We start from the raw sequence: 56,642 nt of genomic DNA, 5'->3' as shown, positions 1-56,642 counted from the left end.
CTACGGAGGCCCGCGGCCCCCGCGCAACCGATTAACCCGGTGCGGATCACGTGCCGATCCCGTGACAGCTCCGTCGCGGTCCGGTCCGGTTGCGAGGACGCCTTCGTCGGCATGGCAGACTCCTCACCTGCCATGCCTGCGGCTCGGGCGGCATGGCGTGCATCCACAGGGGGAATTGAACTCATGTCACCGATATCCCGGACGACGCGTGCTGCGCTGGGCGCCTCCGTCGTCGCACTGACGATGGTGGTCGCGACCGCGTGCGGTCCGGACAACAGCGACACCACCGGGGCCCAGACCGCGGCTCCGACCACCGCCGCGACCACCGGCGCCACCGGTACGCCGGGCGCGGCTCCGATCAAGCTGCCCAGCCTCGACGAACTGAAGAAGTGGAAGTACGAGGACTGGGAGACGTTCGCCCAGCAGAACGTGATCACTCCGGCGGTGAAGGGCTACTGGGACCTCCAGAAGATCCTGAAGGCCAAGCCGTCCAAGCCCGGCCAGCCGACCACGCAGCCGAGCGCCCCGCCGACCGGCACGGCGCCGGGCCAGCCGACCTCCCAGCCGCCGGCGGACGGCGGTAACGACCCGCTGCCGAAGATGGTCGAGGAGAAGCCCGTCCCGCACCCGTTCGCCAAGAACTTCCACGTGAACGGCAAGCTGTTCTTCCAGGACGGCAAGCAGGAGTACGTCTGCTCCGGCACCGTCGTCTCCGACCCGGCCAACCCCGGCAAGAGCAACCTGGTCTGGACCGCCAGCCACTGCCTGCACGCCGGCAAGGGCGGCAAGTCGCACACCAACATCACCTTCGCCCCGGCGTTCAACAGCACCGGCGTGCTGAGCGGCGGCAAGCAGGCCGCGCTGGCGCAGGCCGAGCCGTACGGCGAGTGGGGCGCGGTGGCCGGCATCGTCTCCCCGACCTGGGCGAACGAGGCCGACCCGGAGTACGGCGGCGCCTGGAGCCAGTACGACTTCGGCATCATCAAGGTGGCCAACCCGGACGGCAGCAACAAGTCGCTGGAGGAGGTCGTCGGCGGTTCGGTGCCGGTCTGGTTCAACGCCCCGCGCGACCAGATCACCGCGGTCAGCAGCTACGGCTACCCGGCCGGCAAGCCCTTCGACGGCATGGAGCTGGAGCACTGCGACAGCGGCAAGCCGGTCCGCCACACCATCGACCCGAGCCGCCCGGCGATGCTGACCATCGGCTGCAACGGCACCGGCGGTGACAGCGGCGGCGGCTGGTTCGCGACCAAGGACGGCAAGCAGGTCCTGGTGTCGGACACCTCCATCGGCGGCAACGACAACACCTGGGAGGCCGGCCCGTACCTGGACGACGTCGCCCAGCACGCGCTGGAGTACATCTCCAAGAAGAAGTGACCTCGGACACGTCCCGAGCGATCCACCGGCCGACCGGACCGTGTGCTCCCTGAGCCGCACACCGCTCGACCCCCGTCCGAACCCCCGGGGTCCGCGGCCTTCCCGCCGCGGGCCCCGGCGCGCTCCCCCGCTCTCCTAGAATCGGAGGCATCATGAGCGCCACACTCGTAGTCAAGGACCTCGTCGCCGGCCACGGCGACCGCACCCTCTTCTCCGGCCTGGACCTGGTCGTCGCCCCCGGCGACGTGATCGGGCTGGTCGGCGTGAACGGCGCCGGCAAGTCGACGCTGCTCCGGCTGCTGGCCGGGCTGGACACCCCCGAGGGCGGCTCGCTGCGGCTCAGCCCGGCCAGCGCCAGCATCGGCCACCTGCCGCAGGAGCCGGAGCGGCGCGAGGGCGAGTCGGTCCGGGACTTCCTGGCCCGCCGCACCGGCGTGACCGCCGCGCAGGCGGCGCTGGACGAGGCCACCGAGGGCCTGGTCGAGGGCCGCGCCGGCGCCGACGACGCCTACGCGGTGAGTCTGGACCGCTGGCTGGACCTCGGCGGCGCCGATCTGGAGGAGCGGGCCGAGGAAGTCGCCGACTCGCTCGGGCTGAAGGTCTCGCTGGACCTGCCGATGACCGCGCTCTCCGGCGGCCAGGCCGCCCGGGCCGGCCTCGCCTCGCTGCTGCTCTCCCGCTACGACGTCTTCCTGCTCGACGAGCCCACCAACGACCTCGACCTGGACGGCCTGGAGCGCCTGGAGTCCTTCGTCAAGGGCCTGCGCGCGGGCACCGTGCTGATCAGCCACGACCGCGAGTTCCTGGCCCGGACGGTGACCCGGGTGGTGGAGCTGGACCTCGCCCAGCAGCAGGTCAACCTGTACGGCGGCGGCTACGAGTCGTACCTGGAGGAGCGCGCCACGGCCCGCCGGCACGCCCGCGAGGACTACGAGGAGTACGCCGACACCAAGGCGGGCCTGGAGGCCCGGGCGCGGATGCAGCGCGGCTGGATGGAGCACGGGGTGCGCAACGCGCGCCGGAAGTCCTCCGACAACGACAAGATCGGCCGCGCGATGCGGACGGAGTCCACCGAGAAGCAGGCCTCCAAGGCCCGGCAGACCCAGCGGATGATCGAGCGGCTGGACGTCGTCGACGAGCCGCGCAAGGAGTGGGAGCTGCGGATGGAGATCGCCACCGCGCCGCGCTCCGGCTCCGTGGTCGCCACCCTGCGGGCCGCCACCGTCCGTCGCGGCGACTTCGCCTTCGGCCCGGTGGACCTGCAGATCGACTGGGCCGACCGGGTCGCGATCACGGGCGCCAACGGGGCGGGCAAGTCCACGCTGCTGGCCGCGCTGCTCGGCCGGCTCGAACTCGACGGCGGCAACGCCGCGCTGGGCTCGGGCGTGGTGGTCGGCGAGGTGGACCAGGCCCGCGGGCACATCTTCAAGAGCGAGCACGGCCTGGGCGGGGAGCCGCTGTCGGACGCGTTCGCGGCCGCCGTACCGGAGTTGACCTCGGAGGAGGTGCGCACCCTGCTGGCCAAGTTCGGGCTGAAGGCGGCGCACGTGCGGCGGCCGGCCGACACCCTCTCCCCCGGTGAGCGGACCCGGGCGGCGCTGGCGCTGCTCCAGGCCCGCGGGGTCAACCTGCTGGTGCTGGACGAGCCCACCAACCACCTGGACCTGCCCGCCATCGAGCAGTTGGAGTCCGCGCTGGCCTCGTACACCGGCACGCTGCTGCTGGTCACGCACGACCGGCGGATGCTGGACACGGTGTCGGTGAACCGGCGGATCGAGGTCCGCGACGGGCGCGTCCACGAGAGCTGAGTGGTCTGGTCCATTCGAGCAGTCGGGCGGTCCGGACCCTTCCCGGACCGCCCGTCATGTGCTGTGCTGTCGGCCATGGTTGACAGCGCAGTGGCGGGAACGCCGTACCCGAGCGTCCCGCTGACCCCGATGACGGTGCCCGCCCACGAAGCCGAGGCACGCAGCAGGTCCTTCCACGACGTGATGGCGCAGCGCCGGACCGTCCGCGACTACGCGACCCGCCCGATCCCGGACGGTGTGGTCGAGTGGGCGGTCCGCACCGCGAACACCGCGCCCAGCGGCGCGCACGTCCAGCCGTGGCGGTTCGTGGTGATCACCGATCCGGAGCGCAAGCGGCGGCTGCGCGAGGCCGCCGAGGCGGAGGAGCGCGAGTTCTACGCGCACCGGGCCTCCGAGGAGTGGCTGACCGCGCTGGCGCCGATCGGCACCGACTGGCAGAAGCCGTTCCTGGAGGACGCGCCCGCCGTGATCGTCGTCTTCGAGGTGCACAAGGGCCCGCGGTCGCCGCGCCCGTACTACACCAAGGAGTCCGTCGGGATCGCCGTCGGCCTGCTGCTCGCGACCCTGCACCAGGCGGGCCTGGCCACCCTCACCCACACCCCGAGCCCGATGAAGTTCCTCAACGAGGTGTGCGAACGGCCGGCCGAGGAGCGGGCCGCCTACGTCATCCCGGTGGGCTATCCGGCGGAGGGGGCGCGCGTCCCGGACCTGCGGCGCAAGGAGCTCGACGACGTCCTGGTGCGCCTCTGACGCGCCCCGGGGCGGCGCCGCCGGCCCGGCGGTTCGCCGGTGGTTCGGTGGTGGTCGACGCGCCGGAGCGCGCCCATAATCGCTGACATGACTCACGTCACGCCACCACCCTGCGAGGACGTACCCGGCCTCGGCCCCGCTCCCGGCCCCGCTCCCGGCGCAGCCGCCGGGCGGCGCCGTCCGGTGCCGGGCGAGATCTCCGCCGGCCGGCCGCCGGAACTGCTGCGACTGGCCGGCGGGATCTCACTGCACCGCCGCTCGGCCGCGTACGCGAGCGCGCTCAACGCCGCCGTCCGGAGCGATCTGGAGCACCTGCGGCCCTGGCTGGAGTGGGCGGCCCAGGCACCCACCCTGGCGCAGACCACCGAGCTGACGGCGGCCGGTGCGGCCGCCTGGGACGCCGGTACCGACTTCATCTACCTGGTCGGCCTGGACGCCGAACCCGGCAGCGTCATCGGCTCGTTCGGCCTGCACGGCCGGATCGGCCCGGGTGCGCTGGAGATCGGCTACTGGGTGGGCTCGAAGCACGGCGGCCGCGGCATCGCCACCACCGCCGCCGGGGCGCTGACCGGGGCCGCGCTCGCCCTCCCCGGGGTCGGCCGGGTGGAGATCCGCTGCGACCAGGCCAACGCCGCCAGCGCCGCCGTGCCGCGCAAGCTCGGCTTCCGGTTGGACCGGATCGCCGACGCGGTGGTCCGGGCGCCCGGCGAGACCGGCCGGCAGCTGGTCTGGGTCAAGGAGGGCTGAGCGCGGAGCCGGCCGGACCGCCGGCGCCCGCCGGTCGGCGCCGGCCCGGTCGGTAGTGCCCGTCCGGGCCGGACGGCCCCGGTCGGTGGCGCCCGCCGGTCAGTAGCGCCCACCGGTCGGCGTCGGCAGCGCGTCCAGCTCGGCGAGGTCGGCCGCCGAGAGCACCACGTCGGCCGCGGCCGCGTTGTCCACCAGGTAGCGCGGCGTCTTGGTGCCCGGGATCGGGAGGACGTAGCGGCCCTGCGCGAGCACCCACGCCAGCGCGACCTGCGCGGGCGTCGCGCCGACCCGCCCGGCGACCTCCTTCACCTTCTCCACCAGCGCCAGGTTGGCCGCCAGCGCTTCCTGCTGGAAGCGCGGCAGCGAGCGGCGGAAGTCGTCCGCCGCCAGTTCGTCCGCGGAGGAGATGCTGCCGGTCAGGAAGCCCCGCCCGAGCGGCGAGAACGGCAGGAAGGCGATGCCCTCGGCCTCGGTGTACGGCAGCACCTCGGCCAGCGCGTCCCGGGTCCACAGCGACAGCTCGGACTGCACGGACGCCACCGGGTGCACCGCCTGGGCCCGCTTGATCTGCTCGACGCTCACCTCGGAGAGCCCGATCCGCCGCGCCTTGCCGGCCGCGACGACCTCGGCGAGCGCGCCCCAGGTCTCCTCGATCGGCACCTGCGGGTCGACCCGGTGGAGCTGGTAGAGGTCGACGTGGTCGGTGCCGAGGCGGCGCAGGCTCTCGTCGATCGAGCGCCGGACGTGCTCCGGTCGCCCGTCGTTGCCCACCCGCTGGTCGCCGGTGCCCGCCACCAGGCCGACCTTGGTGGCCAGCACCGCGCGCTCCCGGTACGGACCGGCCAGGGCGGCGCCGACCACCTCCTCGTTGGTGTACGGGCCGTAGTAGTCGGCGGTGTCGATCAGGGTGACGCCGAGGTCCAGCGCCTCCCGGATCACCCGCACCGAGGTCTCGTCGTCGCGGTTGCCCAGGTCGTAGGCCCAGGTCATGCCCATGCAGCCGAGACCGACCACTCCGACCTCGGGACCCTGCTGACCAAGCGTGGCGGTACGCATCTTCCGGTGCTCCTTCGTGTCGTCGATCAACGGCATCAGCCTCTCCCTTGGAGTGCACTCAAGGTCAAGCCCGTTCGCCGCGCACCCACTCCCGCCAGCCGCCGGCCAGCACCAGACCGGCGAGGACGCGGTAACCGCCGGCGCCCGGGTGCGCACCGTCGCCGGCGCCCGCCTCGGCGGCCCAGACCCGGTCCGCGGCAACCGCGGCCGTCACGTCGACGAACGGCACACCGCGCCCGGCGCAGAGCGTCGCCAGCTGCCCGGCGAGGTCCAGCAGCCGCTCCAGGTGCTCCCGGCCCCAGCCGACCACCGGCGGTGGCCCCACCACCAGCACGCCCAGGCCCCGCTCCCGGGCGCCGTCCAGCAGCTCGGCCAGGTTCGCCAGGCAGCGGGCCGGCACCACCCGGGGCCCGCCGTCCTCCAGCGTGGCGTCGTTGCTGCCGACCGAGACCACCAGGCGGTTGTCCGCGCCCGGCCGGGTCCGCGCGTCGACCTCCGGCCAGATCCGGCGCAGCACGTCCGAGGAGGTGTCGCGCCTGACGCCCAGGTTGAAGCCGGTCAGCTCGGCGGGGTCCGCCCGGCCGGTCTCCTGGAGCACCCGGCCGACCCAGCCGCGGAACTCCGGGTCGCCGACGCCCTGGGTGAAGGAGTCCCCGATGAAGCAGATGCGCAGATCCTTGATCATCGGGTCACCGTAGGGCGCCGCCCGGCCGCGGCGCGGTGGTTTTCACCGGTTGGACACCCCGCCGTACCGGCGCGGACCGCACGCCGGACAGGGAGCGTACGAAGCGTGGCCGGGGCGTGCGGATGGGTCGTGTGCAACGGCGGCCCGACGAGGCCGGCCGCCCCCGACCGCGTCCGCACGCTGCCGCACGGCGGGCCGCCCGCCCGGGCCCGGGGTGAAGGCCCTGGCCACGAGCCTGCCGACGGACGGCCACCGGTCCGCGGTGGACCGTGGCCCGCCAAACCGGCGCACGAGAGCCCACGGACCTCGCCCCGCACCACGAGGCGCCGAAGCTCCGGCCTGGCCCCGTGCCGCCGGGGGCCCGGACGATGAGCGCTGTCGAGCCCGACCCGGGCTTCGTCACCGCTTCCACCTGGAGGTCCCCATGTCGGTCCCGCGCACCCGCACCGTCGCCGTCGCCCTGCTCGTCGGCGGCGTCGCGGCCTGGGCGGTCCCCGCCCAGGCCGCCGTCACCGCCGACCGCGCGGGGGCGCAGAGCCGGGCCCTCAGCCGCTTCGACGACGGCAGCTTCGAGACGCCGAAGCTGGCGGCGAACACCTTCACCGGTCTCACGGCCGGACAGTCCATCGGCCCGTGGCGCGTCACGACCGGCAGCGTGGACCTGATCGGCGCCGACTTCTGGCAGGCCGCCGAAGGCGACCAGTCCGTCGACCTGAACGGCTCCGGCCCGGGCACCGTCACCCAGACCTTCACCACGACCCCGGGCGCCACCTACACGGTGACGTACTCGCTCGCGGGCAACCCCGAGGGCGGGCCGGCCCTCAAGACCGGCCGCGCGCTCGTCGACGGCCAGGACTTCCAGGACTTCTCCTTCGACATCACCGGCAAGTCCCGGGCCGCCATGGGGTACGTGGGACGCCAGTTCACCTTCGTGGCCACCAACGCCTCCACCACGCTGGCCTTCGCCAGCACCACCGCCGCCGGCGCCTACGGCCCCGTGGTGGACAACGTCCAGGTCAAGGAGTGCAGGCCCTGCCCCACCTGCTGACCGGGCCACCCGCCCCGGGCGGGCCGACGGGTTCCCGACCGCCGGCCCGCCCGGGCGCTCCCGGGCCCGGTGCCTCGAACGGTTCCGTGGACGGTTCCGTGGACGGTGCGGGCCGAGCCGGCCGGCCAGGGGCGCGGGGCTTGAGCAGCATCCGATCGGCCAGGCAGCTTCTAGGATCTGTGGCATGGCGACAAGACTTGTGCAGATCAACATGAAGGCCCAGGACGACTCGGTGCTCGGCCGGTTCTGGGCGGAGGCGCTGGGCTGGGGTCTCGACAGCGAGGGACCCGGCGTGACCAACCTCGAACCCGTGGGCTTCGCCTACCCCGAGCCGGTGGCCGTCTGCATCGACATCATCTCCCGCCCGGAACCCAAAACGGTGAAGAACCGGGTGCACATCGATCTGGCCACCACCTCGACGGCCCATCAGGCGGACTTGGTCGCGCGCCTGAAGGATCTCGGCGCGACGCTCGCCGACGTGGGTCAGGGCGACGTCCCCTGGACGGTCATGGCCGACCCGGAGGGCAACGAGTTCTGCGTCCTGGAGCCCCGTCCGATCTACCGGGACACCGGACCGATCGCCGCGGTGGTGGTCGACTGCGCCGACCCACGAGGGATGGCCCGGTTCTGGGACGAGGCGATGGACTGGACGCTGCACGAGGTCGCCGACGACCACGCGACCATGCGTTCCGCCCAAGGCGTCGGCCCCTACCTGGAGTTCGTCCGCACCCCCGACACCAAGAGTGGGTGGAACCGCGTCCACCTCGACGTCTGCCCCTACCCCGCTGACGACCTGGCAGCAGAAGAAGCCCGACTGCGTGCCCTGGGCGCCACCGACCCCGGTATCGACCAGTCCGCGATCTCCTGGACGATTCTGGCCGACCCGGAGGGCAACGAGTTCTGCCTCCTGAGCCCTCGCTGACCCGTCGCCGACCTCCAGCACCCGCTCCGGCCGGTGTCGGGTCGGCGGCGCGGACCACGTGGCGCGGGTCACGAGGACAGACACTTGAACCGTTCCTAAAACCTTCCCAGCAAACGCCTCTGATGTGCCGAAGGTGCTTGACGTGCACAGCTGGTCTAGTCCAGTTTGAAGCTGCACCGCGCACCTCCCCGCACCGGACCACGCCCCCACCGCCCTCGCCGCCCGCCCCGCGCTCCCCCTCGCGTGGCGGGCGGCGGGGGCACCGTCCCGAGAGGCACCCCCATGCCACGCGCGCCCCACCACACCCCCGCGCCCGACGCCCCCGCCCGGCACCGCCGCCCCGCCGGCCAGGTCAAGCTGCTCGGCCTCGCCGCCGCCACCGTGCTGGCCGCCGGCGGGCTCACCACCCTCGCCGGGAACGCCGGCGCGGCCGACGGCAACCTGCTCGCCAACGCCGGCTTCGAGAGCGGCTCGGCGAGCCCCTGGAGCTGTTCCGCCACGACCGGCGGCATCGTCAACACCGGGGCGCACAGCGGCTCCTACGCGCTGAAGGGTGCCGCGAGCAGCAGCGACACCGCTCAGTGCGGGCAGAGCGTCGCCGTGCGGCCCGACACCACGTACACGCTGAGCGCCTGGGTCCAGGGCCGGTACGTCTACCTCGGCGCCACCGGCAGCGGGGTCACCGACCCGGCCGTCTGGACTCCCGGCGGCGCCGGCTGGCAGCAGCTCTCCACCACCTTCACCACGGGCGCGGCCACCACCAGCGTGACGGTCTACCTGCACGGCTGGTACGGGCAGGGCGCCTACCAGGTGGACGACGTGACGCTCACCGGCCCCGGCGGCAACCCGTCCACCCCGCCGCCGACTTCGGCCACGCCGACGCCGACGCCGACGCCCACCGGCACGGGGGCACCCACCACCACCCCGCCGAACGTCGCCGTCCCGGTGGCCCCGTACATCGACATGGGCGCCTGGCCGACCCCGTCGATGCCCGCGATGGCCCGGGCCGGCGACCTGAAGTCCTTCACCATGGGCTTCGTCACCGGCGTCGGCTGCAAGGCCAGCTGGTTCAACGCCTACGACCCGCGCACCGGTTGGGCCAAGGACCAGGTGGACGCGCTGCGCGCGGCCGGCGGCGACGTCAAGGTCTCCTTCGGCGGCGCCAGCGGCACCGAACTCGCCGCCGCCTGCACCACGGTGGACTCGCTGTTCGCCGAGTACGACGCCGTGGTCAAGGCCTACCACCTGCGCCACGTCGACTTCGACATCGAGGGCGCCGCGATCGCCGACACCGCCGCCAACGACCGCCGCTCCGCCGCGCTCGCCAAGCTGCAGAAGGCCAACCCCGGCCTGAAGGTCTCGTTCACCCTGCCGGTGCTGCCCGAGGGGCTCACCGCCGAGGGCGTCGCCATCGTCCGCTCGGCCCGTGACGCGGGCGTGGCCGTCGACCTGGTGAACGCCATGGCGATGGACTACTACCGCAGCGGCGCCGACTACGGCGACGCGGCCGTACAGGCGGCGCAGGGCCTCCACGGCCAGCTCAAGGCGCTCTACCCGGCGAAGAGCGACGCCCAGCTCTGGGCCGCGGTCGGCATCACCCCGATGATCGGGGAGAACGACGACCACCAGATCTACGACCAGGCGGACGCCCGTCAGCTGGTCGCCTTCGCCCAGCAGCACCACCTCGGCGAGCTGGCCTTCTGGGACGCCACCCGGGACGCGAACGCCTGCACCGGCGCGCTGTTCAAGTGCACCAACATCGCCCAGCAGCCGTACGAGTTCGCGAAGATCTTCGCCCGGTACGGGGGCTGAGCAGGGGCGCGGCCGGTGGCGGCTCCCCGGATCCGGGGGCTCGGGGAGCTCGGGGCGCCGCCACCGCGGGCGAGCGGTCGGCCACCATCCGCACCGCGAAGGCCGCCAGCGCCGTGCCCATCAGGTACCGGTGGACCCGCTGCCAGAGCGGGCGGCGCGCGAAGAAGGCGGACGCCGAGCCCGCCATCAGCACGAAGACCGCGTTGCCGGCCACGCCGACCAGGATCTGCGTCAGGCCCAGCAGCAGGCTCTGCACGGCGACGTGGCCGCGATCCGGCTCGACGAACTGCGGCAGCAGCGAGACGTACAGGATCGCGATCTTCGGGTTCAGCAGGCAGGTCAGCAGGCCCATGCCGAACAACCGGCCCGGCCCGTCGGCCGGCATCTCCCTCGGCGCGAACGCCGAACTGCCGCCCGGCCGGACGGCCTTCCAGGCCAGCCAGAGCAGGTAGCCGGCGCCCGCCAGCTTGATCGCCAGATAGACCTCCGGCACCAGGGCGAACACCGCCGAGATCCCGGCGGTCGCCGCGAGCAGGTAGGCCAGGAATCCGACGAAGACGCCCGCCAGCGAGATCAGCCCGGCCCGGCGGCCCTGGGCGACGGAGCGGGAGACCAGGTAGATCATGTTCGGGCCCGGACTCAGGACCATCCCCGCTTCCAGCACCGCGATCGCGGCTATCGCGCTGAGGCTCACCATCGTGCTCTCCCCGTTCCCCGCCGTGGGCGCGGCCTGAACCGCCGCGACGTCGCAGCCCAGAGCGCCGCGATCAAGGCCCCATCCTACGAATAATGTGATCTCACTTGTCCGGCGCAGTCGGTACAGTCCCCAGGCATCGCAGCACAGCGCACGAGGGGGCGGCCATGACGGTCCGGGACGACGAGCACACGGCAGCCGACGAGGTCACCGCGGACGAACTCGCCGCCTTCAGCCGAACCCTCGGACGCCTGCGCGCCCTCCCCGCCGACAGCCTGACCCGCCTGCACGCCGAGCGGCAGCTGAAGTCCTTCGTCAGCGAGAGCCGCAAGCGCCGCCGCCAGAGCAGCAAGGACGAGGCCCGGCAGGCCGATGCCGACCTGCTCGCCGCCACCGCCACCGGTGCACGCGACCGCCGCGAGGACGCGCCGCTGGCCGGCGTCCCGGCCGCCCCGCTCGGCGAACTCCGGCTCGGCCGCCGCTGCTACGTCTGCAAACAGCGCTACCGCCAGGTGGGCACCTTCTACCACATGCTCTGCCCCGGCTGCGCCGCCGACAACACCGCCCGCCGCGCCCTGGCGACCGACCTGCGCGGGCGCCGCGCGCTGCTCACCGGCGGCCGGGTGAAGATCGGCTTCCAGCTCGCCTTGATGATGCTGCGCGACGGCGCCGAGCTGATCGTCACCAGCCGCTTCCCGCACGACACCGTCCGGCGCTTCCAGGCCGCCGCCGGCAGCGCCGAGTGGCGCGACCGCCTCACCGTGGTCGGCATCGACCTGCGCGACCCCCGCCAGGTGCTCGGCCTCGCCGAGCAGCTCCGCTCCGACGGGCGCCCGTTGGACATCCTGGTCAACAACGCCGCGCAGACCCTGCGCCGCCCGCCCGAGTCCTACGCCCTGCTGGCCGCCCGTGAGCGGACCGCGCTGCCCGCCGCCTCCACCACGGTCGTCCACGCCCCCGGGTTCCGCCCGATGCCCGCGCTCCGGCCCGCCTGGCCCGCCGCCGAACTCGCCACCACCGACGGCCCTCCGGCGCCCGCTCCGCTGCCCGAGCACGCGGACGAGGCGGGCCTGCTGCCCGACCTCGCACCGGTCAACTCCTGGTCGTCCCGGCTCGGTGCGCTGGACCCGGCCGAGGTTCTGGAGACCCAGCTGGTCAACGCGCTGGCGCCCGCGCTGCTCTGCGACCGCCTGCTCCCGTTGCTGCTGGCCTCACCGCACCCCCGCCGCTACATCGTCAACGTCACCGCGGTGGAGGGCCGGTTCGCCGTCCGCAACAAGACCGCCGGCCACCCGCACACCAACATGGCCAAGGCCGCCCTCAACATGCTCACCCGCACCAGCGCCGAGCAACTCGCCGCCCAGGGCGTCCACATGTGCGCGGTCGACACCGGCTGGATCACCGACGAGAACCCGGCCCCCAAGAAGATCAGGCTGGCCTCCGACGGGTTCCGCACCCCGCTCGACATCGTGGACGGCGCCGCCCGCGTCTACGACCCGATCGTCCGCGGCGAGGCCGGCGCCCCGGTGTCGGGCGTCTTCCTCAAGGACTACCGCGAGGCGGCCTGGTGAGGCCGGGCCGCCTCCCCGGCGCGGCCCGCCGGCGGCTGCGGCGGAGCGCCGCCGTCCAGGCGCGGACCAGCAGGACGAGGTAGCCGAGGACGAGGAGACCGGCGACGGCGGCCAGGACGAACATCATCACCGGGCGCTTCGCGTCGTGGTCGTCCGTCCGGCCGGTCTCCGGATCGACCCAGAGGGGGAGGCGGTCGCCGTCGCGGTGCGGCTCGATGGTCGTCCGGTCCTCCTGGTACTGCCGGCCGTTCAGGGTCCAGGTGTAGCGGCACCTGAAGGGGCTGGTGTCCGGCCCGTCGCCCCCGCTGATCGTGTCGCACTCGCTGAGAGTGGCGGTCACCGGCTCGGTGGTGCGGTCCTGGATCCCGCTCCGCCGCAGGCCCGCGTGGACCCCGCCCACGCAGAGCACGACGGCCAGCAACGCGAGGTAGGCCGTCCCGTAGAGCCAGCCGTCCCTGCTCCGCAGCCGCGGATGGCCGAGCGCGGAGACGGCGAAGCAGATCCCACAGAGGATCCAGCCGCCGCGCGGCAGCGGGCTCCGGCCGTCCGCGGTCGGCCAGACCCCGACGGCCAGGCAGACGCCCGTCACCACCAGGGCCACCGCCCCCACCGTGACCCGGACCCTGCCCAGGACGTTGCCCGCCAACGTGCCCCCCACCAGCCTGGTTTCGACCTTCTCGCCGAACAACCCACCTACCACTGACGGAGGTTGTCCGGCCATCGGTTCCACACCGGACCGCCGCGGGTCTGGGCAGGGCGGGCCGACCTCCTCACAATGAGCATGCCATCGTCCTCACCCGGCCCGCCACACCCGACGGGGGTACCCCACCGTGTCCTTGACCACGCACGCACCGACCACGCACGCGCCGACCGCACCGGCGCCGGCCACCCAGGCGCCGATCAGCCGGCGCGCCTTCACCCGGGCCACACTGCTGGGTGCCCTCACCGCCGCCGGCCTCGTGGCGGCCGCGCCCCGGGCCGCGGCGCTCGGCGGCCAGGCGCTCGGCGGCCCGGCACTCGCCGTCCCGGCCGGAGCGGACTGGCTGGGCGCCGTCGACGCCCAGGCCCCGCTCTCCCGGCTCACGCTGCCCGGCACCCACGACAGTTGCGCGCTGTACGGCGGCGCACTGACACAAACCCAGACCCTCGCCCTGCCGGACCAGTTCGCGGCCGGCGTGCGCTTCCTGGACATCCGCTGCCGCGCCGTCGACGGCGTGCTCGCAATCCACCACGGCCCGGTGTTCCAGCAGATCTTCTTCGGCGACGTCCTCAACCACTGCCTGGCCTTCCTCGCCGCGCACCCGGGCGAGACCTTGGTGATGCGGGTCAGGCAGGAGTACTCGACCGTCTCCGACGCCGAGTTCGGTGCACTCTTCGCCGGCTACCAGGCGCGCTGGCCGGGCCTGTTCTGGAGCGAGGACCGGATCCCCCGGCTGGGCGAGGTCCGCGGGCGGGTGGTGCTGCTGGCCGACAACTCCGGTCTGCCCGGCCTGCGCTGGGGCGGCCCCCGGACGGACATCGAGGACGACTACGACATCGGCACCGTCTTCGAGCTCAACTCCCGCAAGTGGCCCGAGGTATCCGCCCACCTGGACGCCGCCCGCGCCGCCGGCGACGCGCAGCGGCTGTTCCTCACCTTCACCTCCAGCTCCGGCTGGGGCCTGTGGCCGCGCCAGGCCGCCGACGCGATCACCCCGAAGCTGCGCTCCTACCTCGGCGCCCTCGACCGCCCCGCCCGCCCGGTCCTCGGCACCGTCCCGATGGACTTCGTCACCCCGGACCTCGCACGCTCGCTGTACGCGCTCAACTTCGGCGCCTGACCGCCTTCGCCGCACCGCCCGCACCGCGCAGCCCGCACCCCGCACCCCGGCGGCCGGTACCGGTACCGGCCGCCGGGCCATCTCGTCACCGGGTGGCCCGGAGGCCGGTCAGGCGCGCCCCGCCCGCAGGGAGCGGGCCCCGGCCCGGGCGAGCGGGCCCGCGAGCAGACCGGCCGCCGCACCGAGCGCGAGCCCGAGCAGGTCGTCCCAGACATCCTGCGCGTCGCACGCCCGGCCGATCGCCGGCACGGCGTACTGGGCGAGTTCCACCGCGAAGGGCAGTGCCGCCGCGCCCAGCAGGACGGCGGCCGCCCGGCGCCTGGTCCCCGCCAGCGCGGCGGCGAGGCCGACCGGGGCGAACAGCGCGACGTTCAGGTCCGCGTGCCGCGAGGTGAGCCACTCGCCCGGCGGGCGCAGCCCGGCGCCGCCGAGGGCGCAGTGCCGGACGGCATCCCGGGAGAGCTCCCGCAACGACCCCTGGGCGTCGGGCAGCAGGGTCAGCGTCACCACCCCGCCGAGGGCCAGCAGCAGCAGGAACGCGACCGCCCAGTGCGCGCGCAGCAGCCGCCCCACCGGCTGGTTCAGCAGTGCGGCCGGCACCAGCGAGCAGAGCAGCCCGGGCCAGAACATCGGCACGGAGCCGAGAACAGCTTTGATCACGCCTGAACGGACGCCTCGAACGTCCGCCCGGTTCTGCCCCGGTGGCACGGGCACCCGGGCCCGCCCCGCGCCTGCGGGCCCGCCCTCCCCCGCCACCGCTGGGCGGCGCCAACTTCCTTATATCGCACGACAATCATCTATCTCGCTCGATCGAGCGAACTATCCGCCTTATCCACATTTTCGCCTCCCGATGGGGGAACATCAGCACGTCTGCGCCCGAACGATCCCAGTCGGGCGCCACCAACTCCGGCCATTTGGACAAGCCCGTGACTACCTCCGCCCCCGTGTGGGACTGCCCCTTCAACCACACCGAAGGCCTGGAGTTCGACCCGCTCCTCAAGCAACTGCTCACCGAGGACCCGGTCGCCAGGATCCGGCTGCCACACGGCGAGGGCGAGGCCTGGCTGGCCACCCGCTACGAGGACGTCCGCGTCGTCACCACCGACCGCCGCTTCAGCCGCGCCGCCGGCATCGGCCGGGACCTCCCCCGCATGACGCCCGCCCCGATCGCCCAGGTCGAGTCGATCAACCTGATGGACCCGCCCGCCCACAACCGGCTGCGCCGCCTGGTCGCCAAGGGGTTCACCAACCGCCAGGTCGAGCAGCTGCGGCCGAAGACCCAGCGGACCGTCGACGCCTTCCTGGACGGGATGGAGGAGCACGGCTCCCCCGCCGACTTCGTCCACCACCTCGCGAGCCGGCTCCCGCTCGTCACCATCTGCGAGCTGCTCGACATCCCCGAGGAGGACCGCGCCGAGCTGCGCGGCCACGCCGTCGCGATGATGTCGATGGGCCCCGGCAGCGGCGACGGCCAGGTCCGCGCCAAGGCCGCGCTGCGCGCCTACTTCTCCGACCTGACCGCCGCCCGCCGCCGCTCCCCCGGCGAGGACTTGATCAGCGCCCTGGCCACCGCCCGGGACGAGGAGGAGCTGCTGGACGACCAGGAGCTCGCCGTGATGGCCATGGTCCTGCTGGTCACCGGCCACGACACCAGCACCTACCAGCTCAGCAACATCACCTACACCCTGCTCACCCACCCCGAGCAGCTCGCCAAGCTCCGCGCCCAGCCCGAGCTGCTGCCACGCGCCATCGAGGAACTGCTCCGCTTCATCCCGTTCCGCCAGGGCGTCGGCATCGCCCGGGTCGCCACGGAGGACGTCGAGCTCGGCGGGGTGCTGATCCGGGCCGGCGAGGCCGTCCACGTCTCCTACCTGGCCGCCAACCGCGATCCGGAGATGTTCGAGCGGCCCGACGAGCTGGACCTCGACCGCGGCTCGGCCAACCACATGGCCTTCGGCTACGGCACGCACCACTGCGCCGGTGCCCACCTGGCCCGGATGGAGCTCCAGGTGGCCATCGGCAGCCTGCTGCGCCGCTTCCCGGACCTGCGGCTCGCCGTGCCGGCCGCGGAGCTGGACTGGCGGACGGGGTCGATCTGGCGCTATCCGCAGACCCTGCCGGTCGCCTGGTGACCGCCTCCCCGCCGCGCCGGCCCGGCGCCCGTCCGACGCACCCGTAGGCCCTCCAGGGGAGACCCGAATCCATGGCAACACTCTGCCGACCCGCCGTCGCCGTCCCCGAACACGTCATCACCCTGGAGCAGACCCTCGACCTGGCCCGCAGCCTGCACGCCGACCACCCGCAACTCGGCCTGGCGCTGCGCCTGATCGAGAACACCGGGGTCAGGACCAGGCATCTGGTCCAGCCCATCGACGAGACCCTGCGCCACCCCGGCCTCACCATCCGCAACACGGTCTACGAGCGGGAGGCCAAGCGAAGGGTGCCCGAGGTGGTCGAACGCGCCCTCGGGTACGCCGAGTTGGCCGCCCGCGAGATCGACCTGATCATCTACGTGTCCTGCACGGGCTTCATGATGCCCTCACTGACCGCCTGGCTGATCAACAGCATGGGATTCCGCTCCGACACCCGCCAGGTGCCGATCGCCCAGCTCGGCTGCGCGGCCGGCGGGGCCGCCGTCAACCGGGCGCACGACTTCTGCCGCGCCTACCCCGGCGCCAACGTCCTCATCGTGGCCTGCGAGTTCTGCTCGCTCTGCTACCAGCCCACCGACCTCGGCGTCGGCTCGCTGCTCTCCAACGGGCTGTTCGGGGACGCCGTCGCCGCCGCCGTGGTGCGCGGGCGCGGCGGCACCGGCGTGCACATCGAGCGCAACGGCTCGCACCTCGTGCCGCACACCGAGGACTGGATCTCCTACGGCGTCAAGGACACCGGCTTCCACTTCCAGCTCGACAAGCGCGTCCCCGGCACCATGGAGATGCTCGCCCCCGCCCTGCGCACCCTGGCCACCGAACACAGCTGGGACATCTCGGGCCTGGGCTTCTACATCGTGCACGCCGGCGGGCCGCGGATCCTCGACGACCTCTGCCACTACCTCGACCTGGAGCCCGCCGCCTTCCGCTTCAGCCGCGCCACCCTCACCGAGCGCGGCAACATCGCCAGCGCGGTGGTCTTCGACGCCCTCGCCCGGCTCTTCGAGGAGGGCGGGGTCGCGGACGGCACCCACGGCCTGATCGCCGGCTTCGGACCCGGCATCACCGCCGAGATCTCCCTGGGCAGTTGGGCCGGTGTCCCGCTCGAAGCCACCATCCCCCGCCGCCCCCGGGCCATCGACGCCGCCGACCTCGCACTCGTCCCGGCGACGACACCCCTGCTGCGTCCGGCCGGGACTACGATCACCGAATGACCGATACCACGGACCGGCCGGACACCTCCGACAGAGCGGCCCGACTGGCCGCACGCTTCCCCGCGTTGCACGCACCGCAGTACTGGACCTGGGGCCGCTTCGACGCGCAGTTCTCCACCGCGATGCCGCCGGACGAGCTCATCACCAACATCCACCTGGTGGGCTTCTCCGGCGGGCTGGTGGTGCTCTGCCGGGACGACCGCGACCACTGGTTCCTGCCGGGCGGGACGCGGGAGAACGGCGAGTCGATCGAGTCCTGCCTGGTCCGTGAACTGCGCGAGGAGGCGGGCGCGCGCCTGCTCGGCGAGCCGGCCTGGCTGGGGGCCCACCGCTGCGTGACGGACAACCCGGAGCCGTACCGGCCGTGGCAGCCGCACCCCGAGAAGGCCTGGCTCTGGGGCTGGGCGGAGGTGGCGGTGGAGTCCGCCCCGACCAACCCGGACGACGGCGAGCAGGTGGTCGAGGTCCGTGCGGTGGAGCCGGCCGAGGCCCAGCGGCTGCTGGTCGACAGCCATGACACCTGGTGGGGCGAGCTGGTCGGGCTGGCCGTGGAGCTGCGCGGGCGGACGTCCGCCGGCTGACGGCGCACCCGGTCGCCTGCGCCGGTCCCGCACGTCTGTACCGCACGTCGGTGCCGTGCGCCAGCCCTGCGCGCCGGTGCCGCGTGCGGTCCGCGCCGAGGCGGAGCACCGACGGGCCGCGGAGGAGGTCCTCAGCCGGGGAACGACGGACGTACGGCGGGCCGGGGGACTCCGCGTCCACCGGCCCGCCGTACGTCCGTCACCGCCCTCGGCGGCCGGTTCCCGGGCTCAGCGGCGCCCGGAGCGGCGGCCGCCCTCGGAGCCGGACCCGCCGGTCAGGCCGGCCCGGCGCAGCGCGTCGGCCATCGCACCGTTGCCCAGCGGGGCCTGGCCGCCCGAACCGGAGCCGCCGACGGAGCCCGCGCCGGAGCCGCCGCCCGAGCCGCGCCGGTCCTGGCGCGGCGGGCGCGCCTGCCGTCCGCCCCGGTCGCCTGCGCGGTCGCCGCCCCGCTCGCCGCCCCGCTCGCCACCGCGACTGCCGCCCCGGTCGCCGCCGCGCTCCCGGCCGACCTCGTCGTCCAGCCGCAGCGTCAGCCCGATCCGCTTGCGCGGCACGTCCACGGTGGTCACCCGCACGGTGACGATGTCGCCCGGCTTGACCACCTCGCGCGGGTCCTTGACGAAGGTCTTCGACAGCGCCGAGACGTGCACCAGGCCGTCCTGGTGGACGCCCACGTCGACGAAGGCACCGAAGGCGGCGACGTTGGTGACCACGCCCTCCAGCAGCATGCCGACCTCCAGGTCGCCGATCTTGTCGACGCCCTCCTTGAAGGTGGCCGTGCGGAAGGCCGGACGCGGGTCGCGGCCCGGCTTGTCCAGCTCGCCGAGGATGTCGGTCACGGTCGGGATGCCGAAGGTGTCGTCGGCGAAGTCCGCCGGCCGCAGCGCCCGCAGCGCGGCGCTGTTGCCGATCAGCTCGCTCAGCCGGCCGCCGGTGCCGGCGAGGATCCGGCGCACCACGGGGTACGCCTCCGGGTGCACGCTGGAGGCGTCCAGCGGGTCGTCGCCGTCCGGGATCCGCAGGAAGCCCGCGCACTGCTCGAACGCCTTCGGGCCGAGCCGGGCGACGTCCTTGAGCGCCTTGCGGGTCCGGAACGGGCCGTTGGCGTCGCGGTGCGAGACGATGTTGTCCGCGAGCGTGCCGGTGATGCCGGAGACCCGGGTGAGCAGCGGCGCGGAGGCGGTGTTGACGTCCACGCCGACCGCGTTGACGCAGTCCTCGACCACCGCGTCCAGCGAGCGGGACAGCTTCACCTCGCTCAGGTCGTGCTGGTACTGGCCGACGCCGATCGACTTGGGGTCGATCTTGACCAGTTCGGCCAGCGGGTCCTGGAGCCGGCGGGCGATGGAGACCGCGCCGCGGATCGACACGTCCAGCTCGGGCAGCTCCTGCGAGGCGAACGCGGAGGCCGAGTAGACCGAGGCGCCGGCCTCGCTGACCATCGCCTTGGTGAGCTTCAGCTCCGGGTGGCGCTTGATGAGGTCCTCGGCGAGCTTGTCGGTCTCGCGGGACGCGGTGCCGTTGCCGATCGCCACCAGGTCGACGGCGTGCTTCTTCGCCAGCGCCGCCAGCGTGGCCAGCGCGGCGTCCCACTTGTTGGCGGGCTGGTGCGGGTAGATCGTGTCGTACGCGACGACCTTCCCGGTGGCGTCCACGACCGCGACCTTCACGCCCGTCCGGAAGCCCGGGTCCAGACCCATCGTGGCGCGGGTGCCCGCCGGGGCGGCGAGCAGCAGGTCGCGCAGGTTGGCGGCGAAGACGCGCACCGCCTCGTCCTCGGCCTCCTGGCGCAGCCGGCCGCGCAGGTCGATGCCCAGCCGCACCAGGATGCGGGTGCGCCAGGCCCAGCGGACGGTGTCGCCCAGCCACTTGTCGGCCGGGCGGCCGTGGTCGGCGATGCCGAAGCGGGCGGCGATCCGCTGCTCGTAGTCGCTCTCGCCGGGGAGGTCGCCGCCCTCCTGACCGTCGAACGGGGAGAGTTCGAGGTCCAGCACCTCCTCCTTCTCGCCGCGCAGCATCGCCAGGATGCGGTGCGAGGGGAGCTTGGTGTACGGCTCGGCGAAGTCGAAGTAGTCGGCGAACTTGGCGCCGTCCTGCTCCTTGCCGGCGCGAACGGTGGCGACCACCCGGCCGCGCGTCCACATCCGCTCGCGCAGCGAGCCCACCAGGTCGGCGTCCTCGCCGAACCGCTCGACCAGGATGGCGCGCGCGCCCTCCAGTGCGGCGGCCCGGTCGGCCACCGCGTCGTTCAGGTAGGCGTCCGCAACGGCCGCCGGGTCCTGCGTCGGGTCGGCGAGCAGGGTGTCGGCCAGCGGCTCCAGGCCGGCCTCGCGGGCGATCTGCGCCTTGGTGCGCCGCTTCGGCTTGTACGGGAGGTAGATGTCCTCCAGGCGGGCCTTGGAGTCGGCGGCGAGGATCTGCGCGCGCAGCGCGTCGTCCAGCCTGCCCTGCGCCTCGATCGACTCCAGGACGGCCGTGCGCCGCTCCTCCAGCTCCCGCAGGTAGCGCAGCCGCTCCTCCAGGGTGCGCAGCTGCGTGTCGTCGAGCGAGCCGGTGGCCTCCTTGCGGTAGCGGGCGACGAACGGCACGGTCGCGCCGCCGTCGAGCAGGTCGACGGCCGCCTTCACCTGGCCGCCGCGGACGCCCAGCTCCTCGGCGATCTTCCGCTCGATCGCCTGCTGGGCCTGCTGGGCCACCTGTTCGTCTGGCGTGCTCACGAAGCCGGTCACCTTCTCCAGAGTTGCTTTCCCCGTACCCCCGCATTCTGGCAGGTACCCCCGACGCCCCCGCCCGCCCCGTCGCGGCCGGGCGTGGCGCGGGCCCGCCTGGTGCGGAACCCCGTCAGGACCGGTCGCCGACGGTCGTCTCCGGTCGGCCGTCGGCGAGGATCGTGATCAGCCGGGTGCCACCCCGGCTCGTCGCCACGCGCAGCCGGTCCGGTCCGTCCCAGGCGGCCTCGTGGAGGTAGTCGTGGTCCTCGCCGACGTACGTGACCCTCCAGCGGCGGGTGGCGAGACCCGAACCCTCGTCGACGTAGACCAGGTAGAGCGGGTCGGGCCCGAACCCGACCTGGTCCTGCCGGACCACCAGGACGCGGTCCGGGCGCCCCGGCGCGGCCTCGGTGCGCGTGGTCCGGGGGCCGTCCGAGGAGAGGATCCAGAACGGCACGGTGCCCACGCCCAGCACGACCACGGCGCAGCCGAGCCCGCCGCGCACCCACGACGGCCACGGCGAGAACAGCAGCGCCACGATCAGCAGGGCCAGCGCCCACGTCCCGAACAGCAGCGGCTGGTCGAGCCACTCCCTCACCACCAGCAGTCCGCCCGAGCGCCGGTGGAACCGGCCCACCACGGCGGCGCCCACCAACGCGGTCGCGCCCCCGAACGCCCCCCACGCGACCCAACGTCCCCACCTGTTCGCCATCGCCCCACCCTAGTGTTCGAAATACCGCGAACGGCCGAGGAGCCCGGGAGTACAGTGCCGGGCATGTGCGCTGCAGCCCGGATGCATGACGACGAACCGGACATCGACACCGCCCTGGTACGGCGGTTGCTCGCCGCCCAGTTCCCGCACTGGGCCGGGCTGCGGATCGAGCGGGTCGCCTCCGCCGGGACGGACAACGCGATGTTCCGGCTCGGCCCCGAACTCGCCGTCCGGCTGCCCCGGGTGGGCTGGGCCGCCGACAGCGTGGGGCGCGAACAGCGCTGGTTGCCCCAGCTGGCCCCGCACCTGCCGCTCCCCATTCCCGCCCCGCTCGCGCTCGGCCGGCCGGCCGCCGGCTACCCGTGGGAGTGGTCGGTGCTGCGGTGGCTGGACGGCGCCAACCCGGTCGTCGGCGCGACCACCGCACCCGTCCAACTCGCCCAGGACCTCGCCGGGTTCGTCACCGCCCTGCGCGCGGTCGACCCCGCCGACGGCCCGCCGGCCTCCCGGGGCGTGCCGCTGGCCGCCCGCGACGCCTCCACCCGGGCGGCGATCGGCCGGCTGCGCGGGGCGATCGACACCCACGCGGCAACCACCGTGTGGGAGAAGGCCCTTCGGTTGCCGGAACACACCGGCAGACCGGCCTGGATGCACGGCGACCTCTCCCCCGGCAACGTCCTCCTGCGCCGTCAACACCTCAGCGCGGTGATCGACTTCGGGCTGATGGGTGTCGGCGACCCGACCGTCGACCTGATCGTCGCCTGGAACCTGCTCCCCGCCCCCGCCCGCCCGGTCTTCCGCGCCGCCCTGGCGGCCGACGACGCCGCCTGGGAGCGCGGCCGCGCCTGGGCGCTGTCCATCGCCCTGATCCAACTCCCCTACTACCGCACCACCAACCCGGCCCTGGCCGCCAACGCCCGCCATGTGATCCGGGAGGTCCTGGCCGACCGCAGCGTGTGACCGGCCGCGGCGGCCGTCAGCCGATCCCGGCGACCGTCGACGCCAGGGACAGGAGCAGTGCGCCGAGCGCACCGATGCCACCGAGGAGCCGCAATCCGCGCCGGTCGTCATGACGGCGGGCGTAGCGCGTGGTGGCGGCGGCGAAGAGCAGGCCGCCGACGATGAACCACGGCCCCCACAGGTAGAGGTACCAACGGGTCAGCCCGGCCAGATCGGGCTCGACCGCGATGGCCCCGGCCTCGACCAGCAGGCCGTGGAGGACGAAGAGGCCACCGTGCCAGACGAGCAGAACCGTCGCACCCCCACCGCAGAACACCAGGAAGCGGCTGATCCGCAGGCTCCGCCACCGGGTCAGGCCGACCCCGATCAGGGCGCCGAAGACCTTGAGGAGACCGGTCACCCACAGGACGGCAAGAAACCACGGGACGCGGTCGCGAGCGAGTTCCACCAGCGACGGCGCCACGGTCGACCGAGCACCGAAGGTGCCGCCCGTCGCCCAGACGAAGCTGGGCGCCGCGAACAGAAGCCCCCACGCCGCAACGGCGTGGCCCCACCACGGGCCCGGGTGGAGACCCCGTGGACCCCGTACCCGGTGCATGACCGGGCGCACCGTGTCACCCGAAGAACGCATGATCGACATGACTCCACCGTGGCAGCACGGTGACGGCGGCAGATCATCTGCGCGGAGGATCCCCCTCCCCCGTGGGAGCCACTTCCCGCCGCCCGCCCGGGACCGGCGACCCGCTCAGAGAGCGGTCTGGGCCAGGGTCACTTCATCGAGGATCCGAAGGAGGTCCAGCGAAGGCAGCGGGCCTATGATCGCCTCCAAGCGGATGCGCCGTCTCCCAGCGACAGCGCCTCTCTGATCCGCAGTGTGAGGGAAGGACTTCTCAACAGACCCCCGCCAAGCCCCACACGCCCGAGGCTTCGTGGCGAAAGTCCAGCTACAGCGACAACAACGGCGGCAACTGCGTCGAGGTGGCCGACGACCGCCGCGGCCGCCTCGTCCGCGATTCCAAGGACCCCGAGGGCCCCGTCCTCTCCTTCCCCTCCGCCGTCTGGCAAGCGTTCGTCGACGTCGTCCGCGCCGACGAGTTCCCTCCCCCGCAGGCCTCCTGACGTCTCGCAGCTCCAGCTCTCCGACGCCGGGCTCCCCTCGTCTACAGTGATCCGCCGGCCGGTCCGCGTGTGCCGAACGGCCGACCGGCATCACACTGACGAGCTGAGGAGTCCCATGCCATCGCCTCTGGTGTCCCGACGTCGACTGATGGTCGCCGGAGCGGGCGTCGCCGCAGCCGCGGCCGGATCCGTTGCTGTTCCCGGCGCCGCGCGGGCGGACGTCGTCACGAACCCGGCGAACATGCCGACCGGCGCACCGCTGATCGATGTGGCCAGCGGGTCGGCGTCGTGGCTCCCCGACGTCGTCAACCGGGACACCTCGACCACGCTGCAGGGCTTCGCGTTCGACTCGGTCAACGGCCACTTCTTCACGCTGCAGATAGCCGGGGCGAGCCAGGTCGCCTACCTGCGGTCGGGAGCCCAGGTCGCCGTCACGCCGTCCATCAGCGGCGACCAGCACGCCGACTCCGGCGATCTCTGCCTCACCAAGCACGACCTGGCCACCGGCGCCGTCCTGGGCCACATGTACCTGCTCGGCTTCGGGCACGGTGTGTCGCTCGGCATCGAGCCGGCGGTCGGAGGCGCACCGGCCTACGTGTGGACCGAGGCGAACGCGGCCCGGAACGGCTACGGCCAGGAGATCGTGCGGTTCCCGTTCGCGAACGAGACCGTCCTGTGGACCAGCCACCCGGTCGTCCAGCGGCTGGCGTCCCCGGATCCGGCGGCGACCTCGATGACCCCGTACGTCGACGCGACCTACGGGATCCTTCTCCTGCGCTACATGCTCGACGACGCGCACTGGTTCGCCGCCTACGACCTGGCGGCGGCCCGGACAGCCGCGATCAACGGCTCCGCGCTGCCCGGTCCGCTCGCCCGGATCCAGCAGCCGGACCTGTACAAGGCGGACGCCGGCGGTCAGCCGACCAGCGCTCCCGCGACGTTCCAGGGCTTCGCGTCGCACGGCCAGTACGTGTACATGCTGGACGGCGACCCGCGCACGAGTGGCCCGGCGCTCCCGCTCTCCGGCGTGGACAAGTGGTCCATCCACACCACGTCGATGGACCTCAACGGGACGCTCAACGCCCCGGACACCCACTACATCCGGCGCACCCACTCGGAGGCGGACGGGGCTGCCAACCCCCGCGAGCCGGAGGGCATGGCCGTCTACACCGGCCCCCTGGGGCTGCGCCTCTGCTTCGGCATCACGGACAACACCTCGACCGGAACGCGCCAGTTCGACCTCTACTACAAGGCGTGACCTCGCGGGGCTGCTCGGTCTGCCCGGGCAGCTCGGGCCGCTCGGTAGGGTGCGGAACATGACACGGCACATCACCTTCGACGCCCTGCACAACTTCCGTGACCTGGGCGGATACCGCACCTCTGACGGGCAGTCGGTCCGGTGGCACCGGCTCTACCGGTCCGACTCGCTCGGCAAGCTCTCCTCCCCCGCCGACCTCGCACGGTTCCGGGAGCTCGGCATCGGCACCGTGATCGACCTGCGCTACCCCTGGGAGATCGCCGCCAAGGGGCGGATACCCGAGATCGACGGGGTGGCGTACCACAACCTCTCGATCGAGCACCGGCCGTACGACCAGGCGGAGATCGACCCGGACGTCGACCCCTGGCGCCATCTCGCCGACCGGTTCGCGGAGGTGGCCGAGGACGGGGTGGCGGAGATCCGCCAGGTGCTCGAACTCGTCGCGACGGCGGACCGGCCGCTGGTCTTCCACTGCGCCTCCGGCAAGGACCGTACCGGGCTGATCGCGGCCCTCGTCCTCCACCTGCTCGATGTCCCCGAGGACGACATCGCGGCCGACTTCGCGCTCACCGAGCTGGCCACGTCGCATTTCGTCGCCGACTGGCACGCCGCCAACCCCGGGCGCACGCTGCGCTGGCCCGGGTACGGGCGCGCGCCGGAGGACGTGATCCGCCACGTGCTCGCCGACCTCACCGCCGCCCACGGCTCGGTACGTGCGTATGCCACCGGCACACTCGGCGTCGACGAGGAGCTGATCGCCGCGCTGCGCGCCCGACTGCTCGCCGAGTAGTCGCTCGACAGCGGAAATCAGCCAGGCCCTCGCGGGAATGACAATCGCAAGAAATCAGAGCTAAACAGCTCATCGATCAGTGCTGAACATCCCCGAAAGACCTGGGCCGATTTCCCTTCGGCGAAGTAAATCTTCCGCCACTTCAAATCACCGACTTGCCAAGCCATGGCCCCACCATCCTCACTCTCCGAAGGGCCGGAAATAATAGTTCTGGGCAGCTGTTCGTGCACGCTAGGGTCATTCCCGCGGCGGCTCGTCCGATCGGGTGATCAAGGCCGGTGGCAGTCGAACCTCCGCTCGTTTCTTTTTGCCTGCATGACGCCCGTCGCGGCGTCACCGAAAAGATCGGACGGGATATGCACGCAAAGCACCGCACGCTCGTGCGCGGCATTCTGGTAGCGGCCGCGCTGCTCGGGTTCGCCGGGGCGACGCCGGCCCTCGCGGAGGGCTCCTGGACGTCCCACATCAGCAACTGGGGGCCCGGCTCGGAGTCCCGTCGATGGGCGGACAACGACCGGGACGACGCCGTGACGACGGTGTCGTTCAGGGGCTGCACCACCGACACCAACGACTTCAAGAACGCCGATCTCCAGCTCTACAAGGACGTCTTCGGCCCCGACAAGTCCTACGGCTACCGGCTGAACCGGTGCGACACCTCCGTCTGGGGCGACCAGAGCTCCGGCGAGTACTACTTCGCCCTGGAGGGCGTGCGCTCCGGCGGCAAGCTCTGGGTCGACTCGGTGAGCGCCCAGTACTGAGCCCGGCCCGCTCCTGAGCCGCATTCCCCAGCTGCCGGAGTTTCCGGAACACCCCGAGCTTCCGGAGTTACCGGTGTGCCGACGGAGCCCCCGCCCGTCGGCACATCTCCCCTCCCACCGCGTCGCCCCCGCACCCACCGAGCGAAATGCGTCGGCCCCGCCATGACCCTTGAATTCCACCGCATCGACTTCCGGTACACCCGGAAGGCCGGACTCTTCGCCGGCTTCGCCCTGCGGATCGACGATCCGGCCACCGTCCTGCTGGGCCCCAACGGCGCCGGAAAGTCCACCCTGATGGCGCTGGCCGCCTCCCAGCTCGCCCCGCGACAGGGCTCCGTCTCCTGGCGCGGGCAGACCCCGACCGGGCACCGCGGCCGGGCCGCGTACCGGCGGGCGGTGGCCTGGCTGCCGCAACAGGTGACGCCGGTGCCCGGACTCAGTGTGCGCGAACAGGTCGCGTACTGCGGGTGGTTGAAGGGCATGTCGCGCGCCGAGGCCTGGCAGGCGTCGGCCGGCGCGCTGGAACGGGTCGGCCTGGCCCCGCTCGCCGACCGCCGGAGCCACCGGCTCTCGGGCGGGCAACTGCGCCGGCTGGGCATCGCCGGCTGTCTGGCCCACCGCAGCGAACTGATCCTGATGGACGAGCCGACCGCGGGGCTCGACCCGGCGCAGCGGGGCATGTTCCGCACCCTCGTCGAGGACCTGGCCGGAGAGGTCAGCGTGATCGTCTCCACCCACCAGACCGAGGACCTCGCCGCGACCTACCGGCACGTGGTGGTGCTGGATCAGGGCCGCGTCCGCTTCCAGGGTGGCATCGAGGCGTTCCACGCCCTCGCCACCGGCCCTGACACCGGCCTCGGTACCGGTGCCGGCGCCGAGGCCGCCTACACGCGCCTGGTCGAGCGGGAGGCCTGAGGTGCTGCTGCGCACGGTCCTCCGCACCTCCGCCGGCCTGCGGACACTGCCGTTCCTGGTCGGCTTCGTCCTGGTCGCGCTCGCCGACGACCTCACCGCCTGGGTCACTCCCGCCTACGGCCTCTCCGCCGCCGGACACGCGAGCCTCGCGCTGCCGTTCGCCTGCGCGGCCTGCGCGGCCGCCGGAGCCTGGGAGGGCGGCCGGCTGCACCGGGGGCGGGTCTTCGACCGCTCACCGGTCCGGTCGCCGCTGTCGATCACCGCGCCCGTTCTGCTGCCGGTGGCGGTGACGGGCGGGCTCGGCATGGCCGCGGCCCTCGGCACCACCGCGCTGGCCGGCGGCACGATGACCGGCGCGGTGGCGCCGGGCGTCCTCGCCGTCTGGGTCGGGCTGCTGCTCGCCAACACCCTGGTCGGCTCGATCGTCGGACGGGTCCTGGCACCGGTGGTCGCGGTACCGCTGGCTCTGGTCAGCAGCTTCGTCCTGAACGCCTACCCGGCCTCCTTCGACGCCTACTGGCTGCGGCACCTGGTCGGCGGCGGGCTCTCCGACTGCTGCGCCGTGGACCAGGTCCTCGACCAGAAGGCCGTATCGAGCTCGCTGGCGTTCTCCGGCGCGGTGTGCGCGGCAGCCGTCCTGCTGATCCGGTACCGGGGTGCGCCGGCCGCGCTCGCCGGCGCGCTGGCGGTGACGGCCGCCGGGGTGGCGCTCGCCGCCCAGCCGGCCCAGGGGCTCGGCCCGGAGCCCGTACTGGACCGGCCCGCCACCGCGCTGGTCTGCGACCACGGCCGGCCGCGGGTCTGCCTCTGGCCGGAGCTGGGCGGCACCCGCGCGGGCCCGGTCCGCGACGAGGCCCGACGCGTCGTCACCACCCTGGCCGGACACGGCGTCCCGGTACCGGCGACGCTCACCATGGCGGCCCGCCCGGGGCCGGGCGAGGCGAAGCTGGGCATCCCCACCACGGCCCGCGTGCAGGACGTGGCACCCGGCGTGGTCGGCGGGCTGCTCCCCCGCGCCCCGGACTGCGCCCGGTCCGGCGCCCCCTACCCGGCGGGCGCGGCCGCCGGACCGGTGACCGCCTGGCTCACGGCCAAGGCGACACCGGACTCGCCGGCACCGGACAGGACAGCACCGGAGAGGACAGCCTCGAACGGGACGACAGCGGACACCCGGGGCCGGTTCGGCGCGCAGGACGCCGCGCTCGCCGAACAGGTACTGCGACTCCCCCGGGAGGCCCAACTCGACTGGTACCTGGCGACGACCGAGGCCCTGCGGCACTGCGACACCCCGGCGCCTGCGCTGCCCCCGGGCGGTGCCCGGTGATCTGGTGGTGCAAGGCACGCGCGGTACCCGGCGTCCTCGCCGCCCTGGCCGGGACGTTCGCACTGGGCCTGCTCGTCGGCGACGGCGAACTGCCGGTGCCCGCGCTGCGCGGGCACGCCGGGCACTTCCTGGTGGCGCACGTCATCACGCTGCTGCCCGCGGTGTTCCTGCTGCACGGCCTCGGCCGGGGCGACCTGCGGACGGAGGCCGTCGCCGGGCGCTTCCTGCGCGGCCTGGACGCCGGGCTCGCCCTGGCCGTGGCGACGGCGGGTGCGGCAGCGGGCGTGCTCGCCCATGTGGCCGGAGAGGGCGACCTCGCCCTCGTCCTCGCCCGCAACATCGCCGGCTACCTCGGTTCGGCGTTGCTGCTCCACCCCCTGCTCGGCCACCGTCCAGCCGCCGCCGCGATCGCCGCCGTCCCGCTGCTCTGCTCGGCGGCCGGCTGGCACCCCGACGGCCGCCCCGAACCCTGGGCCTGGCCGCTCCACCCCGCGGCGTCCCCGTACGCCCTCACCGCCGTGGCCCTCACCCTCCTCGCCGGCACCACCTGCACGCTGCTCCGCCACCGCCCGCCGGCCGACCTGCACGTACTGGCCTGACGGCCGGCCCAGGGCCTCGACCTCAGCGCGGTGAGGACCTCGGGAGCCGTTCCTGGACGATGACGCGCTCGCCCTCACCGACGGGCTCCTCGAAGGCGGCGAAGTACTATAGCGTTCCAGGAGCGCGTCGGAGACGGTCACGGTGTTCGCGTCGTTCCGTCGGTTGCGGTCGGCCAGTCGGCTTCGCAGGATTTCGAGATCGGCCTTGAGGCGGACCAGTTCCCATCGGCATCCGTGGCTCTCGATCGCGGCCTTGTACCGGTCCCGGGTGGCCCGGCTCCAGAAGCTGTAGTCGATGACGACAGGAAGCCTCGCCGTCATCAGCCGGATCAGCTCCTCCCACAGCTCCTGCTCCACGGCGGACTTGAGTTGCTCGTACTCCGCCGGGTCGAGGTCGGCCGCGTCGCGACCGATGCGCGCCCACACCCCCTCGTCGATCGACAGCCGGGTGAAGCCGCGGCGTTCAAGGGCCTGCGCACAGGTGCTCTTGCCCGAGCCGGGGAGGCCGCACATCATCACGACGAGGCCGCGCTCCGTACCGTCCAGATGCGGCAGAAGATCCATATCCGTTTCTTTCATACGGGCGAGACCAACGGGCGGTCGCCACTCCGAGCGGATCACCGGCCACCCCACCAGGCAGCCAGGCCGCCCCCGCCGGTGACCAGCGTGATCAGCCAGACGGGCAATCGGTCGACAGTCAAGTGCAGCCCTCCACAGTGGAGTTCAAACTGCGGGCGCGCCTTGCGTTCGGTTGTCCGAGTCATGGCTACATGTATAGGCCGCGGAATCGAAGGTGTCAGGGGACAAGGAGGAACAAAGGCGCACGAAGAACGGCCCGCATTGGACACATGGGCCAAAATCTGTCCCATATATGCGAGTTCAGGCAGATGGACATTGTGGCGTGGAGCGGCAGCACGGGCGGGGAGCGCGCACGGAGGCGTCCGGCCGTCAGCGGCGGCGCGGCCTGCCGCCCGTGCCGCCCGAGCGGCCGGTGTGCGGCTTGCGGTCACCCCGCCCACCGGCGCCCCGGCGTGCGGTGGCCGCCGGGGCGCCGGTGACCTGGGTGACCGTGGTGGCCCAGTGGCCGGGGCGGGTGAGGGCGGGGGGCAGCTTGGTGGCGGCGTCGCCGCGGGCCGCATTGAGCTGGGCCTGGGTGAGGAAGAGCGCGTCGGTGAGGTCGGCGCCGGCCAGCTCGGCGTCCCGGAGGTCGGCCCCGATGAGGTCGGCCATCCGCAGATCGGCGCCGGCGAGGTCGGCCGCGACGAGCAGCGCCCCGCGCAGGTTGGCGCCCCGCAGGTCGGCGCCACGCAGCCGGGCACCGAACAGGTCGGCGCCCCGGTGCTCCTTGCGGCGCGGGACGGCGGCCCGGACCAGCTCGCTCGCCTTCAGCAGCAGCTCGCTCACCCCGTGGCGGTGCGCGGGCACGTCCACCGCCAGGATCTCCGCCGGCGTGCCGGCCGCGAGCCGGTCGGTCTCCGCCAGGGCCCGGCGCAGCTCGGCGTGGACCGGGCGGGCGGGCTCGTAGGTGAGCGCCTCGGTGAGGTACCAGAGCAGTTCGTGCAGCTGCCGCACCACCGGGAACACGTCGACCATCCGCCGGGTGTCCTCCGGCGCCTCGCGCCAGCTCCGGCCGCCGAAGGTGACCTGGGACACGCGCTGGCCGGCCCCGAAGCAGTCGTACACGGTGCAGCCCTGGAAGCCGCTGTCGCGCAGCCGGGCGTGGATGCCGCAGCCGAAGTCGGCCTGCAGGTTGCGGCACGGGGTGCCGGCCGGCTTGTTGACGGCGAAGTCGGCGCCGGCCGCGAACGGCAGCGCGACACAGCACAGCCCGAAACAGCTCCCGCAGTCGGACAGCAGGCTGATGGGGGCGGGCGTGGGCTCGGTCACTGGGCTGGTCTTCCTCCGTACGGCGGCGCCCGGGCGGTCCGGGTCCGCAGGGGCGGTCCGGGTGGCAAGGGGCTGCCGGGATCCGCCGGGGCTTGCGCGAAGTCTGCGAGGGCCTGCGGTAGAGCGTACCGACACCGCCGCCGCGGCCGGGCCGCCCGGGAACCGGGGGACGGGGATCGGCAGTCCGTTAGTGTGGTCGGCCGGTGTCGGTTCGGGTCTGTACGAATCGGGGGCACCGGAGGCACCGGAGCAACCGAACAGTGGAGGAAGCAGGCATGTCCCGGCACGACGTGACGGCGTACCCGGACACCGAGGGCAGCGAGGACGCCCGGAGCGCCGCAGCGGCGCCCGCGGACGGCACCACGCCCGCGGAGGCGGGGACGAAGGCGGCCGAGACCCTGCGCTTCCCGCGCCGCACCCGGACCGCCGCCCTCACCCTGCTCTGCTTCGCCGTCTGCCTCGCGATCGGCGCCCAGCAGTGGACCACCGCCCAGCTGGGCGGTTTCGACCTCGGCATCTTCGACCAGGGCGTGCGCGGGTACGCGCACCTCGGCCTGCCGGTGTCGACGCTGAAGAGCTTCCACCACGAGTTCCCCCCGGACTTCTCCCTGCTCGGCGACCACTTCTCCCCCGTGATCGCGCTGCTGGCACCGCTCTACTGGCTCTGGGACGACCCGCGCTCGCTCCTGGTCGGCCAGGCGCTGCTGTTCGCGGCCGGGGTACCGCTGATCCGCCGGATCGCCGACCGCTGCTTCGCGGACGCCGACCCGCGCACCGCCCGCCGGGCCGCCGACCTGGCGGCGCTCGCCTACGGGCTGGGCTGGCCGCTGCTGGTGGCCTCGCGCGGCGGGTTCCACGAGGTGGCCTTCGCCGTGCCGCTCACCCTGCTGATGCTGGAGCGCGGACTGGCCCGCCGCTACGGCACGGCGGCACTGGCCGGTCTGCTGCTCTGCTGCACCAAGGAGGACCTGGGGCTGGCGGTCGGCGCGTACGGGCTGGTGCTGCTGCTGCGGGCCCGCCGGGACGAGGACCGCGACCGGCGCCGGCAGACCGCCCGCTGGGGCACCGGCTTCCTGCTCGGCGGGCCGCTCGCCTCGGTGGTGGCGATCGCCTGGCTGGTGCCGGCGATGGGCGGGGTGCCCGGTTACTACTGGAACTACGGCTCGCTGGGCACGGACGCCGGCGATGCCGCCTCCAGCGTGCTCGCCGACCCGACCCTGCTAGTCTCGGCCGCCTTCGACGCCCCGCTGAAGCCGCTGCTGCTGCTCTGGATCTTCGGCACCCTGTTCCTCCTGCCGCTGCGCTCGGCGACGGTGCTGTGCGCCCTCCCGCTGCTGGCGGAACGGGTGCTCTCCAGCAACCCGAACCACTGGTCGGTCGCCCGGCACTACGACGCGTTCCTCTGGCCGATCCTGCTGGTCGCGGCGCTGGAGGTGCTCGGCCGCCGGCACGGCAGCGTGCGCACCCTGCGCCTCGGCGTGGCGGCCGCCGCCGTGACGATCGCGGCCGCGCTGCCGCTCGGGGCGGCCAACCTGTTCGTCCCCGCCTACTGGCAGCCGAAGGCGAGCGAGGCCGCGCTGATCCGGGGTGCCGAGCGGATCCCGGACGGCGCCTCGGTCGAGGCCGACAACCAGGCCGCCCCCCGGCTGACCGCCCGTACCGACGTGGTGCTGGTGGACGGCACCCCGCGCGGGCGCGAGTACGTACTGATCCGCTCCGACAAGCGCGCGTTCCCGTTCAAGACCGACCGGGAGCAGGCGGCCCGGATCGAGCTGCTGCTGGCGCACGGCTACCGCCAGCTCTGGTCCGAGGACGGCGTCGTGCTGCTGCACCGGGAGAGCACCGAGCCGGTCCCCGGCGAGCACGTGCCCGGCCCGGACAGCACGGGGTACCAGGACGAGGTGCCGTCCGACGTCGGCCACAACCTCTTCCGGGGCTGACCCGACGGGGCGCCGGCGGCTGCGACTGCTGCTGCTGCTGCTGCTCGAAGCGTCGGGGACGCACCGCCCGGCCGCCGCGGGCCCTCCCGGGTTCCCGGCCCGCCTCCTCGCGACCGCGGTGGTGTGGCGGCCGGACGGCAGCCGGTAGGTTGGCTGGCCGTCGGTGGCGGCGTCCCGTCGGCGGCATCCCGTCGCGCGTCCCGCCGGCGGCGTCCGGAAGGCGGTGGGTGATGGTTGCGCGAGCGGTTGTGGACTGCGCGCTGTACGAGAACGGGCAGCGGCTGCCGGGCGGGATCGAGCCGGCCGAGGCGCTGCGGCGGATGGACGAGGCGCCGGGGCGGTTCGTCTGGATAGGCCTGTACCAGCCGACCGCGGAGCAGTTCGCCGAGATCGCGGCGGCGTTCGAGCTGCATCCGCTGGCCACGGAGGACGCGGTCCGCGCCCACCAGCGGCCGAAGCTGGAGCGGTACGGCGACACGCTGTTCCTGGTGCTCAAGACGATCACCTACGTCGACCACGACCGGGTGACGGCGACCAGCGAGATCGTGGACACCGGCGAGATCATGGTGTTCGCCGGTCCGGGTTTCGCCATCGTGGTCCGGCACGGCAGCGCGCGGTCGCTGACCGGGGTGCGACGGGACCTGGAGGCCGCGCCCGAGTTGCTGGCCCTCGGCCCGGCCGCGGTCCTGCACGCCGTGGCCGACTCCGTGGTCGATCAGTACCTGGAGGTGGCCGACGCCTTCGAGCGGGACGTGGAGGAGCTGGAGTCCGCGGTGTTCTCCCCCGAGCGCACCGACGACGCCGGCCGGATCTACCAGCTCAAACGCGAGCTGCTGGAGTTCAAGCGGGCGGTGGTACCGCTCGGGGCGCCGTTGCAGCGCCTGTGCGACGGCTCGCTGCCGCAGGTGCCGACCGGGATCACCGCGTACCTGCGGAACGTCGCCGACCACCACGCGCAGGCCCGGGAGCGGATCGCCGCCTTCGACGAGCTGGTGGGCGGCATCCTGTCGGCGAGCATCGGCCGTCTGTCGCTTCAGCAGAACACCGACATGCGCAGGATCAGTGCCTGGGCGGCGCTCGCGGCGGTGCCCACCCTGGCGGCCGGGGTGTACGGCATGAACTTCGACCACATGCCGGAGCTCCACTGGACGTACGGCTACCCGGCGGTGGTCCTGCTCGTCGCCACGGTGTGCGTGTTCATCTTCCGCGCGTTCCGGCGCAACGACTGGCTCTGACGGCGAGCACGGCGCGGCGAGCACGACGAGCACGGCGCGGCGAGCACGGCGGCACCCGCGGGGGCACCTACGACGGCGGTCACGGACGCCGTCCGCCCGGGCCGGGCGGACGGCCGGTGCGGACGGCCCCGGTCAGCCCTCGTAGGGCAGCAGCTCGGCGCGCTTCGGCGGCCGGCCGTCGCCGGAGGACCGGCCGGTGAGGCGGCGGCCGATCCAGGGGCCGAGGTGGGTCCGGGCCCAGCGGGCGTCGGCGGCCAGCTTCTCCGCCCGGCGCGGCGGGGCGGCGGCCGGCAGCGGGGCGCGCCAGTCGAAGGCGGCGGGGCGGCCGAGCGCCTCCAGGACGGCCTCGGCGACCCGGCGGTGGCCCTCGGGGGCGAGGTGCAGACGGTCCTCGGCCCAGAGGCGGCGGTCGTCGAAGCAGGGGGCGGAGAAGAGGTCGACCACCGCGATGCCCGGGTCCTGGCCGAGCTCGTGCACGAAGCCCTTCATCCGCAGGATGGCCGGGAGCAGCCGCGCGCTGCCCGCCATCCGGCGGGTGGGGTCGGTGCTGGTGAACAGCACCACGGTGGCGCCGGTGGCGCGCAGCGCGCCGGCGGAACGGCCGAGCAGGTCCTCGACCCGGGCGATGTCGCAGCGCGGCCGCAGCACGTCGTTGAGGCCGCCGGCCAGGGTGACGAGTTCGGCGCGCATCGCGGCGGCGGTGGCCAGTTGCTCGTCGTGGATCTGGCCGATCAGCTTGCCCCGGACGGCGAGGTTGGCGTACCGGAAGGCGCCGGCCGGCTGCTCGGCGGCGAGCCGGTCGGCGACCCGGTCGGCCCAGCCCCGGTACTGGCCGTCGGGGAGCAGGTCGTCGCACATGCCCTCGGTGAAGGAGTCCCCGACGGCGACGTAACTGGTGTACCCGGTGGTCTCGGTGGGCGCGCCGGGCGCGCTCTGCCCCAGTGTGTTCTCCATGGCTCGACGATCGTACGCGCACCTCCACCGGATCCCGGGGACACCCCCCGGAACGACCGGGTGGCGGGAGGTCCCCGCTCGACGGCGGCGGCAAGCGAACGGCGACCGGTCGTTTATCGGCCTCCGGCAGAGTGGGTCGGGCCGGGAGGGGACGCCCGGCGAGCACCGGTGCCGGACCGACGGCCGCCGGACGACCGGCAACGGGGGAGCCGGTCGTCGGAGTCCGACGGATCCGCCGCCGGTACGGAGGGTTCGCGCAGCTCCACCCGGAACTGCGCGAACCCGGTCCGCCCCGTCTCCCCGGAGCGGCGAGGTTCGGAGACCACCGCGTCAGGAACTCCGGAGAACTCCTGATCCATGGGGCCCTAGCCCGCCAGCACCGCACCGTCCTCGGCGTTCTCGCGACGGCCGGCCGTAGCGGGGGCGCTCTCCGAACCGCCTCCGGCGCTGCCCGCCGCCCCCGTGATCCAGTGCTCCCGCACCGCGTCCGTCGGGCGCTGCTCGCCGAGCAGGCCGAGGCCCCACGCGCCGAGTGCGTCGATCACCCCGCGCAGCGTCGCGCCCCGCTCGGTGAGCTCGTACACGGTGGCGTTGGCGGGCCGCTCCAGCCGGCGGCGCAGCACCAGGCCCTCGCTCTCCAGCTGCTTCAGCCGTGTGGCGAGGATGTCGGTGGAGACGCCGGGCAGGTCGGCGTGCAGGTCGGTGTAGCGGCGCGGGCCGGCGAGGAGTTCACGGACGATCAGGAGACTCCAGCGCTCCCCCACCGCGTCCAGGGCGCGGGCGACGGCGCAGTACTGGTCGTAGCTTCGGCGTGACATGTGGATCAGCATAGCCAAAAGGTTGGACTTTCCAAGTACTTACTTGGTAGAACAAAGCAACCAGAACGTGCGGGGTGACCGGTCGGGAGGCCTCAGATGGAGTTTCGGCAGTCCAGCAAACTGACGGACGTGTGCTACGAGATCCGCGGCCCGGTGGTCGACCGGGCCAACGCGCTGGAGGAGGCCGGGCACAGCGTGCTGCGGCTGAACACCGGCAACCCGGCGACGTTCGGCTTCGAGGCGCCGGAGGAGATCCTCCAGGACATCATCCGCAACCTGCCGAACGCCCACGGCTACAGCGACTCGCGCGGCATCCTGCCGGCCCGCCGCGCGGTGGTGCAGTACTACCAGCAGCGCGGCGTCGCCGGAGTGACCGTCAACGACGTCTACCTCGGCAACGGCGTCTCCGAGCTGATCCAGATGGCCGTCACGGCGCTGGTCGACGACGGTGACGAGGTACTCGTCCCGATGCCCGACTACCCGCTCTGGACGGCCGTGGTCCGGCTGGCCGGCGGCAAGGCCGTCCACTACGCGTGCGACGAGCAGGCCGAGTGGTACCCCGACCTCGACGACATCGCGGCCAAGATCACCCACCGCACCAAGGCCATCGTCGTCATCAACCCCAACAACCCGACCGGCGCGGTCTATCCGAAGGAGCTGCTGGCAGGCATCCTCGACCTCGCCCGCCGGCACCAGCTGATGGTCCTGGCCGACGAGATCTACGACAAGATCCTCTACGACGGCACCGAGCACCACTGCCTGGCCGCGCTCGCCGAGGACGTCCTGACCCTCACCTTCAACGGCCTCTCCAAGTCCTACCGGGTGGCCGGCTTCCGCAGTGGCTGGCTGGTCGTCTCCGGGCCCAAGCAGCACGCCACCGACTACCTGGAGGGCCTCACCATGCTCTCCGGAATGCGGCTCTGCCCCAACGTCCCGGCCCAGTACGCCGTCCAGGCCGCGCTCGGCGGCCACCAGTCCATCAACGACCTCGTCCTGCCCACCGGCCGGCTCGCCGAGCAGCGCGACGTCGCGTTCAAGGCGCTGAACGAGATCCCCGGCGTCAGCTGCGTGAAGCCCAAGGGCGCGCTGTACGCGTTCGCCAAGCTGGACCCGGCGGTGCACCGAATCGTCGACGACGAGCAGTTCGTGCTGGACCTGCTGCTCCGCGAGAAGATCCACGTCGTCCAGGGCACCGGCTTCAACTGGCCGCGCCCGGACCACTTCCGCTTCGTCACCCTCCCCCGGGCCGACGACCTGGAGACGGCGATCAACCGGATCGGACGCTTCCTCACCACGTACCGGCAGGTCTGACGGCCCCCCGGCGGCCGCTCCACCCCGGCACCCCGGGGCTGCGGGGGGCTTCAGGCGGGCGGGAGCGCGAGGACGAACCGCCGGCCGCCCCGGAGGAGCACGACGGCCCGTCCCACGGAGGCGACCTCCACGGCTCGTAGGCTTGTCGCCCATGACCGTCCTGCGCTCCGCCGCCCTGTTCGCCCTCGCCGCGCTCGCCGAGATCGGCGGCTGCTGGCTGATCTGGCAGAGCGTGCGCGAGGCGCGACCGTGGTGGCTGGCCGGGCTCGGGGTGGTGCTGCTCGGCGGGTACGGCTTCGTCGCCGCGCTCCAGCCGGACAGCTCCTTCGGCCGGGTGCTGGCCGCGTACGGCGGTGTCTTCGTCGCCGGTTCGCTGCTCTGGGGCGTGCTGGTGGACGGCTTCCGGCCCACCCGTTACGACGTGGCCGGGGCGCTGATCTGCCTGGCCGGGGTCGCCGTGATCATGTACGGGCCCCGGCGCTGATCCGCCCGACCGGCGTGCCGCCCCCCGGCGGCACGCCCCATGACACTGCGCGCCACATGGCACCGTGCGCCACGTGACGTCGTGCGCCACGTGGACCTCATGCGCCACCTGACGCCGTGCGCTACTTGACGCCGGCCGCCTCACAGGCCTCCGCGAACGGTGCGGCGCAGATCTCCGACGCCTTGTACAGGCCGCCGCCGACCACCGTGACCTGCACCTTCGCCTTCGTCACCACGATCGGGGTGAGCAGCAGCGAGGGGATCCGCTGGCCGCCGCTGTCGACGCCCGAGTTGGCCGCCGCGTTGATGTCCATGCCCTTCAGCAGCTGGACGGCGATGCTCCCGGCGGCGTCCGCCTCGGGCTTGTACGGCTTGTAGACGGTGTAGGCCTGCTCGCCGGTGAGCACCCGGCGCACCGCGTCGAGGGAGGCGTCCTGGCCGCCGACCGGGACGTTCTTGATCCCGGCCGCCTTCAGGGCCTCGATGACCGAGGCGGCCATGCCGTCGTTGGCCGCGTACACGGCCTGGAAGCCGTCCTTGCCGAGGTTCCGGATGGCCTCGTTCGTCTTCGCCAGGGCCACCTCCGGCTTCCACTCGCCGGACTGCTCGTAGGCGATCTTCTTGACCCGCCCGTCCAGGGCCCGGTGCGCGCCGGCCTTGAACATCGCCGCGTTGGGGTCGGACTCCGCGCCGTTGATCATCACGACCGTGGCGGCGGCGGCCTTCGGGCCGAGCGCGTCCAGCAGGGCCTGGCCCTGGATCTCGCCGGTGCGCTGGTTGTCGAAGGAGACGTACGCGGCGACCTTGCCCTCGGCCAGCCGGTCGTAGGCGACGACCTTCACGCCCTTGGCGGCGGCGGCGTCCACCCAGGAGGCCGTGATCTTGGCGTTCACCGGGTCGAGCAGGACGACCTTGACGCCCTTGGCCAGCAGGTCGTCGAACTGCTGCTTCTGGCGGGTCTCGTCGCCGTCGGCGTTGGCGTAGTCGACGACGCACCCCGTGCAGAGGGAGGCCACCGTGGACTCGATCAGCGGCTTGTCGAAGGCCTCGTACCGGGTGGAGGAGGTCTTCTCGGGCAGCAGCAGGCCGATGGTCCTGCTCGCGACGCCGTTCGACTTCGGTGCTCCGTCGCTCTGGCCGCAGGCTGCGAGGGCGAGAGCCAGCGCCAGCGTGGCCGTGCCGGCGGCGGCGCGACGGGTCGTTCTGTTCATGGTGGGTGGTGCCTCCTGACTGCGCCGCGTCATTGCGGCAGAGGACGGAGTCAAGCCGCGCGCGACGATTCCGTCAATAACTGAATGGAAACTCGGAGCGCAACTGCTCGATTCGTTATGAAGTGAAGACCTTGCGCACATTCGTGCACGACGTCCGCGAAGCCTTCGAAGATCGGCATCAACTCTTCAACAACGCAGGAGCGGCGACCGCCCGGCCACCCCGCCCGGGCATAGGGTGGCGGCGACCGCGCCGCCCACCCGAAGGACCGGACAACGATGGCGAAACCACCCGAAGTCGGCTCCCCCGCCCCCGAGTTCACCCTGCCCGGTGTGCTGCTCGACGAGCAGGCCGGCACCGCCGAACGCCGCGAGTACCGGCTCGCCGAAGCCAAGGGCAGCCCGCTGGTCCTGGTCTTCTACCCCGGCGACGACACCCCCGTCTGCACCAAGCAGCTCTGCTCGTACAGCTCCGACCTGGACCGCTTCCGCGGACTCGGCGCCACCGTGTGGGGAATCAGCCCGCAGGGCCTGGACAGCCACGAGCAGTTCGCCCGCAAGCACCACCTGGGCTTCCCGCTGCTCGCCGACCCGGACCGGACCGTCGTCCGCGCCTACGGCATCGCCGTCCCCGGGCTCGGGCTGCGCCGTTCGGTGTTCGTCCTGGACGGCGACGGCGCGGTCCGCTGGAAGCACGTCGCCCTCGCCGGGCTGACCTTCCAGCACAGCGACACCCTCGCGGCGCAGCTGGCCGCACTCGGGTAGACCCACCGCCACGGCCCCGACCCGACCGGCCCGAACCGGACGGGCCGGACGGGCCGGACGGGCCCGCGAACGCCGGTGGCCCGGCCGGGAATCCCCGGCCGGGCCACCCGAACGTGCCGGGGCGCACTACCAGCCCCAGCCGCCGCCCTCGCCGTCGTCGTCGGTGGCGCCGTCCCAGCCCTCGCCGACCTTGCGCAGGATGGTGTAGTGGTCGACCTGCGTGCCGTTCTCGGCCAGCGCGGTCACCTTCATCGACGACTTCTGCCCCAGCTGCGCCGGGGTGACGTCGACCTTGAGGAAGGAGTAGCCGGTGTAGCGCACCCGCGACCACTCGACCTTCTCGGTCACCTTCACCCCGCCCTTGGCGAAGTGGTAGGTGTCCACCGAGTCGAGCCGGTTCTCGTGGCCCTCGTAGGTGTCCGGGGCGTCGAAGCCGTACAGGCTGCGGCCGGCCGCGCCCGCCGTCACGTACACCACGCCGTCGGTGGCCGGTTCGAGGGTGGCGCCGCTCGGCACCGCCTTGGAGACCTTGTTGCCGAGGATCGCGTCGGTGCGCTCGTAGACGTGGTTGTGACCGTTGATCACCAGGTCCACCCGGTACTTCTCGAACAGCGGCACCCAGGCCTCGCGGACCCCACCCTCGGAGGCGTGCTGGTGGGTGGTGGAGAAGGCGCAGTGGTGGAAGAAGACCACGACGAAGTCGACGGTCTCGTCGTTGCGGAAGTCCTTCAGCGTGCGCTGCAGCCACTTGGTCTGCTTGCCCGCCGAGATGCCCAGGTTGGCCGGGATCTCGTAGGAGACGTCGTTGGCGTCCAGCGAGATGACGCCGACGTTCTTGTAGCGGAAGGAGTAGACGCCGGGGACGGTGCGCGGGTCCGGGCCGTTGTCCGGCAGGAAGAAGCGGTTGTTCTCGCCGCCGTACCCGTTGGGCGAGTACCAGGCCTCGATGTCGTGGTTGCCGTAGGCGACCATCCACGGCACCTTCGACGCCACGGTCTCGGTCTGCACCAGGAAGTCGTCCCAAGTGCGGGCGTTGTAGACCGACTTGTCGGAGTCCCGGCCGGAGCCGGCCGGGTCGGCGTAGCAGATGTCACCGGCGTGCAGGTGGAAGGCCGGGTTCTGGGCCAGGATGACGTGGTCGTTGCCGGCCGCGTGCGCGCTGACGCCCTGGTCGCCGAAGGCGGTGAAGGTGAACGGCTCGTACACCTTGCCCCAGCGGTGGTCGCGCGAGGGCGCGGTGCGGAAGGTGCTCAGGGTGGAGATCGCCTGCTTCGAGGCCGGGTCGAAGCCCTGGTGGCCGACGCCGTAGTAGTACGTGGTGTCGGGCTGGAGGTCCTCCAGCGCGACGTGCAGGTAGTACTGGTCCACCGGCTGGCCGGTCGGCGTCAGCGCGGGGGTGTGCAGGGCTCGCACCTCGGCCTGGACCTTGTGGCTGAGGTCCCACGGCTGCCTGCCGTATCGCAGGAACGGCTTCTTCACCGGGGCCGGGACCTGCCAGGAGACCCGGAACTGGGTGTCCGGCTCGGGACCGAAGGCGAGGTGACGACCGATCGGGGCGACGAGCGCGCCGTCCACGCCCTCGGCCGCCCCGCCCGTCAGCAGCTGCGGGGAGGCCGGCGCGGCGGTCGCGGTGCCGCTGCCCAGCGCACCGCCCACCGCCAGGGCGCCGACGGTGACGGCGCCGGTGCGCAGCATCCGGCGACGGGAGAAGCGGGCCCGCAGGTACTCGTGCTGCTCGGCCGTGCTCATGCGGTCGGCGAGCTTCGCGGGCACGCCCATGTTGGGGATATCCATGGGCGGGACTCTGTCAGCGGAGCGTTGACCGGACACGGACGTACGGTGAACGCGCCCCGGCGTACCGGTCAGTCGAACACCAATGTTCGACCATGTCCCGGCAAAGCCGCCGCGGCGGCGGGGCTCGTCCGGGCGGCGGAGCTCACCGGGGTGGCGGGGCGATCTCGTCCCAGCTGGAGGGGGCGCGGTTGCCGGTGCCGTCACAGGTGCGGCAGACCTCGTCGCGGTAGGCGTGCTTGGCACCGGCCGCGTCGACCCGGTAGCGGACATAGACACCGGTGCCGTCGCAGAGGAAGCAGTTGCCGCCACCGCCGCCGACCTCGGTGGTGCCGGTGCCCTGGCAGGTGCGGCAGCTGAGACCGGCGGTGCGGCCGGTACCCGCGCAGATGCGGCAGACCGTGGTCACGTCGAAGTTCCTCCCAAGCCGGGGCGCCCGGTAAATGGTAGTGCCCCGGCCCGCCGCGCGGACCGCCCCGGAGCCGGACGGTCCGACGGGGCCGGGACCGCCGGTTCGGGCCTCAGTCCGGGAGGCCGTCCCGGATCCGGCGGGAGACGGTGACCTGCTGGAGGTCGAGCAGCCCGGGCGGCTCGACCAGGCCGGGGCCGCCGGCGTGCACCCACTCGGCTATCTCCTCGACCATGTCGTCCGCCAGGACCCAGCCCAGCCAGACCGGGCGGCCGCCCGCCGCCCGGCCCTCGCTCGACGGGCCGACCACCACGACGTTGGAGTGCGCGCACGCGTCCAGGCACTTGACCGCGCGGACCCGGCCCGCCGCGCCGACCGCCTCGCGCAGCCGCTCGTACTGGCCCGCGTGGTCGACGCCCGGGTGCTTCTCCTGGGTGCCGCAGCAGCAGCCCCGGCAGACGGTGACGGTCACCGGGGCCGCGGCCCCCTTGGTGCCACCGCGCTCGCGGTCTCGACGGCTCATCGGCTCAGCACTCCTCGTGGTTCCCGGCCCCGCCGTTCGGGGCTTTCTGACGGAGGGCCCGCAACCACGCCCGTTCGCGCAGCAGCCGCAGGCCGTTGAGGCCGACGATCACGGTGGAGCCCTCGTGCCCGGCGACACCGAGCGGCAGGGGCAGCGTACCGGCCAGGTCCCAGAGCACCAGGGCGGTGATGAACGCCCCGGCGATCACCAGGTTCTGCACGACCAGCCGGCGGGCCCGCCGGGACAGCGCCACCACCGCCCCGACGGCGGTCAGTTCGTCGCGCACCACCACCGCGTCGGCGGTCTCCAGGGCGAGGTCGGAGCCGGCCCGGCCCAGCGCGACCCCGCTGTGTGCGGCGGCCAGCGCGGGTGCGTCGTTGACGCCGTCCCCGACCATCAGCACCCGGCGTCCGCGGTCGGCCAGTTCGCGGACCGCCGCCACCTTGTCCTGGGGCAGCAGCCCGCCCCGGACGTCGGTCAGGCCGACCTCCCGGGCGAGGTGCTCGGCGGCGCGCCGGTTGTCCCCGGTGAGCAGCACCGGCGGGCGGCCGGTGAGCGCGGTCAGGCCCCGGACGGCGGCCGCGGCCTGCTCGCGCGGGCGGTCGGCGAGGCCGAGCACGCCGACGGGTTCACCGTCGCGCAGCACCAGGACGGCGGTGCGGCCGTCCTCCTCCAGCTCGGTGACGGCGGGGAGCGCGCGGTACGGGCCGGGGGCGCCCACCGCGACCACCGCGCCGGCGACCACGGCCCGCACGCCGACGCCCGGCGTGGGGGTGAAGTCGGTGGCGCCGGGCGGCACCAGGCCGCGCTCGCGGGCGGCGGCGACCACCGCCCGGGCCAGCGGGTGCTCGCTGGGGTGCTCGGCGGCGGCCGCGAGGGCCAGCAGCTCGTCCCCGGTGACACCCAGCGGGCGCAGCTCGACGACCCTCGGCGTGCCCTCGGTGAGGGTGCCGGTCTTGTCCAGGGCGACGGCGTCCACCTGGCCGAGCCGCTCCATCACCACGGCGGACTTGACCAGCACGCCGTGCCGGCCGGCGTTGGCGATGGCGCAGAGCAGCGGCGGCATGGTGGCCAGCACCACGGCGCACGGCGAGGCGACGATCATGAACGTCATGGCGCGCAGCAGGGTGGCGGTCAGCTCCGCGCCGAGCGCGAGCGGGACGGCGAAGAGCAGCAGGGTGGCGACCACCAGGCCGGCGGCGTAACGCTGTTCGACCTTCTCGACGAACAGCTGGGTGGGCGCCTTGGTCTCGGAGGCCTCCTGCACCATGGCGACGATCCGGGCGATCACGGAGTCGGCGGCGTCCCGTTCGACGCGGATCCGCAGCGCGCCCGCGCCGTTGAGCGTGCCCGCGTACACCTCGTCGCCCACCGACCTGGCGGCGGGCAGCGGCTCGCCGGTGATGGTGGCCTGGTCGACCTCGCTGCTGCCGTCGAGCACCCGGCCGTCGGCGCCGATCCGCTCACCGGGGCGGACCAGCACGGTGTCGCCGACGGCGAGTCCGGCGGTGGGGACGGTCTCCTCCCGGCCGTCGGGGGCGAGCCGGCAGGCGGTGGCGGGGGCGAGGTCGAGCAGGCCGCGGACGGAGTCGGCGGTCCGGGCGGTGGCCAGCGCCTCCAGCGCGCCGCTGGTCGCGAAGATCACGATCAGCAGGGCGCCGTCCGGCACCTGTCCGATGGCGGCGGCGCCGAGTGCGGCGACCACCATCAGCAGGTCGACGTCGAGGGTCCGCCCGCGCAGCGCCCGCAGTCCGGCCAGGGCCGGCTCCCAGCCGCCGGCCAGATAGGCGGCCGCGTACAGCGGGCCGGAGGCCCAGTCCGGGCCGTCGAGCAGCCGCACGGCGAGTGCGGCCAGGAAGGCGGCGGTGGCGGCGGCCGCCCAGCGCGTCTCGGGCAGGGCGAGCACCCGGGTGCGGCGCGGCCGCGCCGTCGCGGGGGCGGCGGCGGCCGGTGGTCGGGTGAGCAGGGCACTGGACAGGGGCGTGGCGGACATGGCCGTCACCATACAGGAACACATGAACAAGCTTTCATCCTTTGGCCGACCGCTGCCCGTAGGATGCCCCCATGGGACACGCAGCCGCCGAGAACACCGTGCCGCAGATGCGCCTGGACGCGTCCAACGCGGCCAAGGTGGCGAGCACCCTCCAGGCCCTCGCCACCCCCTCCCGCCTGCTGATACTCGCCCAACTGCGAGAGGGCCCGCGGGCCGCCACCGAACTCGCCGACGCCGTCGGCATGGAGCAGTCCGCCTGCTCCCACCAGCTCCGCCTGCTGCGCAACCTCGGCCTGGTCGTCGGCGAACGCCGCGGCCGCTCGGTGGTCTACTCCCTCCACGACGACCACGTCGCCGCCCTGCTCGACCAGGCCGTCTACCACGTGGACCACCTGCGCCTCGGCGTCACCGACGACCGCTAGGGCCCGCCCGGTCGATCGCGCCCGGCGCGGCCACACCCGCACGGCCGCACTCTCTCGGCGCGGCCCGGCGCCCGGCGCAGTCCGACGTCAGCCCTTCCCCGCGGCCCGGTCCTGGGCCTCCAGTACCGCGTCGCCGTGCCGAAAACCCCATGCCCCCAGCGCCTCCAGACTCGGCAGCAGGGTGCGACCGAGCGGGGTCAGGGCGTACTCGACCCGCGGCGGCACCTGGGCGTAACTGCGGCGCTCCACCAGGCCGTTGAACTCCAGTCGGCGCAGTGTCTCGGTGAGCACCTTGGCACTGATGCCGCCGATCCGCGCCCGCAGTTCGCCGGGGCGCTCGGGGGCGTCGCGCAGGGCCCAGAGCACCACCGAGTTCCAGGTGTTGGCCAGCAGGTCGAAGGCGAGCCGGGCCCGGCAGTCCGCCAGGAACGCCTCGCCCGCCACGTCGTCCGCCGCCATCGACGCCCCCGTCCTCTCCGGTCCATCACGCACCGATCGGTAACCATCGCCGTTCCTAGAGTCATCCCGAACCGGCCGATCGGGCCGGAGCGGGAGAGGATCGCACATGCGGATCGGCATCATCGGAGCGGGGAACATGGCGCAGGCGCTCGGCGGCCAGTGGGTCCGGGCCGGGCACGAGGTGGCGTTCGGCGCCCGGGACGCCGGCCGCGCCGCGGCCGCGGCACGGCGGCTGGGCGAGGGCGCGCGGGCACTGGAACACCCGGCCGCGGCCGCCGAGTTCGGCGAGGCGGTGCTGCTCGCCGTCCCGGCCGACCGGGTGGAGCAGGTGGTCGCGCAGGCGGCCCCGCCGGCCGGCCGGGTGCTGATCGACTGCACCAACCCGATCGCGGCCGGCACGCTCGCCCTCACCACGGCCGGCGGGCCGTCGATGGCCGAGCGGATCGCCGCCGCCGCACCCGGCGCGCATGTGGTGAAGGCGTTCAACGTCTGCCACGAGAGCGTCTGGCGGCGCACCCCGCCGGTCTTCGACGGGCACCCGCTGGCCGTCCCGCTCTGCGGGGACGACCCGGCCGCGGTCGCCCTGGTCGGCCGGCTGGCCGCCGACCTCGGTGCCGAACCGCTGCCGGCCGGCGGCCTGGCCCGGGCGGGGCTGCTGGAGGCGGCGACCGCCTTCGCCATCGGCCTCTGGCTCGCCGGAGTGGACGCCCGGGCCGTCCTCCCGCCGCTGGCGTACGCGGGCGGGGAGGGCTGAGAGGCCCGGGGTCACAGCGCCGGGATCGGGACTCAGGGGATCCGCCACTCCTGGTACTTGTTGCCCGGGGTGCAGGCGGTCATGGTGACCTGCTTGCCCGCGCCGTTGTCGGTCAGGCAGGTCGAGCCCATGTAGTCCTTGAGGTAGTAGACGCCCGAGGTGCTCGCGCCGACCACCGACCAGTTGTTCATGAAGCTGAACCCCGGCGAGAGCAGCACCTTCGTGTTCGACTGGTTCGAGAAGTCGGCGTCCTGGACGAGGGCCGGGCCGCTCAGGTTGCACGGGTAGATCTGGTACCAGCCGCCGGGGTTCGGTGCCGAGCGGACCCAGCCGTAGGCGGTCGTCCCGCCCATGACGGCCGCCGCGCCCGGCGCCGGGCTGTCGGTGGACAGGCCGAGCTTCTGACCGTCGGCCACGTTGACGATGGCTCCCCAGTTCGCGCCGCCGCACCCGGCGGGCACGGTCGGGGCCGGCGGATTCGACGTGGGCGGGTTGGGGACGGGCTGGGTGGGCGCGGGCGGGTTGGGTGCGGGCGCCGACGGCGCGGGCTGGTTGGGCGCCGGAGCGGGCGGGGCCGGCTGGTTGGGCGCGGGTGCGGGTGCGGCCCCGCCACCACCGCCGGCACCGCCACCGCCGCTGCTGCCGCTACCAGTGCCACCGCCGCCGCCCGTCTTCGGCGCAGTGCCACCGGCCCCGCCGGACGAACCACCGGACGACCCGGTGCCGCCCGCCACCGCCCCGCCGCCGGGATTGGGCACCGGGGCCACGGGCTGACCGCCGGTGTTCGGCGCGGGGGTGGTCTCGGGCGGGGCGGGCGGCGGGGTGGCGGGCGTCGTCTCCCCGCCCGGCGGCGTGGTGGCGGCCGGCTCGGTGGGCGACGCTTCGGCCGTCGGCGCGTCGGTGATCGTGGTGGCGGACACCGAGACGGCGGGCTGCGCGCCTGGGGTCTGCCCCTGGGAACGGAACGGGCCGGCGTCGATCAGCAGGACGGTGGCCGCGCCGCTGGTGATGATCACCGGGACGACGATCGGCACCAGGAAACGGCGCCAGTTCCGGCGCGCGGGGGGCTCGGGAACGGTCCGGGGCGCCACCCGGGCGACCTCGACCGCCGGGCCGCCGGCCGCCTGGTCCCCCGGCACGGCGGGCGGAACGGCGCGCACCACGGCGGCAACCGGCACCGACCGGTCACCGACCGAGGCCCGCGCCGCGGCCGCCATCGCGGCGGCGTCGGCGAACCGGTCCCCGGGCTGCTTGGCCAGGGCCCGCGCCACGAACTCCCGCACCGCCGGCGGGAACTCCGCCGGCAGCTCCGGCGCGGGCTGCTGGACGTGCTTGAGCGCGACCTCGACCACGCTCTCGCCGGTGAACGGCGGTCTGCCGGTGAGCAGTTCGTAACAGACCACGCCGAGCGAGTAGAGGTCCGAGGCCGGCGTGACGCCGCCACCCCCGGCCTGCTCGGGAGCCATGTACAGCGCGGTGCCGATCACCACGTTGGTCGCCGTGAGCGTGGTGCTCACGAGCGCCCGCGCGATGCCGAAGTCCGTCACCGTCACCCGGCCGTCGCCCCCGAGCATCAGGTTCGACGGCTTGACGTCCCGGTGCACGATCTCCTGTTGGTGCGCGGCGTGCAGCGCGTCGAGCGCCGTGGCGAGCATGCTCAGCACCCGTTCGGGCGGCATCGGCCCGTCCTCGGCGAGGACCTTGTCCAGCGGCCGCCCGTCGACGAGCTCCATCACGATGTACGCGATCCGCTCCCGCTCGGCGCCGCCCTCCCCGTCGCCGCCGCTCTCCCCGTAGTCGTAGACGTCCACGATGCCCGGGTGGCTGATCGCCGCGAGCAGCTGGGCCTCACGCCGGAAGCGCCGGGCGAACGTCCCCTCCTCCAGCAGCCCCGCGTGCAGGACCTTGACCGCCACCTGCCGTTCCAGCACCCCGTCGTCGGCGCGCCAGACGGCCCCCATTCCCCCGCCACCGATCCACTCGGTCAGCGTGTAACGACCTCCGAGTACGGCCCCCCGACCAGTCATGCCCTGCCCTCTCGCGATGCCCCGCACCAACGGGTTGTCGATAACGCGTCATGTTCTGCCCTCAGTCTCCCTCACCCGACGCCCCGTCAGTACCGGTCGCGGCGGGCGGATCGGGCGGATCGGGCCGCAGCGAGCGCCGGATGCTCTCCGGCGGGATCCGCGCGGCCTCGCCCGGGTCCGGCTCTTAGGTGCCGGACAGCCGGCGGCGGGCCGCCGCGAAAGGCCCCGTCCCGCCCCCGCGGGAGGGCCTTCCCCCCTACGCCGTCGCGGCCGCCGCCGCCCGGCCCGCCGTGCGGCCGGAGAAGAGGCAGCCGCCGAGGAAGGTGCCCTCCAGCGAGCGGTAGCCGTGCACGCCGCCGCCACCGAAGCCGGCCGCCTCGCCCGCCGCGTAGACGCCCTCCAGCACCTCGCCGCCGGGCCGCAGCACCCGGGCCGAGAGGTCGGTCTCCAGCCCGCCGAGGGACTTGCGGGTCAGGATGCTCAGCCGGACGGCGATCAGCGGGGCGGCGGCCGGGTCGAGGATGCGGTGCGGCGCGGCCGTGCGGATCAGCTTGTCGCCCAGGTAGCGGCGGGCACCGTGGATGGCGGTGACCTGGAGGTCCTTGGCGAACGGGTTGGCCAGCTGCCGGTCCCGGGCCTCGACGGTGCGGCGCAGCTCGTCCGGGTCGATCAGCGTCTCGCGGGTGCGGGCGTTCATACCGCGCGCGAGGTCCGGCAGATTGCCGGCGACCACGAAGTCGGGGCCGTGCCGCAGGTGCGCCCGGACCGGCCCGGGGGCGCCCGGCAGTGCCCGGCCGAGGACGCCGCGCAGCGAACGGCCGGTGAGGTCGGGGTTCTGCTCGGAGCCGGAGAGGGTGAACTCCTTCTCGATGATCTTCTGGCTGAGCACGAACCAGGTGTGGTCGTACCCGGTGGTGCGGAGGTGTTCGAGGGTGCCGAGGGTGTCGAAGCCGGGGAAGAGCGGGACCGGCAGCCGGCGGCCGCGGGCGTCCAGCCAGAGCGAGGACGGGCCGGGCAGGATGCGGATGCCGTGCCGGGACCAGATCGGGTCCCAGTTCTCGATGCCCTCGGTGTAGTGCCACATCCGGTCGCCGTTGATCAGGTTGGCGCCGGCCTCGCCGGTGATCCCCAGCATCAGCCCGTCGACGTGCGCGGGCACCCCGGAGAGCATCCGGTCGGGCGGGGTGCCGAGCCGGGCCGGCCAGGCCTTGCGGACCAGGTCGTGGTTGCCGCCGATGCCGCCGGAGGTGACGATCACGGCCTGGGCGCGGAGCTCGAAGTGGCCGGCGACCTCGCGCGAACTGGCCGTGCCGCGGGCCGCCTCGCTGGGCACCAGCACCTCGCCGGCGACGGTGTCGGTGACCCCGGCGTGCGCGGACAGTCCGGTGACGCGGTGGCGGAACCGCAGGTCGACCAGGCCGCGTTCGGCGGCGGCCCGAACCCGGCGGACGAAGGGTTCGAGCAGGCCGGGCCCGGTGCCCCAGGTGATGTGGAAGCGGGGGACGGAGTTGCCCGGTCCGTCGGCCAGCAGTCCGCCGCGCTCGGCCCAGCCGACCACCGGGAAGAAGCGCACGCCCTGGGCGCGCAGCCAGGCCCGCTTCTCCCCCGCCGCGAAGTCGACGTACGCCTCGGCCCAGCGGCGCGGCCAGGCGTCCTCGGGGCGGTCGAAGCCGGCGGTGCCGTGCCAGTCCTGGAGGGCGAGCGCGTGCGAGTCGCGGATCCGCATCCGGCGCTGCTCGGGCGAGTCGACCAGGAAGAGGCCGCCGAACGACCAGTGCGCCTGACCGCCGAGCGAGGCGGCCGGCTCCTGGTCGAGCAGGATCACCCGCCTTCCGGCGTCGGCGAGTTCGGCGGTCGCGGCGAGGCCCGCGAGGCCGGCTCCGATGACGATGACATCGGCGTCCAGGGCCATGCGCTCTCCTCCATCAGTGGTCCGGCGGCGCGGCCGGCGGTCCGGCGGTGCGGCGTGCGCCCGATACTGCGGCCTGCGGCGGGGCGAGTCAACCGGCGGGTAACAAGCAGCGGCGGGAATTCCGCTCCGAGGCGTTTCGGAAATACCTTCGATACACGGTGGAGCGTTATTCCGAAATACTTCTGACGGTTTTTCGGGAATTTCCGCGCCGCGCATGGACGGATTCGAAACCTGGCAGTAACTTACCTGTCGGTAGTAAAGCTGTGGCCCGGCTCGCACGACCCCCACTCGTTCTCTCTCCCCCAGGAGGAACCCGTGCTCCGCCCTGCCCGGAAACGCCGCACGACCCGCACCTCCCGGAAGTCCGCCCTGCTCGGCGCCGCGGCACTGGGCGCGGCCCTCGCCCTGACCTCCACCAGCGCGCAGGCCGCCACCCCCGCCCCCGGCCACTACGTGGCCCTCGGCGACTCCTACGCCGCCGGCGCCGGGGTGCCCGGCCAGTCGGCCGGCCTCTGCCTGCGCTCCGACCGCAACTACGGCCACCTGGTGGCCGCCGCCCTCAGGGCCGGCGCCTACACCGACGTCACGTGCGCCGCCGCCAAGGTGAAGGCCATGACGCAGCCCCAGTACGACGCGTTCATCCGGGTCAACGACCCGCAGTTGGACGCCGTCACCGCCGACACCGACCTGGTGACCCTCGGCATCGGCGGCAACGACCTCGGCGCCACCGACCTCGGGCTCGGCGAACTGGTCGGCGTCTGCATCGCCGGCGCGGTGGTCAACCCGTTGGGCACGCCCTGCAAGGACTTCTTCCACCACGGCTACTGGGACTGGTCCAGCTGGTCCTGGCAGTACGGCAACGACGACCTGGCCGACCGGATCGCCGCCGCGAAGCCGCAGATCGCCGACACCCTGAAGCGCATCCACGGCAAGGCCCCCAACGCCAGGGTGCTGCTGGTGGGTTACCCCTCCGTGCTGCCCGCCGACGGCTCGAAGTGCTTCCTCCGCCAGCCCGTCACCGCCGGCGACGTCGAGTACATGTACGGCACCCTCGGCAAGCTGAACGCCATGCTGAAGTCCACCGCCGCGGCCAACGGCGCCACCTACGTGGACACCGCCACCCCGACCGTCGGCCACGACGTCTGCTCGGACGACCGCTGGATCGAGGGCGCGCTCCCCGGCTCCCCGGCCGTCCCGTTCCACCCCAACGCCACCGGCGAGAAGGTGATGGCGGACGCGGTGCTCGCCGCGCTGAAGTAGCCGCACAAGCCCGAGGGGGCGGTGACCGGATGCCCGGTCACCGCCCCCTCGGTCGTGCCACGACGGGCATCACGGCTTGATGCGGACCACCTGCGGGTCGTGGTCGCTCGCCTGGACGGCGAACTCGCTGTTGATGTGCACCACGTCGTACTTGGCGTAGCCGACCTCGGGGCTGACCAGGATGTGGTCCAGCACCTGCGAGTTGCCCTGGAAGACGTAGGAGTACTGCTCCTTCTCCGGCAGCTCGTTCACCAGGTCGCGCAGCACGCCGTCCTTGGTGAGCGCGGCCAGCGCGGGAGAGAACTGGTAGTCGTTGAAGTCGCCGAGCGAGACCACCTTCGCCTCCTTGTCGGCGGCCAGCAGCTTGGCGACGAAGGCCTGCTCCAGCGTGGCCTGCTTGATCCGCTGCACCTCGGAGCTGCGGGCCGGGGCCTGGAACCGGCTGTCGATGCCCTGGTCGCCACCCTTGCTGTTGAAGTGGTTGGCGATGACGAAGACCTTCTTGCCGCGGAAGGAGAACTGGCCCACCAGGGGCTTGCGGCTGCTCGCCCAGGCCTCGTCGGCCGGGGTGATCCGGCCGGGCGAGGCGGTCAGCGCGGCGGCGGAGCCGGTGCCGGTCACGTCCACGGCGGAGGTGGCGCTGCCACCGGGGATGTCCGTGAAGGAGACCCGCTGCGGGTTGAAGAGGAAGCCCTGACGGATGTTGCCGCCGGGCTCGCCGCCGTCCTTGCCGTCCACCGGGTCGATCGAGCGCCACTCGTACGCCGGGCCGCCGGCCGCCTTGATGGCGGCGACGAACTTGGCGACGGTCACGCTCGCGTCCACCGTGCCGTCGTTCTTGGCGCCGTTGTTGTCCTGGATCTCCTCCAGGGCGAGGACGTCGGGCGAGCGCAGGTTGGTGACGACGGCCCGGGCCAGCTCGGCGAACTTGGCGTCCGGGTTGCCGGGTGCGAGGTTCTCCACGTTGTAGGTGGCGATGGTCAGTTCGCGGTCGGCCGGCTGGGCCGTGACCTCGCGCTGCAGGTGGTTGTCCTGGAGCGCGCCGAGGGTGCCGGCGACCAGCGTGTAACCGCCGAAGCCGTTGTAGTCCAGCGGGCCGTCGGTGGTACCGGTCAGCACGTCGCCGACGTTGGCGACCGGGAACGGCCGCTGGGCGGCCGGCGCCTGCTGCTGCACCATCAGACGACCGACGTTGGGCTCCTGGTACGACTCGTACAGCACGCCGCCGCGCTTGCTCTTCTGGTCCTGCTTGTCGGCCGCGACCCAGAGCTCGTTGTACTTGTCGGTCGCCTGGATCACCCGGACGTCCTCGACCTGGACGAGCATGCCCTCCAGCGACTCGTAGAAGTCCAGGGTGTACTTCTCCGGCTGGAGCGGCAGGGACTCGATGGTGGCGCCGGCCGGGGCCTGCGGCGTGTAGGTGCCGGGGATGTCGCGGGTGTCGACCACGACCGGCGCCGGCAGCGGGTTGCCGGCGGAGACCACGGTGACGGCCGGGTTGGTGAGCTGGGTGAGCGACTGCGAGCCGCCGTTGAAGTTCGGGTAGTACTCCGTCACCTTGCCGGTGACCAGCACCGAGTCGCCGACCTTGACGGTCGGGGTGGCGCTGCCGGTGTAGACGAAGACGCCCTCGCTGGTGGCCGGGTCGGCGTCCGGGTTCGGGTCCTGGATCCAGAAGCCCTTGGAGCCGTAGCCGCGCACGCCGGTGACGATGCCGGGCACGCCCGTGACCGTCGTGCCGGTCCGGGCCGAGAGCCGGGTGGCGCCCTGGACGTCGTGGATCCGGACGGCGCCCGGCTCGGTCGGGCCGGTCGGGGTGGAGCCCTCGGCCGCCTCGCCCTTGCCGTTGGTCGGGGTCGGGGCGCCGGCGGTGAGGTCCGCCGCGTTGTCGTCGGTGTCGGCGAGGCCCGCCTTGCGGGCCACCGAGGCACTGTTGGAGGCGCCGGCCGCGGCGGCCGGGCCCTCGTGGACGACGGCGGTGCCGAAGCCGACCAGGTCCCGCACGCGGGTGTCGGCGGCGCAGTCGGCGGCGGTCTTGCAGGTCAGCGGGTCGGTGCCGTGGACCAGGGCGACGGTGCCGCTGGTGCCCGACAGGGCCAACGCACCGGCCGCGTCCGGGGTGGGCAGCTCGACGGTGCCGCCCGCACCGGCCGCCTCGGCGACCAGGTAGCGCGCACCGGGCGCGATCGCGCCGGTCAGCGGGGTGACGCCCCACTGGGAGCTCGCGCCGGGCGTGCCGGATATGTACTGCACGCTCCAGCCGTCCAGACCGAAGGCGGCGCCGCCCTTGTTGGCCAGCTCGATGAAGTCGTTCTTCAACGTGGCACCCGAGTTGCCACCGCCGCCGTACACCTCGGCGATCACCGCGTCGGCCGAGGGCGCGGCCACCGCGGCCGGCAGCGGGACGAGCACCAGCGAGGCGGCCAGACCGGCCGGGAGGAGGGTCGCGCGGAGCAGGGCGCGGCGCGAACGCGGGCGGGGAGCGGGGGAGGTGGTCACCTGGACGGGACTCCTTGGTCTGTCGTGGCGCGCGGCGGCACGACAACGGGGGCGGCACGTTTCGTCCGGCAGTCGTGGGGCCGCCGGGACGTGAGAGTGGGTCAGGCAGGCGCGGACCGCGCGCTACCCGCGTAGAAATGCAGGCGCGGGGACCCCGGAACGGCCCCCCGCAGCGCCTTAAGATACGCGCGTAGAAAATGACCCGACAAGCCCCCGGCGGTGAACAATCGGTACCGCCGAAGAGATCGCACCCGAAGCTGTGACGTGCACGACAGCTTCGACGCCGACTGACCGGACGCCTCATCGGACGACTGACCGGCCGACCGACCGGACGCCTCATCGGACGACTGGCCGATCGACCGGACGACCGACCGACCGGCCCTACAGCCAACCCCGCTGAGCCGCCTTCAGGCCCGCCTCGAACCGGCTGCCCGCGTCCAGTCGCTCCATCAGCGCGGCCATCTGCCGGCGCACCGTCCGCACCGAGACGCCGAGCCGTTTGGCCGCCGCGTCGTCGGTGAGCCCGGTGGAGAGCAGCCGCAGCAGCTCGCGCTCGCCGGCACTCAGGCCCGTCCCGGCGTCCTCGGCCCGGTGGGTGCCGAGCGGGACGGCCGTCTCCCAGGTCTGCTCGAAGAGCGCAACCAGCGAGGCGACGATGCCCGGCTCCTCGGTGCACAGGGCGCCGAGCCGGGTGTTCTCCGGGTCGATCGGCACCACGGCGGTGGACCGGTCGAAGACCAGCATCCGGGGCGGCAGCACCGGCGCGGTGCGCACCCGGCCGCCGAGGCCGGTCATCCACTGCGCGTACCCGAGGGTCTCCGGGTCGTTGCGGACGCTGTCCTGGTAGATGGTGCGCAGGCTCACCCCGCGCACCAGGGCGTCCTCGTCCAGCGGCCGGGAGGCGGCCAGGCTGGCCGCGGACTGCGCGCCGCCGGGCATCACCGCGAGGCACTCGGAGGTCAGCCGGGCGGTCAGCACCTCCAGCTTGGCCTGGATGGCGTCCAGACCGACCAGCCGCTCGCCGCCGTCCACCAGGGTGCTCGCGCGCAGCGTCGCGTACTCGGCCACCGCCCGCGCCACGGCCGCCTTGGAGACGGCCAGCTCCTGCTGGCGCCGGGCCAGGTCCTCCTCCTGACGGCGCAGCAGCAGCTCCAGGCCGCGCTCCGGGCTGACCGGCCAGAAGGCCCCGGGGCGATCGCGGGAGGCGCGCAGCAGGGTCAGGTCGGCGAGCCGGTCCAGGGCCTCCCGGACGGCGCGCTCGGGGAGCCGGAGCCGCTCGCAGAGCTCGACGACGCCACCTTCGGGGTCGGCCAGCATCTCGCGGTAGACGGCCTCCGCGGTGGTGTCGAGCCCCAGCAGTTCCAGCACTTCCACGACCCCTGATCGTCGCAATGGGATTATCGGGCGATCCGCGGCTCGATCCTTGCGCCGCGACACCGGGCGTCACAAGGCATGATCCGGTCAAGCGGCTCGGGTGTACGTCGGCCCGCACCGGGGAACCACGCCGACAGCCGTGCCGGACCGATCCGGGAGTGCCCTCACGGGGCCCCCGGCAGCGGGCCCGGGCCAGCGGCCCCGGCCGCCCCGCCGGGGGCCTGGCGGGAGCCCCGCCGGAGGCCTGGCGGGAGCCTCCCGGGGGCCTGCCGCCGGTGGCCGGGGCCGCCGAGGGGCGCACATCTCGGGCGCTCGCGCCGGCAGGTTGCAGCTTGCTGCCTGTCCTGTTGCTGCCCGCTGCCGCCCTTCCCGCCGAAGGACCGCCACCGGGAGGATTCCCCCTGCGTACACCCTCCCCGCGCTCCACCGCCCCGCGCTCGCCCAACGGCCCGCGATCCGCCCCTTCGCGCCCTGAACCACTGTGCCCAGAACAGGAACCGCCGTGCCCAAGACCGTCCGGCTGCTCGCCGCCGCCGCCCTCGCACTCTCCCTCGCCACCGCCGCCGCGCCCGCCTTCGCCGCCCCGTCGTCGACCGCCGCCACCGCTGCCACCGCCCCCGCGGGCAGCGCGGCCGCCGGGAACGGCATCGGCTGGGACCTCGCGCTGCCGGGGGCGATCGGCTGGGACGTCAACGCCACCGGCACCCCGGGCATCGGCTGGGACTGACCACTCGGTGTTCTCCGTCCACCTGAGCCTCCTGGAGGTCTCCGCCGCGCCGACGGGCGAGGCGGGGGCCGCCGACGTCCAGGCGGCTCTGTGGGGGTGCGCGGGGCCGGGCGACGGACTGGAGCACGTACGCGCCCGTGCCGTCCGGGGCGGCGTCGGTCTGGTGCTGTACGTCCGCGCCCCGGACCAGGGGGTGGCCGAGCTGCGGGCGCTGGCCCTGCTGGACCGCACCCTGGCGGCCGGCCCGACCGGCCGCTTCGCCGCCGCGATGCCCTGACCGCGTCGCCCCGACCGCTTTCCGGCCTTCCGTAGGGGTTTCCACCGATCCCCACCCCTCGGAAATTTGGCCGATTCCGAGCGCTCGCCTCCACCGGCCGGACACATCGGACCCACGGCGGCCCCACCCTGGGCGGGCCCGGCTCCCGCCCAGGGTGGGGCGGACGGACGGACGGCGGGCGCGCCGGGGGGGGGGGGGGGGGCGGGCTGCGCCGGGGGGGGCCCGGCGGGCC

Annotated in this window: 48 protein-coding genes and 4 pseudogenes; 30 read left to right on the top strand and 22 right to left on the bottom strand. The window is 73.6% G+C overall.

From position 1 onward, the window contains the following. Positions 1–183 precede the first annotated feature (183 nt). From AB0J08_RS09635 to AB0J08_RS09620, 4 genes are all read left to right on the top strand, one after another. Positions 184–1,377, top strand: a complete 1,194-nt coding sequence (locus tag AB0J08_RS09635; protein ID WP_360629641.1) for a hypothetical protein — start codon at positions 184–186, stop codon at positions 1,375–1,377. 152 nt (positions 1,378–1,529) lie between these two features. Then, positions 1,530–3,185, top strand: coding sequence for an ABC-F family ATP-binding cassette domain-containing protein (locus AB0J08_RS09630; RefSeq protein WP_360629638.1), 1,656 nt, complete (start codon positions 1,530–1,532; stop codon positions 3,183–3,185). Positions 3,186–3,260: 75 nt separating this feature from the next. Next, on the top strand, positions 3,261–3,935 hold the full coding sequence (locus AB0J08_RS09625) for a nitroreductase family protein (RefSeq protein WP_360629635.1): 675 nt from the start codon (positions 3,261–3,263) through the stop codon (positions 3,933–3,935). Between the two features lie 87 nt (positions 3,936–4,022). Further along, on the top strand, positions 4,023–4,682 hold the full coding sequence (locus AB0J08_RS09620) for a GNAT family N-acetyltransferase (protein ID WP_360629632.1): 660 nt from the start codon (positions 4,023–4,025) through the stop codon (positions 4,680–4,682). 99 nt (positions 4,683–4,781) lie between these two features. Here the strand turns inward: AB0J08_RS09620 and AB0J08_RS09615 are convergent, their stop codons facing one another. Next, a complete protein-coding gene (locus AB0J08_RS09615; protein WP_360629629.1) occupies positions 4,782–5,738 on the bottom strand; it encodes an aldo/keto reductase in 957 nt (318 codons plus the stop codon). 64 nt (positions 5,739–5,802) lie between these two features. Next, positions 5,803–6,423 (bottom strand): GDSL-type esterase/lipase family protein, encoded by a 621-nt coding sequence (locus AB0J08_RS09610; RefSeq protein ID WP_360629626.1) that lies wholly within the window; start codon positions 6,421–6,423, stop codon positions 5,803–5,805. A gap of 424 nt (positions 6,424–6,847) precedes the next feature. Between AB0J08_RS09610 and AB0J08_RS09605 the strand changes: the two genes are divergently transcribed. The 3 genes from AB0J08_RS09605 to AB0J08_RS09595 all read left to right on the top strand — a co-directional run bounded on the left by AB0J08_RS09605 (position 6,848) and on the right by AB0J08_RS09595 (position 10,205). Continuing rightward, positions 6,848–7,471 carry a choice-of-anchor C family protein gene (locus tag AB0J08_RS09605; protein WP_360629623.1) on the top strand — a complete coding sequence of 208 codons (624 nt, stop codon included), beginning with the start codon at positions 6,848–6,850 and terminating at the stop codon, positions 7,469–7,471. A 184-nt stretch (positions 7,472–7,655) separates the two neighbouring features. Beyond that, on the top strand, positions 7,656–8,393 hold the full coding sequence (locus tag AB0J08_RS09600) for a VOC family protein (RefSeq protein WP_360629620.1): 738 nt from the start codon (positions 7,656–7,658) through the stop codon (positions 8,391–8,393). A gap of 282 nt (positions 8,394–8,675) precedes the next feature. Continuing rightward, the gene (locus tag AB0J08_RS09595) at positions 8,676–10,205 is read left to right on the top strand and encodes a carbohydrate binding domain-containing protein (RefSeq protein ID WP_360629617.1); all 1,530 of its coding nucleotides are present in this window, start codon (positions 8,676–8,678) and stop codon (positions 10,203–10,205) included. Between the two features lie 85 nt (positions 10,206–10,290). Here AB0J08_RS09595 and AB0J08_RS09590 read toward each other — a convergent pair. Further along, positions 10,291–10,902, bottom strand: a pseudogene (locus AB0J08_RS09590) (LysE family translocator); the annotation flags it as partial. A 164-nt stretch (positions 10,903–11,066) separates the two neighbouring features. Here AB0J08_RS09590 and AB0J08_RS09585 point away from each other — a divergent pair. Then, the gene (locus AB0J08_RS09585; RefSeq protein WP_360629614.1) at positions 11,067–12,470 is read left to right on the top strand and encodes an SDR family NAD(P)-dependent oxidoreductase; all 1,404 of its coding nucleotides are present in this window, start codon (positions 11,067–11,069) and stop codon (positions 12,468–12,470) included. Here AB0J08_RS09585 and AB0J08_RS09580 read toward each other — a convergent pair. Further along, a complete protein-coding gene (locus AB0J08_RS09580) occupies positions 12,442–13,170 on the bottom strand; it encodes a DUF3592 domain-containing protein (RefSeq protein WP_360629611.1) in 729 nt (242 codons plus the stop codon). The two genes, AB0J08_RS09585 and AB0J08_RS09580, sit on opposite strands and share 29 nt — an antisense overlap. Before the next feature lie 130 nt (positions 13,171–13,300). Here AB0J08_RS09580 and AB0J08_RS09575 point away from each other — a divergent pair, with 130 nt between their 5' ends. Continuing rightward, on the top strand, positions 13,301–14,290 hold the full coding sequence (locus AB0J08_RS09575) for a phosphatidylinositol-specific phospholipase C (protein ID WP_360629608.1): 990 nt from the start codon (positions 13,301–13,303) through the stop codon (positions 14,288–14,290). A 108-nt stretch (positions 14,291–14,398) separates the two neighbouring features. Here the strand turns inward: AB0J08_RS09575 and AB0J08_RS09570 are convergent, their stop codons facing one another. Further along, positions 14,399–14,950, bottom strand: coding sequence for a VanZ family protein (locus tag AB0J08_RS09570; protein ID WP_360629605.1), 552 nt, complete (start codon positions 14,948–14,950; stop codon positions 14,399–14,401). Positions 14,951–15,216: 266 nt separating this feature from the next. Between AB0J08_RS09570 and AB0J08_RS09565 the strand changes: the two genes are divergently transcribed. The 3 genes from AB0J08_RS09565 to AB0J08_RS09555 all read left to right on the top strand — a co-directional run bounded on the left by AB0J08_RS09565 (position 15,217) and on the right by AB0J08_RS09555 (position 18,235). After that, on the top strand, positions 15,217–16,422 hold the full coding sequence (locus AB0J08_RS09565; RefSeq protein ID WP_360629602.1) for a cytochrome P450: 1,206 nt from the start codon (positions 15,217–15,219) through the stop codon (positions 16,420–16,422). Positions 16,423–16,493: 71 nt separating this feature from the next. Beyond that, positions 16,494–17,654, top strand: coding sequence for a type III polyketide synthase (locus tag AB0J08_RS09560; RefSeq protein ID WP_360629599.1), 1,161 nt, complete (start codon positions 16,494–16,496; stop codon positions 17,652–17,654). Then, positions 17,651–18,235 (top strand): NUDIX hydrolase, encoded by a 585-nt coding sequence (locus AB0J08_RS09555; RefSeq protein WP_360629596.1) that lies wholly within the window; start codon positions 17,651–17,653, stop codon positions 18,233–18,235. Before AB0J08_RS09560 ends, AB0J08_RS09555 begins: the two co-directional genes overlap by 4 nt. A 228-nt stretch (positions 18,236–18,463) precedes the next feature. On the opposite strand, the gene AB0J08_RS09550 is transcribed toward AB0J08_RS09555, so the two are convergent. Both AB0J08_RS09550 and AB0J08_RS09545 read right to left on the bottom strand, forming a co-directional pair. Beyond that, a complete protein-coding gene (locus tag AB0J08_RS09550; protein WP_360629593.1) occupies positions 18,464–20,953 on the bottom strand; it encodes a Tex family protein in 2,490 nt (829 codons plus the stop codon). Positions 20,954–21,077: 124 nt separating this feature from the next. Further along, entirely contained in the window at positions 21,078–21,659 is a 582-nt protein-coding gene (locus AB0J08_RS09545; RefSeq protein ID WP_360629590.1) for a hypothetical protein, read from the bottom strand. A gap of 63 nt (positions 21,660–21,722) precedes the next feature. Here AB0J08_RS09545 and AB0J08_RS09540 point away from each other — a divergent pair, with 63 nt between their 5' ends. Next, positions 21,723–22,619, top strand: a complete 897-nt coding sequence (locus tag AB0J08_RS09540; protein WP_360629587.1) for an aminoglycoside phosphotransferase family protein — start codon at positions 21,723–21,725, stop codon at positions 22,617–22,619. Positions 22,620–22,635: 16 nt separating this feature from the next. Here the strand turns inward: AB0J08_RS09540 and AB0J08_RS09535 are convergent, their stop codons facing one another. Further along, entirely contained in the window at positions 22,636–23,217 is a 582-nt protein-coding gene (locus AB0J08_RS09535; RefSeq protein WP_360629920.1) for a DUF3995 domain-containing protein, read from the bottom strand. A 326-nt stretch (positions 23,218–23,543) separates the two neighbouring features. Between AB0J08_RS09535 and AB0J08_RS09530 the strand changes: the two are divergent. The 7 genes and pseudogenes from AB0J08_RS09530 to AB0J08_RS09500 form a co-directional block, all read left to right on the top strand. Beyond that, positions 23,544–23,738, top strand: a pseudogene (locus AB0J08_RS09530) (DUF397 domain-containing protein); the annotation flags it as partial. Between the two features lie 115 nt (positions 23,739–23,853). Further along, complete coding sequence (locus AB0J08_RS09525) at positions 23,854–24,996, top strand: hypothetical protein (protein WP_360629584.1); 1,143 nt, start codon at positions 23,854–23,856, stop codon at positions 24,994–24,996. A 58-nt stretch (positions 24,997–25,054) separates the two neighbouring features. After that, a complete protein-coding gene (locus AB0J08_RS09520) occupies positions 25,055–25,786 on the top strand; it encodes a tyrosine-protein phosphatase (protein ID WP_360629581.1) in 732 nt (243 codons plus the stop codon). Positions 25,787–26,142: 356 nt separating this feature from the next. After that, positions 26,143–26,544 carry a hypothetical protein gene (locus tag AB0J08_RS09515; protein WP_360629578.1) on the top strand — a complete coding sequence of 134 codons (402 nt, stop codon included), beginning with the start codon at positions 26,143–26,145 and terminating at the stop codon, positions 26,542–26,544. Between the two features lie 162 nt (positions 26,545–26,706). Next, entirely contained in the window at positions 26,707–27,459 is a 753-nt protein-coding gene (locus tag AB0J08_RS09510) for an ATP-binding cassette domain-containing protein (RefSeq protein ID WP_360629575.1), read from the top strand. A gap of 1 nt (position 27,460) precedes the next feature. Beyond that, entirely contained in the window at positions 27,461–28,783 is a 1,323-nt protein-coding gene (locus AB0J08_RS09505; protein ID WP_360629572.1) for a hypothetical protein, read from the top strand. Beyond that, complete coding sequence (locus AB0J08_RS09500) at positions 28,780–29,382, top strand: hypothetical protein (RefSeq protein WP_360629569.1); 603 nt, start codon at positions 28,780–28,782, stop codon at positions 29,380–29,382. The genes AB0J08_RS09505 and AB0J08_RS09500 overlap by 4 nt, the downstream gene beginning before the upstream one ends. A gap of 129 nt (positions 29,383–29,511) precedes the next feature. On the opposite strand, the pseudogene AB0J08_RS09495 reads toward AB0J08_RS09500, so the two are convergent. After that, positions 29,512–29,895, bottom strand: a pseudogene (locus tag AB0J08_RS09495) (ATP-binding protein); the annotation flags it as partial. A 435-nt stretch (positions 29,896–30,330) separates the two neighbouring features. Continuing rightward, the gene (locus tag AB0J08_RS09490) at positions 30,331–31,269 is read right to left on the bottom strand and encodes a pentapeptide repeat-containing protein (protein WP_360629566.1); all 939 of its coding nucleotides are present in this window, start codon (positions 31,267–31,269) and stop codon (positions 30,331–30,333) included. A gap of 275 nt (positions 31,270–31,544) precedes the next feature. Between AB0J08_RS09490 and AB0J08_RS09485 the strand changes: the two genes are divergently transcribed. Both AB0J08_RS09485 and AB0J08_RS09480 read left to right on the top strand, forming a co-directional pair. Continuing rightward, positions 31,545–33,209 (top strand): DUF2079 domain-containing protein, encoded by a 1,665-nt coding sequence (locus AB0J08_RS09485; protein WP_360629563.1) that lies wholly within the window; start codon positions 31,545–31,547, stop codon positions 33,207–33,209. A gap of 230 nt (positions 33,210–33,439) precedes the next feature. After that, positions 33,440–34,444 (top strand): magnesium and cobalt transport protein CorA, encoded by a 1,005-nt coding sequence (locus AB0J08_RS09480; RefSeq protein WP_360629560.1) that lies wholly within the window; start codon positions 33,440–33,442, stop codon positions 34,442–34,444. 132 nt (positions 34,445–34,576) lie between these two features. Here the strand turns inward: AB0J08_RS09480 and AB0J08_RS09475 are convergent, their stop codons facing one another. After that, positions 34,577–35,398 carry an SGNH/GDSL hydrolase family protein gene (locus AB0J08_RS09475; RefSeq protein WP_360629557.1) on the bottom strand — a complete coding sequence of 274 codons (822 nt, stop codon included), beginning with the start codon at positions 35,396–35,398 and terminating at the stop codon, positions 34,577–34,579. A 467-nt stretch (positions 35,399–35,865) separates the two neighbouring features. Next, positions 35,866–36,216: pseudogene (locus tag AB0J08_RS09470) on the bottom strand (helix-turn-helix domain-containing protein); the annotation flags it as partial. A 96-nt stretch (positions 36,217–36,312) separates the two neighbouring features. Between AB0J08_RS09470 and AB0J08_RS09465 the strand changes: the two are divergent. Next, positions 36,313–37,527, top strand: coding sequence for a pyridoxal phosphate-dependent aminotransferase (locus tag AB0J08_RS09465; protein WP_360629554.1), 1,215 nt, complete (start codon positions 36,313–36,315; stop codon positions 37,525–37,527). Positions 37,528–37,678: 151 nt separating this feature from the next. Further along, the gene (locus AB0J08_RS09460; protein WP_360629551.1) at positions 37,679–38,011 is read left to right on the top strand and encodes a YnfA family protein; all 333 of its coding nucleotides are present in this window, start codon (positions 37,679–37,681) and stop codon (positions 38,009–38,011) included. A gap of 121 nt (positions 38,012–38,132) precedes the next feature. Here AB0J08_RS09460 and AB0J08_RS09455 read toward each other — a convergent pair whose 3' ends face one another. Then, positions 38,133–39,221, bottom strand: coding sequence for a substrate-binding domain-containing protein (locus AB0J08_RS09455; protein WP_360629548.1), 1,089 nt, complete (start codon positions 39,219–39,221; stop codon positions 38,133–38,135). Between the two features lie 276 nt (positions 39,222–39,497). Between AB0J08_RS09455 and AB0J08_RS09450 the strand changes: the two genes are divergently transcribed. Beyond that, positions 39,498–39,983, top strand: coding sequence for a peroxiredoxin (locus AB0J08_RS09450; protein ID WP_360629545.1), 486 nt, complete (start codon positions 39,498–39,500; stop codon positions 39,981–39,983). Between the two features lie 126 nt (positions 39,984–40,109). Here AB0J08_RS09450 and AB0J08_RS09445 read toward each other — a convergent pair whose 3' ends face one another. The 4 genes from AB0J08_RS09445 to AB0J08_RS09430 form a co-directional block, all read right to left on the bottom strand. Further along, the gene (locus AB0J08_RS09445; RefSeq protein WP_360629542.1) at positions 40,110–41,777 is read right to left on the bottom strand and encodes a metallophosphoesterase family protein; all 1,668 of its coding nucleotides are present in this window, start codon (positions 41,775–41,777) and stop codon (positions 40,110–40,112) included. Positions 41,778–41,919: 142 nt separating this feature from the next. After that, positions 41,920–42,183 carry a hypothetical protein gene (locus AB0J08_RS09440; protein WP_360629539.1) on the bottom strand — a complete coding sequence of 88 codons (264 nt, stop codon included), beginning with the start codon at positions 42,181–42,183 and terminating at the stop codon, positions 41,920–41,922. A gap of 112 nt (positions 42,184–42,295) precedes the next feature. Then, positions 42,296–42,706 (bottom strand): (2Fe-2S) ferredoxin domain-containing protein, encoded by a 411-nt coding sequence (locus AB0J08_RS09435; RefSeq protein WP_360629536.1) that lies wholly within the window; start codon positions 42,704–42,706, stop codon positions 42,296–42,298. Positions 42,707–42,710: 4 nt separating this feature from the next. Then, entirely contained in the window at positions 42,711–44,699 is a 1,989-nt protein-coding gene (locus AB0J08_RS09430) for a heavy metal translocating P-type ATPase (RefSeq protein ID WP_360629534.1), read from the bottom strand. Between the two features lie 71 nt (positions 44,700–44,770). Between AB0J08_RS09430 and AB0J08_RS09425 the strand changes: the two genes are divergently transcribed. Continuing rightward, positions 44,771–45,121 (top strand): metalloregulator ArsR/SmtB family transcription factor, encoded by a 351-nt coding sequence (locus AB0J08_RS09425; protein WP_360629531.1) that lies wholly within the window; start codon positions 44,771–44,773, stop codon positions 45,119–45,121. 87 nt (positions 45,122–45,208) lie between these two features. On the opposite strand, the gene AB0J08_RS09420 is transcribed toward AB0J08_RS09425, so the two are convergent. Continuing rightward, positions 45,209–45,580 (bottom strand): helix-turn-helix domain-containing protein, encoded by a 372-nt coding sequence (locus tag AB0J08_RS09420; protein ID WP_360629528.1) that lies wholly within the window; start codon positions 45,578–45,580, stop codon positions 45,209–45,211. A 106-nt stretch (positions 45,581–45,686) separates the two neighbouring features. Here AB0J08_RS09420 and AB0J08_RS09415 point away from each other — a divergent pair, with 106 nt between their 5' ends. After that, positions 45,687–46,334: an NAD(P)-binding domain-containing protein gene (locus AB0J08_RS09415; RefSeq protein ID WP_360629525.1), complete on the top strand. Its 648-nt coding sequence runs from the start codon at positions 45,687–45,689 to the stop codon at positions 46,332–46,334. A 32-nt stretch (positions 46,335–46,366) separates the two neighbouring features. Here AB0J08_RS09415 and AB0J08_RS09410 read toward each other — a convergent pair whose 3' ends face one another. Together AB0J08_RS09410 and AB0J08_RS09405 are read right to left on the bottom strand one after the other, a co-directional pair. Then, positions 46,367–48,361: a serine/threonine-protein kinase gene (locus AB0J08_RS09410; RefSeq protein ID WP_360629522.1), complete on the bottom strand. Its 1,995-nt coding sequence runs from the start codon at positions 48,359–48,361 to the stop codon at positions 46,367–46,369. A 256-nt stretch (positions 48,362–48,617) separates the two neighbouring features. Then, on the bottom strand, positions 48,618–50,273 hold the full coding sequence (locus AB0J08_RS09405) for an FAD-binding dehydrogenase (RefSeq protein ID WP_360629519.1): 1,656 nt from the start codon (positions 50,271–50,273) through the stop codon (positions 48,618–48,620). A gap of 315 nt (positions 50,274–50,588) precedes the next feature. Between AB0J08_RS09405 and AB0J08_RS09400 the strand changes: the two genes are divergently transcribed. Further along, positions 50,589–51,533 (top strand): SGNH/GDSL hydrolase family protein, encoded by a 945-nt coding sequence (locus AB0J08_RS09400; RefSeq protein ID WP_360629516.1) that lies wholly within the window; start codon positions 50,589–50,591, stop codon positions 51,531–51,533. A 69-nt stretch (positions 51,534–51,602) separates the two neighbouring features. On the opposite strand, the gene AB0J08_RS09395 is transcribed toward AB0J08_RS09400, so the two are convergent. Together AB0J08_RS09395 and AB0J08_RS09390 are read right to left on the bottom strand one after the other, a co-directional pair. Continuing rightward, a complete protein-coding gene (locus AB0J08_RS09395; RefSeq protein ID WP_360629917.1) occupies positions 51,603–53,990 on the bottom strand; it encodes an endonuclease/exonuclease/phosphatase family protein in 2,388 nt (795 codons plus the stop codon). Positions 53,991–54,413: 423 nt separating this feature from the next. Continuing rightward, positions 54,414–55,400: a helix-turn-helix transcriptional regulator gene (locus AB0J08_RS09390; RefSeq protein WP_360629914.1), complete on the bottom strand. Its 987-nt coding sequence runs from the start codon at positions 55,398–55,400 to the stop codon at positions 54,414–54,416. 508 nt (positions 55,401–55,908) lie between these two features. Here AB0J08_RS09390 and AB0J08_RS09385 point away from each other — a divergent pair. Both AB0J08_RS09385 and AB0J08_RS09380 read left to right on the top strand, forming a co-directional pair. Further along, positions 55,909–56,133 (top strand): hypothetical protein, encoded by a 225-nt coding sequence (locus tag AB0J08_RS09385; RefSeq protein ID WP_360629513.1) that lies wholly within the window; start codon positions 55,909–55,911, stop codon positions 56,131–56,133. A gap of 7 nt (positions 56,134–56,140) precedes the next feature. Then, the gene (locus AB0J08_RS09380) at positions 56,141–56,410 is read left to right on the top strand and encodes a hypothetical protein (RefSeq protein WP_360629510.1); all 270 of its coding nucleotides are present in this window, start codon (positions 56,141–56,143) and stop codon (positions 56,408–56,410) included. Positions 56,411–56,642: the final 232 nt, after the last annotated feature.

It is taken from the genome of Kitasatospora sp. NPDC050463 (genome assembly GCF_040655255.1).
Lineage (GTDB): Bacteria > Actinomycetota > Actinomycetes > Streptomycetales > Streptomycetaceae > Kitasatospora.
This window is presented reverse-complemented; position numbering and strand designations above follow the sequence as displayed.

Bases quoted from the DNA above. Each gene is read 5' to 3' on its own strand.
- AB0J08_RS09560 (WP_360629599.1), top strand. From the start codon at position 16,494: ATGGCAACACTCTGCCGACCCGCCGTCGCCGTCCCCGAACACGTCATC.
- AB0J08_RS09595 (WP_360629617.1), top strand. From the start codon at position 8,676: ATGCCACGCGCGCCCCACCACACCCCCGCGCCCGACGCCCCCGCCCGG.
- AB0J08_RS09535 (WP_360629920.1), bottom strand. From the start codon at position 23,217: ATGCACCGGGTACGGGGTCCACGGGGTCTCCACCCGGGCCCGTGGTGG.
- AB0J08_RS09620 (WP_360629632.1), top strand. From the start codon at position 4,023: ATGACTCACGTCACGCCACCACCCTGCGAGGACGTACCCGGCCTCGGC.
- AB0J08_RS09510 (WP_360629575.1), top strand. From the start codon at position 26,707: ATGACCCTTGAATTCCACCGCATCGACTTCCGGTACACCCGGAAGGCC.
- AB0J08_RS09420 (WP_360629528.1), bottom strand. From the start codon at position 45,580: ATGGCGGCGGACGACGTGGCGGGCGAGGCGTTCCTGGCGGACTGCCGG.
- AB0J08_RS09405 (WP_360629519.1), bottom strand. From the start codon at position 50,273: ATGGCCCTGGACGCCGATGTCATCGTCATCGGAGCCGGCCTCGCGGGC.
- AB0J08_RS09625 (WP_360629635.1), top strand. From the start codon at position 3,261: ATGGTTGACAGCGCAGTGGCGGGAACGCCGTACCCGAGCGTCCCGCTG.
- AB0J08_RS09485 (WP_360629563.1), top strand. From the start codon at position 31,545: ATGTCCCGGCACGACGTGACGGCGTACCCGGACACCGAGGGCAGCGAG.
- AB0J08_RS09475 (WP_360629557.1), bottom strand. From the start codon at position 35,398: ATGGAGAACACACTGGGGCAGAGCGCGCCCGGCGCGCCCACCGAGACC.
- AB0J08_RS09615 (WP_360629629.1), bottom strand. From the start codon at position 5,738: ATGCGTACCGCCACGCTTGGTCAGCAGGGTCCCGAGGTCGGAGTGGTC.
- AB0J08_RS09610 (WP_360629626.1), bottom strand. From the start codon at position 6,423: ATGATCAAGGATCTGCGCATCTGCTTCATCGGGGACTCCTTCACCCAG.
- AB0J08_RS09515 (WP_360629578.1), top strand. From the start codon at position 26,143: ATGCACGCAAAGCACCGCACGCTCGTGCGCGGCATTCTGGTAGCGGCC.
- AB0J08_RS09520 (WP_360629581.1), top strand. From the start codon at position 25,055: ATGACACGGCACATCACCTTCGACGCCCTGCACAACTTCCGTGACCTG.
- AB0J08_RS09455 (WP_360629548.1), bottom strand. From the start codon at position 39,221: ATGAACAGAACGACCCGTCGCGCCGCCGCCGGCACGGCCACGCTGGCG.
- AB0J08_RS09430 (WP_360629534.1), bottom strand. From the start codon at position 44,699: ATGTCCGCCACGCCCCTGTCCAGTGCCCTGCTCACCCGACCACCGGCC.
- AB0J08_RS09445 (WP_360629542.1), bottom strand. From the start codon at position 41,777: ATGGATATCCCCAACATGGGCGTGCCCGCGAAGCTCGCCGACCGCATG.
- AB0J08_RS09545 (WP_360629590.1), bottom strand. From the start codon at position 21,659: ATGGCGAACAGGTGGGGACGTTGGGTCGCGTGGGGGGCGTTCGGGGGC.
- AB0J08_RS09630 (WP_360629638.1), top strand. From the start codon at position 1,530: ATGAGCGCCACACTCGTAGTCAAGGACCTCGTCGCCGGCCACGGCGAC.
- AB0J08_RS09480 (WP_360629560.1), top strand. From the start codon at position 33,440: ATGGTTGCGCGAGCGGTTGTGGACTGCGCGCTGTACGAGAACGGGCAG.
- AB0J08_RS09450 (WP_360629545.1), top strand. From the start codon at position 39,498: ATGGCGAAACCACCCGAAGTCGGCTCCCCCGCCCCCGAGTTCACCCTG.
- AB0J08_RS09415 (WP_360629525.1), top strand. From the start codon at position 45,687: ATGCGGATCGGCATCATCGGAGCGGGGAACATGGCGCAGGCGCTCGGC.
- AB0J08_RS09540 (WP_360629587.1), top strand. From the start codon at position 21,723: ATGTGCGCTGCAGCCCGGATGCATGACGACGAACCGGACATCGACACC.
- AB0J08_RS09465 (WP_360629554.1), top strand. From the start codon at position 36,313: ATGGAGTTTCGGCAGTCCAGCAAACTGACGGACGTGTGCTACGAGATC.
- AB0J08_RS09435 (WP_360629536.1), bottom strand. From the start codon at position 42,706: ATGAGCCGTCGAGACCGCGAGCGCGGTGGCACCAAGGGGGCCGCGGCC.
- AB0J08_RS09460 (WP_360629551.1), top strand. From the start codon at position 37,679: ATGACCGTCCTGCGCTCCGCCGCCCTGTTCGCCCTCGCCGCGCTCGCC.
- AB0J08_RS09525 (WP_360629584.1), top strand. From the start codon at position 23,854: ATGCCATCGCCTCTGGTGTCCCGACGTCGACTGATGGTCGCCGGAGCG.
- AB0J08_RS09635 (WP_360629641.1), top strand. From the start codon at position 184: ATGTCACCGATATCCCGGACGACGCGTGCTGCGCTGGGCGCCTCCGTC.
- AB0J08_RS09425 (WP_360629531.1), top strand. From the start codon at position 44,771: ATGGGACACGCAGCCGCCGAGAACACCGTGCCGCAGATGCGCCTGGAC.
- AB0J08_RS09585 (WP_360629614.1), top strand. From the start codon at position 11,067: ATGACGGTCCGGGACGACGAGCACACGGCAGCCGACGAGGTCACCGCG.
- AB0J08_RS09555 (WP_360629596.1), top strand. From the start codon at position 17,651: ATGACCGATACCACGGACCGGCCGGACACCTCCGACAGAGCGGCCCGA.
- AB0J08_RS09410 (WP_360629522.1), bottom strand. From the start codon at position 48,361: ATGACTGGTCGGGGGGCCGTACTCGGAGGTCGTTACACGCTGACCGAG.
- AB0J08_RS09600 (WP_360629620.1), top strand. From the start codon at position 7,656: ATGGCGACAAGACTTGTGCAGATCAACATGAAGGCCCAGGACGACTCG.
- AB0J08_RS09605 (WP_360629623.1), top strand. From the start codon at position 6,848: ATGTCGGTCCCGCGCACCCGCACCGTCGCCGTCGCCCTGCTCGTCGGC.